The organism is Acidimicrobiales bacterium, from assembly GCA_040219515.1.
In the GTDB taxonomy this organism is placed as follows: domain Bacteria; phylum Actinomycetota; class Acidimicrobiia; order Acidimicrobiales; family Aldehydirespiratoraceae; genus JAJRXC01.
Map to the genome: position 1 here is coordinate 113,046 of JAVJSI010000004.1, position 57,383 is coordinate 170,428.

The 57,383-nt window shown below is 68.8% G+C and carries 61 protein-coding genes (2 of these 61 cut by a window edge); 54 read left to right on the top strand and 7 right to left on the bottom strand.

The features are described from left to right. On the bottom strand, window positions 1-862 hold the 5' portion of the coding sequence (locus tag RIB98_01625) for an ABC transporter ATP-binding protein (protein ID MEQ8839654.1). The gene continues 122 nt to the left of window position 1, outside the view; only the first 862 of its 984 coding nucleotides appear in the window; it begins with the start codon at window positions 860-862; its stop codon lies off the left edge, out of view. A 78-nt stretch (window positions 863-940) separates the two neighbouring features. Further along, window positions 941-1,489, bottom strand: a complete 549-nt coding sequence (locus tag RIB98_01630) for an ElyC/SanA/YdcF family protein (GenBank protein ID MEQ8839655.1) — start codon at window positions 1,487-1,489, stop codon at window positions 941-943. Window positions 1,490-1,539: 50 nt separating this feature from the next. On the opposite strand from RIB98_01630, the gene ruvC reads away from it, so the two are divergent. The 4 genes from ruvC (at window position 1,540) to queA (ending at window position 4,809) form a co-directional block, all read left to right on the top strand. Then, entirely contained in the window at window positions 1,540-2,046 is a 507-nt protein-coding gene (gene ruvC, locus RIB98_01635; GenBank protein MEQ8839656.1) for a crossover junction endodeoxyribonuclease RuvC, read from the top strand. Beyond that, window positions 2,043-2,648 carry a Holliday junction branch migration protein RuvA gene (ruvA, locus tag RIB98_01640; GenBank protein ID MEQ8839657.1) on the top strand — a complete coding sequence of 202 codons (606 nt, stop codon included), beginning with the start codon at window positions 2,043-2,045 and terminating at the stop codon, window positions 2,646-2,648. Before ruvC ends, ruvA begins: the two co-directional genes overlap by 4 nt. 1 nt (window position 2,649) lies before the next feature. Beyond that, the gene (ruvB, locus tag RIB98_01645) at window positions 2,650-3,696 is read left to right on the top strand and encodes a Holliday junction branch migration DNA helicase RuvB (protein MEQ8839658.1); all 1,047 of its coding nucleotides are present in this window, start codon (window positions 2,650-2,652) and stop codon (window positions 3,694-3,696) included. Window positions 3,697-3,804: 108 nt separating this feature from the next. Then, the gene (queA, locus tag RIB98_01650; GenBank protein ID MEQ8839659.1) at window positions 3,805-4,809 is read left to right on the top strand and encodes a tRNA preQ1(34) S-adenosylmethionine ribosyltransferase-isomerase QueA; all 1,005 of its coding nucleotides are present in this window, start codon (window positions 3,805-3,807) and stop codon (window positions 4,807-4,809) included. Between the two features lie 48 nt (window positions 4,810-4,857). Here queA and RIB98_01655 read toward each other — a convergent pair whose 3' ends face one another. Next, complete coding sequence (locus tag RIB98_01655; protein MEQ8839660.1) at window positions 4,858-5,517, bottom strand: DUF2461 domain-containing protein; 660 nt, start codon at window positions 5,515-5,517, stop codon at window positions 4,858-4,860. A gap of 93 nt (window positions 5,518-5,610) precedes the next feature. On the opposite strand from RIB98_01655, the gene RIB98_01660 reads away from it, so the two are divergent. The 3 genes from RIB98_01660 (at window position 5,611) to RIB98_01670 (ending at window position 8,523) form a co-directional block, all read left to right on the top strand. Next, window positions 5,611-6,852: an alpha/beta hydrolase gene (locus tag RIB98_01660; protein ID MEQ8839661.1), complete on the top strand. Its 1,242-nt coding sequence runs from the start codon at window positions 5,611-5,613 to the stop codon at window positions 6,850-6,852. A gap of 62 nt (window positions 6,853-6,914) precedes the next feature. Beyond that, window positions 6,915-7,319, top strand: coding sequence for a cupin (locus tag RIB98_01665; protein MEQ8839662.1), 405 nt, complete (start codon window positions 6,915-6,917; stop codon window positions 7,317-7,319). A gap of 10 nt (window positions 7,320-7,329) precedes the next feature. After that, the gene (locus RIB98_01670) at window positions 7,330-8,523 is read left to right on the top strand and encodes a DUF1214 domain-containing protein (GenBank protein MEQ8839663.1); all 1,194 of its coding nucleotides are present in this window, start codon (window positions 7,330-7,332) and stop codon (window positions 8,521-8,523) included. 67 nt (window positions 8,524-8,590) lie between these two features. Here RIB98_01670 and RIB98_01675 read toward each other — a convergent pair whose 3' ends face one another. Beyond that, window positions 8,591-9,751, bottom strand: a complete 1,161-nt coding sequence (locus tag RIB98_01675; protein MEQ8839664.1) for an MFS transporter — start codon at window positions 9,749-9,751, stop codon at window positions 8,591-8,593. Between the two features lie 116 nt (window positions 9,752-9,867). Here RIB98_01675 and RIB98_01680 point away from each other — a divergent pair, with 116 nt between their 5' ends. The 10 genes from RIB98_01680 to aspS all read left to right on the top strand — a co-directional run bounded on the left by RIB98_01680 (window position 9,868) and on the right by aspS (window position 21,067). Next, window positions 9,868-10,446: a hypothetical protein gene (locus RIB98_01680; GenBank protein ID MEQ8839665.1), complete on the top strand. Its 579-nt coding sequence runs from the start codon at window positions 9,868-9,870 to the stop codon at window positions 10,444-10,446. 24 nt (window positions 10,447-10,470) lie between these two features. Then, window positions 10,471-11,088 carry a hypothetical protein gene (locus RIB98_01685; protein MEQ8839666.1) on the top strand — a complete coding sequence of 206 codons (618 nt, stop codon included), beginning with the start codon at window positions 10,471-10,473 and terminating at the stop codon, window positions 11,086-11,088. A gap of 55 nt (window positions 11,089-11,143) precedes the next feature. Continuing rightward, window positions 11,144-12,256, top strand: a complete 1,113-nt coding sequence (tgt, locus tag RIB98_01690) for a tRNA guanosine(34) transglycosylase Tgt (GenBank protein ID MEQ8839667.1) — start codon at window positions 11,144-11,146, stop codon at window positions 12,254-12,256. Between the two features lie 11 nt (window positions 12,257-12,267). After that, window positions 12,268-12,585 (top strand): preprotein translocase subunit YajC, encoded by a 318-nt coding sequence (gene yajC, locus RIB98_01695; GenBank protein MEQ8839668.1) that lies wholly within the window; start codon window positions 12,268-12,270, stop codon window positions 12,583-12,585. A gap of 2 nt (window positions 12,586-12,587) precedes the next feature. Next, complete coding sequence (secD, locus tag RIB98_01700) at window positions 12,588-14,066, top strand: protein translocase subunit SecD (protein MEQ8839669.1); 1,479 nt, start codon at window positions 12,588-12,590, stop codon at window positions 14,064-14,066. Continuing rightward, entirely contained in the window at window positions 14,063-15,142 is a 1,080-nt protein-coding gene (secF, locus tag RIB98_01705; GenBank protein ID MEQ8839670.1) for a protein translocase subunit SecF, read from the top strand. Before secD ends, secF begins: the two co-directional genes overlap by 4 nt. 18 nt (window positions 15,143-15,160) lie before the next feature. Continuing rightward, a complete protein-coding gene (locus RIB98_01710) occupies window positions 15,161-15,694 on the top strand; it encodes an adenine phosphoribosyltransferase (protein MEQ8839671.1) in 534 nt (177 codons plus the stop codon). Then, the gene (locus tag RIB98_01715) at window positions 15,694-17,940 is read left to right on the top strand and encodes a bifunctional (p)ppGpp synthetase/guanosine-3',5'-bis(diphosphate) 3'-pyrophosphohydrolase (GenBank protein ID MEQ8839672.1); all 2,247 of its coding nucleotides are present in this window, start codon (window positions 15,694-15,696) and stop codon (window positions 17,938-17,940) included. The genes RIB98_01710 and RIB98_01715 overlap by 1 nt, the downstream gene beginning before the upstream one ends. A 66-nt stretch (window positions 17,941-18,006) precedes the next feature. Then, complete coding sequence (gene hisS / locus RIB98_01720) at window positions 18,007-19,296, top strand: histidine--tRNA ligase (protein MEQ8839673.1); 1,290 nt, start codon at window positions 18,007-18,009, stop codon at window positions 19,294-19,296. A gap of 13 nt (window positions 19,297-19,309) precedes the next feature. Further along, window positions 19,310-21,067: an aspartate--tRNA ligase gene (gene aspS, locus RIB98_01725; protein MEQ8839674.1), complete on the top strand. Its 1,758-nt coding sequence runs from the start codon at window positions 19,310-19,312 to the stop codon at window positions 21,065-21,067. A 3-nt stretch (window positions 21,068-21,070) separates the two neighbouring features. Here aspS and RIB98_01730 read toward each other — a convergent pair whose 3' ends face one another. After that, on the bottom strand, window positions 21,071-21,688 hold the full coding sequence (locus RIB98_01730; protein ID MEQ8839675.1) for a hypothetical protein: 618 nt from the start codon (window positions 21,686-21,688) through the stop codon (window positions 21,071-21,073). A gap of 56 nt (window positions 21,689-21,744) precedes the next feature. On the opposite strand from RIB98_01730, the gene RIB98_01735 reads away from it, so the two are divergent. The 30 genes from RIB98_01735 to RIB98_01880 all read left to right on the top strand — a co-directional run bounded on the left by RIB98_01735 (window position 21,745) and on the right by RIB98_01880 (window position 51,034). Beyond that, window positions 21,745-23,037, top strand: a complete 1,293-nt coding sequence (locus RIB98_01735; protein ID MEQ8839676.1) for a replication-associated recombination protein A — start codon at window positions 21,745-21,747, stop codon at window positions 23,035-23,037. Between the two features lie 41 nt (window positions 23,038-23,078). Beyond that, window positions 23,079-23,474 carry a hypothetical protein gene (locus tag RIB98_01740; GenBank protein ID MEQ8839677.1) on the top strand — a complete coding sequence of 132 codons (396 nt, stop codon included), beginning with the start codon at window positions 23,079-23,081 and terminating at the stop codon, window positions 23,472-23,474. After that, window positions 23,471-23,776: a hypothetical protein gene (locus RIB98_01745; GenBank protein MEQ8839678.1), complete on the top strand. Its 306-nt coding sequence runs from the start codon at window positions 23,471-23,473 to the stop codon at window positions 23,774-23,776. The genes RIB98_01740 and RIB98_01745 overlap by 4 nt, the downstream gene beginning before the upstream one ends. A gap of 64 nt (window positions 23,777-23,840) precedes the next feature. Further along, window positions 23,841-26,405: an alanine--tRNA ligase gene (gene alaS / locus RIB98_01750; protein ID MEQ8839679.1), complete on the top strand. Its 2,565-nt coding sequence runs from the start codon at window positions 23,841-23,843 to the stop codon at window positions 26,403-26,405. A gap of 1 nt (window position 26,406) precedes the next feature. Then, complete coding sequence (ruvX, locus tag RIB98_01755; GenBank protein MEQ8839680.1) at window positions 26,407-26,829, top strand: Holliday junction resolvase RuvX; 423 nt, start codon at window positions 26,407-26,409, stop codon at window positions 26,827-26,829. Then, window positions 26,822-28,333: an endolytic transglycosylase MltG gene (gene mltG / locus RIB98_01760; protein MEQ8839681.1), complete on the top strand. Its 1,512-nt coding sequence runs from the start codon at window positions 26,822-26,824 to the stop codon at window positions 28,331-28,333. The genes ruvX and mltG overlap by 8 nt, the downstream gene beginning before the upstream one ends. Beyond that, the gene (aroE, locus tag RIB98_01765) at window positions 28,330-29,154 is read left to right on the top strand and encodes a shikimate dehydrogenase (GenBank protein MEQ8839682.1); all 825 of its coding nucleotides are present in this window, start codon (window positions 28,330-28,332) and stop codon (window positions 29,152-29,154) included. Before mltG ends, aroE begins: the two co-directional genes overlap by 4 nt. Before the next feature lie 62 nt (window positions 29,155-29,216). Further along, window positions 29,217-30,353, top strand: a complete 1,137-nt coding sequence (locus tag RIB98_01770; protein ID MEQ8839683.1) for a DUF4388 domain-containing protein — start codon at window positions 29,217-29,219, stop codon at window positions 30,351-30,353. Window positions 30,354-30,379: 26 nt separating this feature from the next. Beyond that, complete coding sequence (locus RIB98_01775) at window positions 30,380-31,216, top strand: prepilin peptidase (GenBank protein MEQ8839684.1); 837 nt, start codon at window positions 30,380-30,382, stop codon at window positions 31,214-31,216. A gap of 68 nt (window positions 31,217-31,284) precedes the next feature. Then, the gene (locus RIB98_01780) at window positions 31,285-31,803 is read left to right on the top strand and encodes a shikimate kinase (GenBank protein ID MEQ8839685.1); all 519 of its coding nucleotides are present in this window, start codon (window positions 31,285-31,287) and stop codon (window positions 31,801-31,803) included. Beyond that, the gene (locus RIB98_01785) at window positions 31,800-32,804 is read left to right on the top strand and encodes a 3-dehydroquinate synthase family protein (GenBank protein ID MEQ8839686.1); all 1,005 of its coding nucleotides are present in this window, start codon (window positions 31,800-31,802) and stop codon (window positions 32,802-32,804) included. Before RIB98_01780 ends, RIB98_01785 begins: the two co-directional genes overlap by 4 nt. Next, window positions 32,801-33,241 carry a type II 3-dehydroquinate dehydratase gene (locus tag RIB98_01790; GenBank protein ID MEQ8839687.1) on the top strand — a complete coding sequence of 147 codons (441 nt, stop codon included), beginning with the start codon at window positions 32,801-32,803 and terminating at the stop codon, window positions 33,239-33,241. The genes RIB98_01785 and RIB98_01790 overlap by 4 nt, the downstream gene beginning before the upstream one ends. Further along, entirely contained in the window at window positions 33,238-34,341 is a 1,104-nt protein-coding gene (locus tag RIB98_01795) for a Xaa-Pro peptidase family protein (GenBank protein ID MEQ8839688.1), read from the top strand. The genes RIB98_01790 and RIB98_01795 overlap by 4 nt, the downstream gene beginning before the upstream one ends. Before the next feature lie 42 nt (window positions 34,342-34,383). Beyond that, a complete protein-coding gene (gene efp, locus RIB98_01800; GenBank protein ID MEQ8839689.1) occupies window positions 34,384-34,947 on the top strand; it encodes an elongation factor P in 564 nt (187 codons plus the stop codon). Further along, window positions 34,944-35,363 (top strand): transcription antitermination factor NusB, encoded by a 420-nt coding sequence (gene nusB, locus RIB98_01805; protein MEQ8839690.1) that lies wholly within the window; start codon window positions 34,944-34,946, stop codon window positions 35,361-35,363. Before efp ends, nusB begins: the two co-directional genes overlap by 4 nt. After that, entirely contained in the window at window positions 35,360-35,896 is a 537-nt protein-coding gene (locus RIB98_01810; GenBank protein MEQ8839691.1) for a GNAT family N-acetyltransferase, read from the top strand. The genes nusB and RIB98_01810 overlap by 4 nt, the downstream gene beginning before the upstream one ends. A 154-nt stretch (window positions 35,897-36,050) precedes the next feature. Further along, window positions 36,051-36,617, top strand: a complete 567-nt coding sequence (gene pyrR / locus RIB98_01815) for a bifunctional pyr operon transcriptional regulator/uracil phosphoribosyltransferase PyrR (protein MEQ8839692.1) — start codon at window positions 36,051-36,053, stop codon at window positions 36,615-36,617. Beyond that, the gene (locus RIB98_01820; protein MEQ8839693.1) at window positions 36,614-37,564 is read left to right on the top strand and encodes an aspartate carbamoyltransferase catalytic subunit; all 951 of its coding nucleotides are present in this window, start codon (window positions 36,614-36,616) and stop codon (window positions 37,562-37,564) included. Before pyrR ends, RIB98_01820 begins: the two co-directional genes overlap by 4 nt. Then, window positions 37,561-38,871: a dihydroorotase gene (locus tag RIB98_01825; GenBank protein MEQ8839694.1), complete on the top strand. Its 1,311-nt coding sequence runs from the start codon at window positions 37,561-37,563 to the stop codon at window positions 38,869-38,871. The genes RIB98_01820 and RIB98_01825 overlap by 4 nt, the downstream gene beginning before the upstream one ends. Continuing rightward, on the top strand, window positions 38,871-39,986 hold the full coding sequence (gene carA, locus RIB98_01830) for a glutamine-hydrolyzing carbamoyl-phosphate synthase small subunit (protein ID MEQ8839695.1): 1,116 nt from the start codon (window positions 38,871-38,873) through the stop codon (window positions 39,984-39,986). Before RIB98_01825 ends, carA begins: the two co-directional genes overlap by 1 nt. Continuing rightward, the gene (gene carB, locus RIB98_01835) at window positions 39,986-43,282 is read left to right on the top strand and encodes a carbamoyl-phosphate synthase large subunit (protein MEQ8839696.1); all 3,297 of its coding nucleotides are present in this window, start codon (window positions 39,986-39,988) and stop codon (window positions 43,280-43,282) included. The genes carA and carB overlap by 1 nt, the downstream gene beginning before the upstream one ends. Further along, window positions 43,279-44,193, top strand: a complete 915-nt coding sequence (locus RIB98_01840; GenBank protein MEQ8839697.1) for a dihydroorotate dehydrogenase — start codon at window positions 43,279-43,281, stop codon at window positions 44,191-44,193. Before carB ends, RIB98_01840 begins: the two co-directional genes overlap by 4 nt. Continuing rightward, complete coding sequence (gene pyrF / locus RIB98_01845) at window positions 44,186-44,899, top strand: orotidine-5'-phosphate decarboxylase (GenBank protein MEQ8839698.1); 714 nt, start codon at window positions 44,186-44,188, stop codon at window positions 44,897-44,899. Before RIB98_01840 ends, pyrF begins: the two co-directional genes overlap by 8 nt. A gap of 49 nt (window positions 44,900-44,948) precedes the next feature. Continuing rightward, window positions 44,949-45,263 carry an integration host factor, actinobacterial type gene (gene mihF, locus RIB98_01850; protein MEQ8839699.1) on the top strand — a complete coding sequence of 105 codons (315 nt, stop codon included), beginning with the start codon at window positions 44,949-44,951 and terminating at the stop codon, window positions 45,261-45,263. Continuing rightward, on the top strand, window positions 45,264-45,833 hold the full coding sequence (locus RIB98_01855) for a guanylate kinase (GenBank protein ID MEQ8839700.1): 570 nt from the start codon (window positions 45,264-45,266) through the stop codon (window positions 45,831-45,833). It abuts the gene before it with no gap. 53 nt (window positions 45,834-45,886) lie between these two features. After that, the gene (gene rpoZ, locus RIB98_01860; GenBank protein MEQ8839701.1) at window positions 45,887-46,213 is read left to right on the top strand and encodes a DNA-directed RNA polymerase subunit omega; all 327 of its coding nucleotides are present in this window, start codon (window positions 45,887-45,889) and stop codon (window positions 46,211-46,213) included. A gap of 16 nt (window positions 46,214-46,229) precedes the next feature. Further along, window positions 46,230-47,450, top strand: coding sequence for a bifunctional phosphopantothenoylcysteine decarboxylase/phosphopantothenate--cysteine ligase CoaBC (gene coaBC, locus RIB98_01865; protein MEQ8839702.1), 1,221 nt, complete (start codon window positions 46,230-46,232; stop codon window positions 47,448-47,450). Further along, window positions 47,447-48,649, top strand: coding sequence for a methionine adenosyltransferase (metK, locus tag RIB98_01870; protein MEQ8839703.1), 1,203 nt, complete (start codon window positions 47,447-47,449; stop codon window positions 48,647-48,649). Before coaBC ends, metK begins: the two co-directional genes overlap by 4 nt. A 113-nt stretch (window positions 48,650-48,762) precedes the next feature. Continuing rightward, on the top strand, window positions 48,763-50,478 hold the full coding sequence (locus RIB98_01875; protein ID MEQ8839704.1) for a hypothetical protein: 1,716 nt from the start codon (window positions 48,763-48,765) through the stop codon (window positions 50,476-50,478). 4 nt (window positions 50,479-50,482) lie between these two features. Further along, complete coding sequence (locus RIB98_01880) at window positions 50,483-51,034, top strand: hypothetical protein (GenBank protein ID MEQ8839705.1); 552 nt, start codon at window positions 50,483-50,485, stop codon at window positions 51,032-51,034. Between the two features lie 22 nt (window positions 51,035-51,056). On the opposite strand, the gene RIB98_01885 is transcribed toward RIB98_01880, so the two are convergent. Further along, window positions 51,057-51,575, bottom strand: coding sequence for a TrmH family RNA methyltransferase (locus RIB98_01885; GenBank protein MEQ8839706.1), 519 nt, complete (start codon window positions 51,573-51,575; stop codon window positions 51,057-51,059). Beyond that, window positions 51,575-52,201 (bottom strand): methyltransferase, encoded by a 627-nt coding sequence (locus tag RIB98_01890; GenBank protein MEQ8839707.1) that lies wholly within the window; start codon window positions 52,199-52,201, stop codon window positions 51,575-51,577. Before RIB98_01890 ends, RIB98_01885 begins: the two co-directional genes overlap by 1 nt. A gap of 23 nt (window positions 52,202-52,224) precedes the next feature. Here RIB98_01890 and def point away from each other — a divergent pair, with 23 nt between their 5' ends. The 7 genes in view from def to RIB98_01925 are tightly spaced (at most 22 nt apart) and all read left to right on the top strand, a layout consistent with a single transcriptional unit that may run on beyond the window. Then, on the top strand, window positions 52,225-52,758 hold the full coding sequence (gene def, locus RIB98_01895) for a peptide deformylase (protein MEQ8839708.1): 534 nt from the start codon (window positions 52,225-52,227) through the stop codon (window positions 52,756-52,758). Next, window positions 52,755-53,636 (top strand): methionyl-tRNA formyltransferase, encoded by an 882-nt coding sequence (locus RIB98_01900; protein ID MEQ8839709.1) that lies wholly within the window; start codon window positions 52,755-52,757, stop codon window positions 53,634-53,636. The genes def and RIB98_01900 overlap by 4 nt, the downstream gene beginning before the upstream one ends. Then, window positions 53,636-54,784 carry a transcription antitermination factor NusB gene (locus RIB98_01905; protein MEQ8839710.1) on the top strand — a complete coding sequence of 383 codons (1,149 nt, stop codon included), beginning with the start codon at window positions 53,636-53,638 and terminating at the stop codon, window positions 54,782-54,784. Before RIB98_01900 ends, RIB98_01905 begins: the two co-directional genes overlap by 1 nt. A 22-nt stretch (window positions 54,785-54,806) precedes the next feature. Further along, window positions 54,807-55,319: a MogA/MoaB family molybdenum cofactor biosynthesis protein gene (locus tag RIB98_01910; GenBank protein MEQ8839711.1), complete on the top strand. Its 513-nt coding sequence runs from the start codon at window positions 54,807-54,809 to the stop codon at window positions 55,317-55,319. Then, window positions 55,319-56,362, top strand: a complete 1,044-nt coding sequence (gene ribD / locus RIB98_01915) for a bifunctional diaminohydroxyphosphoribosylaminopyrimidine deaminase/5-amino-6-(5-phosphoribosylamino)uracil reductase RibD (protein ID MEQ8839712.1) — start codon at window positions 55,319-55,321, stop codon at window positions 56,360-56,362. The genes RIB98_01910 and ribD overlap by 1 nt, the downstream gene beginning before the upstream one ends. A gap of 11 nt (window positions 56,363-56,373) precedes the next feature. Next, a complete protein-coding gene (gene hisG / locus RIB98_01920; GenBank protein MEQ8839713.1) occupies window positions 56,374-57,249 on the top strand; it encodes an ATP phosphoribosyltransferase in 876 nt (291 codons plus the stop codon). Further along, window positions 57,246-57,383: the 5' portion of a hypothetical protein gene (locus RIB98_01925; GenBank protein ID MEQ8839714.1), read on the top strand. The gene runs 84 nt beyond the window's last position; only the first 138 of its 222 coding nucleotides appear in the window; its start codon is at window positions 57,246-57,248; its stop codon lies off the right edge, out of view. The genes hisG and RIB98_01925 overlap by 4 nt, the downstream gene beginning before the upstream one ends.

Below are 57,383 nucleotides of genomic sequence, written 5' to 3' on the forward strand. Positions count from 1 at the left end.
TCACGAGCGCGTCCACGACGTCGGGGGTGACGTCGGGGTTCTCGAGAATGACCCGGGTGCCGTGCTTGCTCGGCTCCAGGCGGGTGACGCCGGCGAGGACGGTGAGGTCCTCGAGCGACGGTGTGCCCGGAAGATCCTCCACGGCGATCTCGACCGAGTCGTCGGGCCAGAACTGGTGGATCAGGTCGGCCGGCTTGCCCGAGACGAGATCGGTGCCGTTGTCGAGCACGACGACATGGTCGGCGAGGCCCTCGGCCTCGACGAGGTGGTGGGTGCACATGACGACGGTGTGGCCGTCGCTGGTCATGTCCCGGATGAGCTGGAGCACGGCTTGCGACGACTCGGGGTCGAGCCCCGACGTGGGTTCGTCGAACAGGAGGAGTTGCGGTTCGTGGAGCACCGAGCGGGCGAGCGCCAGCCGGGTCTTCATGCCGGTGGAGTAGCCGCCGACCTGGGCATCGAGCGCGTGTCCGATGCCGAAGCGGCCGGCGGCGGCGCGGATTCGGTCGTCGATGATGCGCTTGTCGACGCCGTGGAGTTCGGCTGCGTAGCGCAGGTTGTCGTTGCCGGTCAGCCGGTCGTAGAGCGCGGGCTTGGCCGACACCACTCCGCAGGCCATGCGGACGTCCTCGCCGTCGGCCTCGGGGTCGAGGCCGAGGGTTCGGACGGTGCCCCGTTCGGGCGACATCGCGCCGGTGACCACCCGGATCGCCGTGGTCTTGCCGGCGCCGTTGGGGCCGAGCAGCACGGTGATCTGCCCGTCGGGGGCGACGACGTCGAGATCGACGAGCGCAGGGACGTCGTTGAACGACTTGTGGATGCCGAGGAGGGAGACAGCGGGCGGGGCGGGGTGCGAACTCACCCTGGCCCTATCGGCACCTGTGGCGCGCGCTGTAGTCCAGGATCGGTGGTCCCGAATCGGCAGCGTGGGGGCGCTGGGTCAGCAGTCGCGCAACAAGGTGGCCTTGATGCCCGCACCCCACTCGTAGAGGGCCCGAACGGGCCACGGGTCGAAGTGGTCGGGTCCGGTGAGACGGATCTCGCCGTCCCAGCAGCGTTCGATCAGCCGGCGGGCCCGGGTGATCTGGTCGGTGCTGGCCACGACGACGACCGTCTCCCAGCCGCGTTCCGTTGCGAGGTCGCGCAGCATCCGGGCCTCACCGCGGGTGGTTCCGGGTTCGGGCTCCCGACATTCGAACGTCACCCCGTCGGCGAGGTTACGCGGCGCTCGACCGTTGCAGGGGCGGGCGGCCCACACCCCTTCGTCCTCCACGTAGACCGACGCGAAGACGACCTCGGAGGCGACGCCCTCCCGCACCAGGTCGACCGCGAACCCGACCCGGTCGCCGCCGCCCCCGAGCACGAAAATGGCGTCGGCGGTGCCGGGGTCGTCGGTCTGGGGATGGACGAACCACCGTTCGGTGAGCAGACCCCCGGTGACCAGCACCAATGCCGCGACGGACAGCACGATGCGGCGGCGGGTCGACACGTTCCCCAGGATGCCAGGAGATCCCGGGATAACTGACTAGGGTCGTACAGGTGTTCGTACTGGGAATCGATCCGGGGCTGTCCCGGTGTGGCTATGGCTGTGTGGAGAAGACCGGCCGCAAGCCGCGCGCTGTCGCAGCCGGGGTGATCCGCACCGACCCGCAGACCGAGCGGCCACTGCGGCTCGCCGAGATGCAGGCCGAGGTGCGGGCGCTCATACGCGAGTTCGAGCCCGACGCTCTCGCCATCGAGCGGGTGCTGTTCCAGCACAACGTGTCCACCGCGATGTCGGTCGGCATGGTCAGCGGCATCATCATGGCCGAGGCGGCCACCGCCGGGTGCGTGGTGATCGAGTACTCGCCCAACGAGATCAAGGAATCGGTGGCCGGTTGGGGCGGCGCCGACAAGCACGAGGTCGGGCGGATGGTGCAGACCCTGCTCGACCTGCCGGCCATGTTGGCCCCGGCCGACGCCGCCGATGCGGTTGCGGTGGCGCTCTGCCATCTCGCCCGCATTCCGGCGCGATCAACTGGAACCGCAGCAGGAGGACGTCGATGATCGGATCGCTCAGAGGCACACTGCTCGATCGAGGCCCCGATGCCGAACTCTTGATCGAGGTCGCCGGTGTGGGCCATCGGGTGCAGGTCACCCCGTCCACGGCGGTGATGATCGGCGAGATCGACCGTGAGGTGTTCGTCCACACGCACCATGCCGTTCGTGAGGACAGCGAGACCCTCTACGGCTTCGCCACCGTCGACGAGCGCCGCATCTTCGAGTCGCTCATCAGCGCTCACGGGGTCGGGCCCGCCCTCGGGTTGGCGATCCTGTCGGTTCACGGTCCCGACGCGCTGCGGGTCGCGGTGGCGAGCGACGATGTCGCCGCGCTGTGTCTCGTGCCGGGCGTGGGGAAGAAGACGGCGGCCCGACTCGTGATGGAGCTGAAGTCGAAGCTCGATGTGCCCGATGGTCCGGTCATCACGATCGATGCCGACGGGTCCTCGACCACCACCGGCGGGGTCCGGGCCGACCTGCGATCGGCGCTCGAGGGTCTGGGCTACGCGCCCGACGAGATCCACGGTGTCCTCTCCGACCTTCCGTCCGACGGCGACACCGGCGAGTTGCTGAAGGAAGCCCTCCGCCGACTCGCCTCGGGGGTCTGACGTGCGCGAAGAACTGCTCTCACCCACCGAGACCGCAGCCGACGACGAGATCATCGACGAGCCCGGTCTGCGCCCCCGCTCGCTCGCGGAGTTCGTGGGTCAGTCCGAGCTCAAGGGTCATCTCGGCGTCATGCTCGGGGCCGCGGCCAAGCGTCGGGATCCGGTCGACCATCTGTTGTTCGCCGGTCCGCCCGGGCTGGGCAAGACCACTCTGGCCAACATCATCGCGGCCGAGATGGGCACCCACCTCCAGGTCACCAGTGGGCCGGCCCTCGAGCGGGCCGGCGACCTGGCGTCGATCCTGTCCAAGCTCGAAGAGGGCGATGTGCTCTTCATCGACGAGATCCACCGGCTGCCCCGTCCGGTCGAGGAGGTCCTCTATCCGGCGATGGAGGACTTCCGGATCGACATCGTGCTGGGCAAGGGCCCGGCCGCTCGTTCGATCCCGCTCGACCTCGCCAAGTTCACGCTGGTCGGGGCCACCACCCGCACAGGGCTCATCACTGGCCCCCTGCGAGACCGGTTCGGCCTCGTCGCCCGGCTCGAGTACTACGACGTCGACGACCTCCAGTCGATCGTCGCCCGGGCCGCCACGATTCTCGATGTCGACATCGACGCCGATGGCGCGTGGGAGATCGCCCGCCGTTCGCGGGGCACACCACGCATCGCCAACCGGCTGCTCCGCCAGGTCCGCGACTACGCCGAGGTGGAACGCAACGGCCACATCGACGCCGAAGTGGCGGCCGACGGCCTCAAGTTCTTCGGCGTCGACGTGCTCGGTCTCGACAAGGCCAGCCGGGCCGTGCTCGATTCCGTCTGTCGCCGTTTCGGTGGCGGTCCGGTGGGTCTGTCGACGCTGGCCATCAGCGTGAGCGAACCCACCGAGACGGTGGAGGACGTCTATGAGCCCTACCTGATCCAGCAGGGCCTGCTGATGCGCACACCGCGGGGTCGAGTCGCCACCCCGGCCGCCTACGAACACCTGGGCATGACCCCACCCCCGGCCGGTGCCCCCACCGCCCCCGGCCTCTTCGACAACGACGACTGACCGTTGCATTCGGGGTCAGACCCCCGTTGCGGTTTATGACGGGGGTCAAGACCCCCGTTGCGGGTTCGGATCGTCGCCATCGGTCGCGGTCTCTCTACGCTCGGTCCCGTGGACCGACCGCCGCAGACACTTGACGACGTCGACTACGAGCTGCCGCCGACGTCGATCGCGCAGACACCACTGATCGAGCGTGCCCACGCCCGTCTGCTGGTCGATCGCGGTGTCTCGATCGAGCATCGACGAGTCGTCGACCTGCCCGACCTGCTCGAGCCCGGCGACCTGCTCGTGGTCAACGACACGCGGGTGCTCCCGGCCCGGATCCCGCTGACCCGACCGACCGGCGGCGCAGCCGAGGTGCTCCTCCTCGAGGCTGGCGACGACGGCTGGTGGGAGGCGCTCGTCCGGCCGTCGAAGAAAGTCCCCGCGGGGACGCTGTTGACCACCGACGCGCTGGTGGTCGAGGTCGGTGACGACCTCGGCGATGGTCGCCGCTTGGTGCGTCCCGATCCGGGCGAACGCGCCCTGCTCGAGGTTTTGGCCGAGGTCGGCCTGCCGCCGTTGCCGCCCTACATCGACGAACAGATCGACGACCCGGAGCGCTACCAGACCGTGTTCGCCGACCGTCCCCTCTCTGCGGCCGCGCCCACGGCGGGGTTGCATCTGACCGACGCCGTCATCGGTCGTCTGCGGGAGCGCGGGGTCGACATGGCCACCGTCGAGCTGGCGGTCGGGCTCGACACGTTTCGTCCGGTGCAGGTCGACCGACTCGACGATCACGTCATGCACAGCGAGTGGTACTCGGTTCCCGCCGCCACGATCGAGAAGATCGCAACGGCGAAGCGGGTCGTGGCCGTGGGTACCACGAGCGTGCGAGCGCTCGAGACGTGGGGCACCACCGGTGAGACCGAGGGCCGCAGCCGCATCTTCATCCGTCGTCCCTACGAGTGGTCGGTCGTGGACGTGCTGATGACCAACTTCCACCTGCCCCGAACGACGCTGCTCTGCCTCGTCGACGCCTTCGTCGGCCCCCGCTGGCGAGACCTCTACACCGAAGCCCTACGAGAGGACTATCGCTTCCTCAGCTTCGGCGACGCCATGCTGCTCACCCGTTGACGTTGCACTTGGGGTCAGACCCCCGTTGCAGTTCGAACGCGAATCCGTTCAGCCCCTGCGTTCCTCCGGCAGCTCGGAAGGCCCGACGTTGGTGTCGAGCCATTTGACGAGTGGTTTCGCCGTGTCGAGGAGATCGAGGACCCGGGCCTTCGCTTCGGGCGTGTCGAGCCAGGCGCCGACCTCCCACTCCCGCCACGCGATGCAGCCCTTCATCCGCAGCAGCTCGATCCGCGGGTGGTCCACCGAATAGCCGCGCGGTGCGGTCTTCACCGAGTCGTGTGACGTCACGTCGACGCCCGCGTCGTTGACTTCAGCGACGATCTTCTCGAGCCACCGACCGGTCGTGTCATCGTCGATCGCCGAGCGGAACCTCGCGAGTTGGTCCTTGGCCATCATGTAGTAGCCGGTGCCGGTCGCGAAGCCGTCGGCGGAGAGACTGACGTAGCCGCCGTTCTCCAGGGTCGCCGCGATGCTGGTCTTGTAGGGCGACTTGTCCTTGCTGAAGCGGACGTCACGGTTGGGGCGGAAGATCCTTCCCGCTCCACACCGCGGCTCGAGGGCGGCCAGGAGGGCGGTCATCGGCGCCTTCACGCGTTCCTCGTAGACGTGCTTCTGCTCGGACCAGAACGCCGTTGTGTTGTCGTCCTCGAGCCGCTCGAAGAACTCGATGGCCTCGACCGGCCAGCCCTCGAATTGCGTGGCGTTCACCCCGAGACCGTAACACCGGCCGTTGGCCGGTTCCGGCTTGGACCAGTAGCGTCATCGAAGGGCCGGTGCGCGTGCCCGACGAGGGGGCAGACGGTGCGGAGACTCATCACACCACTGGTCGTTGCGGCGTGTCTGGCGACGGCGTGCGGGCCGGGCAGCGCGGTGCTGCGAAACGCAGTCGACGCTGCTCGGGTGGGGGCGGGGGTCGGCGCTACGGCGGACTCGCCCTACCTGGATCTGCAAGCACTCGCCGAATCGGTGAACGCCTGTGAGCGGGCCGACGGCGCAGCGATTCCCGCGCCGAGCTTCGCGGCGGAGACAGCGGCGGCGACCACCTACGTGACCCGCACGTCGGCCGACCCCGATGACGACGATGCCGCGCAGGAGATCATCGACGAGCTACCGGCCGCGGTCGGCGCGTCGGTCGTGGCGGCGAAATGGGACCGCAAGGGCATCGCGACCTACCGGTGTCCCCACGACGGGCTCCTCTATGGCACCGCGATTCTCAGCGACTTCGTCGCCATTCCGTCCAGCGGTCGCTACGTGAGCAACGTCTTCACCAGGGCGGAGATCGTTCGGCATGCGGGGCTTCGTTACGGTTCGGCGCCGCTCTGCGAACCGGGCGGCAACGACCTGATCCTCGACGTCTACGAGCCCGTCGGTGACACGCTCGAGGCTCGGCCGACGGTGGTGCTCATCCACGGTGGCGGGTTCGTGAACGGAAGCCGGACTGGCTACGTGGGCGCCGCCGAGGCCTACGCCCAGCGCGGCTTCGTGGCGGTGGCCATCGACTACCGAACCTGTCCGAGCGGGATCTCGGCGGAGGATTTCCTCGCCGTGGCGACCAACGCGATCGACGACGGCATGGAGGCGATTCGGTACCTCCACGCCAACGCGGAGACGTACGGAATCGACACGACCAGGATCGCCACGCTCGGTTCGTCGGCGGGCGGGGCGATCTCCCTCGGCACCGCGTTGCTCGCTGACCCGACGCCCGGTGGTCCGCTGGCGGCCGAGCCGACGCAACCGGCCGCCGCGATGGAGACCGGCGCTCACCTCACGCCGGCGATCGAAGTCCCAGGGTTCGTCGCCGATCCGGCGCCGATTCTCATGTTCCGGTACGAGGTCGACACCAACGCCGGCCCGTCGGACCCGTCCTACGAATGGCCCTACTCCTACCGGACCTGCAACACCGTCCACGCGCAGGGCGGTGTCTGCGACTTCTTCGTCCTCGACGGCCCTGGCCACGTCAGCGGCATCTCGGTCAACGGCCCGCAGTCCCATCGCTACCTTCCCTGGCTCTACGAACATCTCGACCTCGCCACCGCCGACTGACCGTTGCACCCGGGTCAGGACCAGGTGCGGCGGGGCGGGGGAGAAGCGGCAAGACTGGGGGGATGAGCACAGAACCGATGGACATAGGAAGCCATCCCATCCACCTCGGTCTCGGAGCGACCTCGATCAGTGAACCGGAGTTCACCGGCGAAATGGAGTGGTACGCCGGCTACGGCGAACGGCACGCAAGCGACGGTGACGAAGGCCGCCTCGTCAGTATGTACACGTTCAGCGAGTCGTGGGACGTGTGGGAGATGCACCCCAAGGGCAGCGAGGTCGTGTTGTGCACGGCCGGCTCGATCACGCTCCATCAGGAGCACGATGACGGCTCGACGGCCACCGTCACCCTCGGCGCAGGGGAGTATGCGATCAACCCGCCGGGGACGTGGCACACGGCCGACGTCGCCGACTCGGCGACGGCCCTGTTCATCACGGCGGGTGCCGGCACCGACCATCGACCCCGGTGAGTGGCGAATCGTGACCGCCTCAGAGGATCTCCGCACCGCCTGGATCGCGTTCTGCGACGACTTGAAGGGGGCCGTCGACCATGTCGTCGATCCTGAGCGAGACGTCGCCGACGAGGAGCGGGCCGAAGGGGTGCGGCACGTGCTGCGCATGCTGAGCATGCAGCTCGACCAGGTGTTCGAGAACGAGGACCCGCGTCACCCCGAACTCGGGTGGGTGTATCCCTCCAAGATGGGTCAGGACAATCCCGACGGGCTGTATCAGACCGCCCCGATGGACCTGCACCACGCCTACCGGCTCAGTGGCAACGTCGGCAGCGTGCGGTCACTCGGATTCTCGGTGATGACATGGACCTTCGGAGGCGCGCCGATCCGTCAGCTGCTCGAACTCGACGGCCGTGACCTCCCGGTCGACCGCGATGGCAACTTCGAGATCGTCTTCAGCCCGGCGCCGCCGCCCGCGGGAACCGTTGCGGGCACCTGGTTCCGACTCGAGCCGCTCGAGACCCGTCTCCTCGTGCGTCAGTTCTTCGCCGACTGGACGAACGAGCGGCCCGCCGATCTCCACATCGAGTGTCTCGACGTCGACGGTCCGCCGGCCCGGCTGACGCCCGAGGAGGTCATCGACAAGCTCGGGCGAACTGCATCGATGACGGGACTGATGGCCTCCTACTGGACGGCGTTCGCCGAGGGCCATCTCCAGCGGGACGAGATCAACGCCTTCGGGCCGGCGATGAGCACGGACGAAGGAGGCGAGCTCGGCGGCACCATCCGTCAGGCGTACGGTCAGTGCATGTGGCGAGTCGGCCCCGGCGAGGCGTTGGTGTTCGAGGTGACACCGCCGACGTGCCACTACTGGGAGGTGCAGCTCGGCGACCGCTGGTACCAGTCGCTCGACTACGTCAATCGGCCGATCACCATCAACGACGCGCAGGCGGTGCTCGACGACGACGGGGTGTTCCGGCTCGTGATCGCTCCCGACGACCCCCGGGTGGCGAACTGGCTCGACACCGCCGGCGTGGCCGACGGCTACCTGACCTATCGCTACAACCTGCCGGAGTCCGAGCCCGTCCCGACGCTGACGCTGATGGCTGCCGATGACCTCGCCACTCGACTCCCGGCGACAACCCCGCGGGTGACGCCTACGGAGCGGGCCGCCGCCAGCGCTGCTCGTCGTCGCGGCGCCCTCCGGCGGTTCCGCCGCTGACGGCAAGGTCACCCGACGAGCGGATTGTGGCCAAACTGCAACGGGGGTCTGACCCCAAGTGCAACGGTCAGTGGGAGGGGAGGCGGGTGATGGCGAGGAGTAGCCAGGCGCCGACGAAGGCGGTCGTGGCGGCGACTGCGATCACGACGCCGGGACCGATGGCATCGACGAGTTGGCCCGTCAGGAACGGGACGGAGATGGCTCCCGCGTTGGTGGCCGCAAGTTGCCACACTGCCAGCCGCTGCGCGTGGGACTCGCCCACGCGGCTCGCCGTCGACGCGAAGAGCGAGGGCGCGATCGGGGCGAGCGACAAACCGACCAGCGCCAGCGCTGCGGCGGTGGCGACCGACGGGACCACTGTGAGGGTGAGGGTGGCCGCGCCGGCGACGATGGCGAGACGCTGAAGGCGAACCCGGTCGATGGTGTCTCTCACTCCGGTGCGAGCCATGGCCAGGCGACCGACCATGATGCCGCCCCAGTACAGGGCGACGGCGGTGGCGGCGAGGGTGTCGCCGATGCCGCGCTCCTCGGTGAGGTGGGTGAAAGCCCACTGGCCTGCCGTCACCTCGAATGCCACGAAGGCGAACAGGGCTCCGAGCGAGACCGCCGTTGCGCGACGGGGGAGATCCCCCGCATCGGCGCGCTGGTCCGAGGCGATCACGGGCCAGCTCCGGCTGTTTCGAACGCACACGACGGCAGCAGCGATGGCGAGGCCTGCCACGATACCCAGGGCGATCCGCCAACTCGGGACGGCGAGCACCAGCAGCGGTGCCGCAGTCGACCCGATGCCGTAGGCGCCGTGGACCAGGCCTGCGCTCCCCACATCGCGAATCGACGCGATGAATCCCGCGCCGAGGGAGTCGAGCGACCCGGAGGCCGCACCGATGCAGGCGAAGGCGACCAGGAAGACGAGCCACGACGTCGCCACCGCGGCACAACCACAGGCGCCGGCGAGAAGGACGAGCATGAGAACGAAGGCGGGACCGGTGCGGAACCGGCGCACGAGCAGTGGACCGCTGAGCGCGGTCGACATACGACCGACGCCGTAGACGAGCCCTGCGATCCCGAGGGTGCCGAGCGACTGGTCGAAGCGGTCGCGCACATCGGGCCAGATGACGCCGAGCATGGCGATCGGCGCGGCGAACGACAGGTAGGTGGCGGCGGCCGCGAACACGGCGCCCCGATCGGCCGCAGGTGGCGTGGCACTCGAGGGTGGGACAGCGTTCACGGGCGGGACGGTAACGTCGCCGGATCGCGATCGAACCGCACATCGGCACTCTCAACGAGGGTTCGCTGCACGCCGCGCTCAAGGACGACTACGCGCGGCCCGGCGATCAGTTCGAGGTGCCGCTCGACGGCTTCGTCATCGACATCCGTCGCGACGACCTGTTGATCGAGATCCAGACCGGCTCGTTCGCGGCGATGGGCCGCAAGCTCGACCATCTCCTCGCCGACCATCGGTTCCTGCTCGTGCATCCCATCGCGGTCGAGACCTATCTCGACCGGCCCGACGCGAGGCCCCGCCGATCACCCAAGAAGGGTTCCGTCTACGACCTGTTCGTCGAACTGGTGAGTATGCCGACACTGCTCGATCACCCGAACCTGAGCCTCGAGATCGTGCTCGTGTCCGTGACCAAGCGCCAGGTGGTCGACCCCCGGGCACGGCGGGGGAGAGGCGGCTTTCGCACCGTCGACCGGGTACTGCGCGAGATCACCGGTCGGCACCGCTTCGATGCCAGCGTCGACCTGCTTCGCCTGGTGCCCGAGGGGCTTCCCGACCGGTTCACGACCGCGGACCTGGCCGATCTCGCCGGCGTCGACCGGGGCACCGCGCAGCGGATGGCCTACTGCCTGAAGCCGCTCGGCCTGTTCTGCGAACTCGGCCGGACCAGAGCCGGTGTGCACTACGCCCTCGCTCGATAGTCACGGTCACCTACGCTCGATGTGATGACGGAAACGGCCGGGACGCTGCGGATCGAGATCATCGATCCGGCTCGTGAGCCGCTCCTCCACGACCCGACGGCCGCGGCGCGAGTGTCCGCCCCGCCGGACGACACCGATGAGCTGTTCGCCTCGCTGCGCGATGCCTGGCACGCAGCCGCCGAGCGCCTCGATCCGCTGCGCCGGCGATCGGCCGTCCTGACCGCCCGGGGTCGGCGCATGTCACGCGCCATCCACGAGCGGTCGCTCCAACGGCGCCATGACGGCAACCCCCGACGCGGCTCCGCCGTGCGTCAGCACGTGTTCGCGTCGTTCGCGACGATCGAACGAGAGCTCGGTGCGATGGAGAAGACCTTCGTGGTCGGGGGTGGTCTCCGACTGGATCTCACCTCGGACTTCCGCCCGATGCCGGGCGGCGGCCACCAGGCCGACGCTCGGCTGGCGCTGCGGGGGTCGTGGCCCCGTCTCCCGCTCGTCGTCCGGGTCGAGCCGTGGTGGCGTGGTCAGTCGGTGGTCACCGCCGAGCTGCGGACGCGGCGCCGGCTCCGCTATCCGCGTCGCTACTTCGCCGGCGCCCACGCCGCAGCCCGGTCCGTCGGAGCGGCGCTCGCACCGTCGCCCTGACCATCGTCGGGGGCGCGGGGACACAGCCTGGGCGCAGCGACATAGCCTGGTCTCGGTGAAAGCGACGTTCACCGAGACCGGCCGTGACGGCGGCGCCCGCACCGGGGTGGTCACCACCGCGCGCGGCGAGTTCACGACGCCGCGCTTCATGCCGGTCGGCACCCGCGGCGCGATCCGTCATCTGGCCTCCGATGACGTCGAGGCGCTCGGCGCGCAGGTGATCCTCGCCAACACGTATCACCTGATGTTGCGTCCCGGCGCCGACGTGGTGGCCGAGCTCGGTGGTATCCACGGTTTCGCCGCGTGGGACGGTCACTTCCTCACCGATTCCGGCGGCTACCAGATCTTCTCGCTCGGTCCGGAGCTGACGGACGAAGGGGCCACGTTCAAGTCGACCTACGACGGCTCGACCCATCTCCTCACGCCGGAACGGGCCGTCGCCGTGCAAGCCCTGATCGGCGCCGACATCCAGATGGTGCTCGACGTGTGCCCGAGTTCCGTGGCCGACCTCTCGGTGGTGAAGGCCGCCGTCGACCGAACCTCGCTGTGGGCCGAACGAGGCCGCCGAGCCTTTCTCGATCACGACGATGCCGCCGACCGGCAGAGCCAGTTCGGCATCGTCCAGGGTGGCACCGACGACGCACTACGGCGCGAGTCGGCGGATCGGATCGTGGGTCTGGACTTCGACGGCTACGCCGTCGGCGGCCTGTCCGTGGGTGAGGACCGCAGCGAGATGCTCCACGGGCTCGCCAGCTGCATGGACGTCCTTCCCGTCGACCAACCCCGCTACTTCATGGGCCTGGGCGATCCGATCGGCATCACCGAGTCGGTCGCTCGCGGGGTCGACATGTTCGACTGCGTGCTGCCGACGCGCCACGCGCGCCACGGCACCGTCCTCACCGACAACGGGCGCTACAACCTGGGCCGGGCCGAGTTCGCCCGTAGCGACGAACCTCTCGACCCGTCCTGGCCCGAGAGCCCCGCAGCCCGCTGGAGCAGGGGCTACCTGCGCCACCTGCTGCAGACCAAGGAGCCCACGGCGGCGCGAATTCTCACCCTTCACAACGTGGCGTGGCTCCTGCGATTCATGGACCGGATGGGCGACGCGATCCGGGCCGGCGAATTCGAGTCGTTCCGGCTGGGAGTCCACGAGGTGTGGGGCAGCTAGCCTCCGTTCCTATGTCAGTCGTCGTTCTCGTCGTTCTCATGGGTGCCCTCTACGCGTTCATGATCCTCCCGCAGCAAAAGCGCATGAAGGCGCACCAGCAGCTCGTCAACTCGCTGGCCGAAGGCGACCTCGTGGTCACCAACTCCGGCATCTACGGCGCCATCGCCGAGGTCGAGGGCGACGTGATCTGGCTCGAGGTCGCGCCCGACGTCGAACTCAAGCTCAGCCGCGCCGCCGTCGCCGAGCGAGTCAGCGACGACGACGATGACGGCGACGATGCCGACGACGATTCGCTTGTCGAGGCCGATTCGGACGACGGCGACGCCTGACGATGCGCCGTCAGCTCACTCTTGCGATCGGCGTCGTCGCGCTGTCCGTGCTGGGGCTCGTCTACACCTTCGCCTCGGGGAACGAACCGTTGCTGGGGCTCGACCTCCAGGGCGGTGTCTCGGTCGTGCTCGAGCCCGAACCCAACCCCGACGGCAGCGACGTCGACAACGAGGTGATCGACCAGGCGATCGAGGTCATCCGCAATCGCGTCGACGGTCTCGGCGTGCGCGAGCCGGAGATCACACGGCAGGGACAAACGGTGCTCGTGCAGATCCCCGGCGTCGACGACCAGGCCCGGGCGCTCGAACTGGTCGGCCAGACGGCCGAGCTGCGGTTCCGGCCGGTCCTCGTCGAGGCGCCGCTCGGAACCGACCTCACCACGCTCGCCGGCCTGTGTCCGATCGGCGAGGACCAGGAGCTCCCCCCCGAGTACGCCTCGGGCACCCCGACGCCCGACGCAGGTGCCGACGAGTGCCTGATCGCCGAGCAGACGGTCTCGACCGACGGCATCGACATCGACACGTTGCTCCTTCTCGGCCCCGCGCCGGAGCTCATCGAGGGCGGTGACACCGGCGCCCGCCTCACGGGCCTGGCCGTCGAGGACGCCAATGCCCGGCTCCAGGCGGGCTGGAATGTGGCCCTCGAACTCCGCAGCGGTTCGCCGGGCATCGACGACTTCAACTCCCTCGCCTCACTCTGCTTCTCGCGATCGACCGTGTGTCCCAGCGGTCGCGTGGCGATCGAGATCGACGGCGGCGTGGAGAGCGCCCCCACGATCCAGAGCCCCACCTTCGAGCGCACGAACATCTCGATCTCCGGCAACTTCAGCGAGGGTGAGGCGAAGGACCTCGCCCTCGTTCTCCGCTACGGCTCGTTGCCGGTCGAACTCACGCCACAGGAGTCGCGCAGCGTCTCGGCGACACTGGGCAAGGACGCCCTCGACGCCGGTGTCACCGCTGGGCTCATCGGCTTCGCGCTCGTCTCGCTCTACCTGATCGCCTACTACCGGCTGCTCGGACTCGTCGCCATCGCGAGCCTCGCGGTCTCGGGCGCGATGCTCTGGACGATCATCGCCTGGCTCGGCGACTCGCAGGGGTTGGCGCTCACACTGGCGGGCGTCACCGGTCTCATCGTCTCCGTGGGTGTCTCGGTCGACTCGAATGTGGTCTTCTTCGAACATCTCAAGGAAGACGTCCGCCACGGGCGAACGATGCGCTCGGCGGTGACGCGGTCGTTCCCGATCGCCTTCTCGACGATCGTGAAGGCCGATGTCGCCAGCCTGATCGCCGCGGTGGTTCTCTATGTGCTGACCGTCGGCCAGGTGAAGGGCTTCGCGCTGTTCCTCGGACTCGCCACGGTGCTCGACATCGTCGCCACTTATTTCTTCATGGGCCCGGTGGTTCGGCTCATGGCCGAACGTGAAGCGATGGCCGATCATCCCGGCCGCTATGGCCTCGTTCCCGCCGAGGAGGCGCGGTGAAAACGCTCCGACTCATGTATCGCGGCGAGCAGGAGTTCGACTTTCCGCGGCTCTGGAAATGGATGCTCAGCACATCGGCCATCTTCGTGCTGGTCAGTGTCGGCTCGCTCGTGGTCCAAGGTCTGAACCTCGGTATCGAGTTCGAGGGCGGCACGAGCTGGGAGGTGCTCGCCCCCGACGCCAGCGTCGCCGACGCACGCGAGGCATTGGCCGACACCGGCGCCGCCGCCGGAAAGATCCAGATCGTCGGCGGCGACAGCGTTCGGGTTCGCGATGGGCTCGACACGCCGGCCGACATCGAAGCGGTCACCGCCGCCCTCGCGGCGCTGGGCGGAACCGAACTCAACAGCGTGAGCGTCACGACGGTGGGCCCGTCGTGGGGTGATGAGATCACCGATCAGGCGCGCAACGCGCTGATCTGGTTCTTCGTCATCGTCGCCGGCTACATCACGGTGCGCCTTGAGTGGAAGATGGCAGTGGGCGCGTTGGTGGCAGTCGTGCACGACATCCTGTTGTCGGTCGGCATCTACTCCATCTTTCAGTTCGAAGTCACGCCGGCCACCGTCATCGCCTTTCTCACCATCACCGGCTACTCGCTCTACGACACGATCGTCGTCTACGACCGGGTCCGCGAACTCGAGGGCCGACTCTCGGCCACCGGGCGCTACACCTACACCGAGATGATGAATTCGGCCCTGAACCAGGTGCTGATGCGGTCGATCAACACCTCGTTCACCTCCGTGATCCCGGTGCTCTGCATGCTCGTGATCGGGTCGTTCTTCCTCGGCGCCCTGACGCTCCAGGAGTTCGCGATCGCCCTGCTGATCGGCATCCTCGTCGGCGGCTACTCGTCGATCTCGGTGGCGTCGGCGACGGTGGCGTTCCTCAAGGAACGAGAAGCCGGAAACCTCGCCGTCGCGCAGAAGGTCGCGGCCCGCGGGCTGACGGGCGAGTCCACCCGCCCGGTGGCCACCGAGGACGTGGCGCTCGGCTCGGTTGCCGCTCGCACGGTCGCCGATCGGCCCCGCACGGGGAACGCCCCGCCGCGGCCGAGGAAGAAAAAGAAGCGGAGCTAGGGGCGGTACTCTGGGGGCATGCCCGCTGTTGGTCTGATCGAAGGACTGATCCGAGACATCCCCGACTTCCCGGAGCCGGGCGTGGTCTACAAGGACATCACGCCGCTGCTGGGCGACCCGGTCGGGTTCGACGCCGCGCTGCACGCCATGTCGTCGCCATGGTCCGCAACCGAGGTCGATCTCGTGGTCGGGATCGAGGCCCGCGGATTCCTCTTCGGCGTCCCGGTCGCTCGCCAGCTCGGCGTCGGGTTCGTGCCGGTTCGCAAGCCGGGCAAGCTCCCGTTCACGACGTCATCGCTCGACTACGGCCTCGAGTACGGCGCCGACACCGTCGAGATGCACACCGACGCGATCGCCCCGGGACAGCGTGTGGTCATCATCGACGACGTGCTGGCCACGGGCGGCACCGCGGCGGCGGCGGCCGAGTTGGTGAACCGACAGGCGGGGATCCTGGTGGGGTTCGGGTTCCTCCTCGAGCTCGAGTTCCTTCATGGCCGGGGGAAACTGGGCGATACGAGCATCGAGAGTCTGATCAAGGTCGGAGGCGACTGATGGCAACCGTCACGCGGGTCCTGCCCTGGCGTCGAGGACCCAACCGGTCGACGTCGGCTGAGATCGCCGGCCTGCTGGCCGCATTCGAACAGCACCATCCCAAGGCCGACACGTCGCTCATCGAGCGGGCCTTCGAGCTCGCGGCGAGGGCCCACGAGGGTCAGTACCGCAAGTCGGGCGAGCCCTACATCCGCCACCCGGTTGCGGTGGCGACCATCGTCGCCCGGCAGGGGATCGACGACATCACCATCGCCGGTGCGCTTCTGCACGACGCGGTCGAGGACACCTCGGTCGGGTTGGCCCAGCTCGAGAAGGAGTTCGGTCCCGAGGTCGCCAAGATCGTCGACGGCGTGACGAAGCTCGAACGGGTCAAGTACGACACCAAGGAGCTGCAGCAGGCCGCCACGATGCGCAAGATGATCGTGGCGATCGCGTCCGACATGCGGGTGTTGATCATCAAGCTCGCCGACCGTCTGCACAACCTGAGCACGATCGCTGCGTTGCCCGCCTTCAAACAGGAGCGATCGGCCCGCGAGACGCTCGATGTGTATGCACCGCTGGCCCACCGGCTCGGCATGCAGGAGATGAAGTGGCAGCTCGAGGATCTGTCCTTCGCCGCACTGCATCCCCGCCGCTATGCCGAGATCGACCAGATGATCCAGCAGCGGGCCCCCGAGCGCGATCTCTACCTGGCCCAGGTGCTCGGTGACGTGCAGGCCCGGCTGGCCGAGCTCGGCATCGTGGCCCAGATCGACGGTCGTCCGAAACACCTCTGGTCGGTCTACGAGAAGATGGTCGTGAAGGGCCGCGGATTCGACGAGATCTTCGACCTCGTCGGCATCCGTGTCATCGTCGATTCCGTCCGTGAGTGCTACGGCGCCCTCGGTTCGATCCACGCGACGTGGCGTCCGGTCCAGGGCCGCTTCAAGGACTACATCGCGATGCCCAAGTTCAACCTCTACCAGTCGTTGCACACGACGGTGGTGGGGCCGCAGGGCAAGTCGATCGAGGTGCAGATCCGCACCCGCGAGATGCATCAGCGGGCCGAGTTCGGCGTGGCTGCGCACTCCGACTACAAGGACGGCGAAGCAGGCAGCGAGATGGCCTGGCTCAACCGCATCGTCGAATGGCAACAGGAGACCTCCGACCCGTCGGAGTTCATGAACAACCTGAAGTTCGATCTCGACCAGGACGAGGTCTACGTCTTCACGCCCAAGGGAAAGGTGGTCGAGCTCCCGGTCGGCGCCACCCCGGTCGATTTCGCCTACACGATCCACACCGACGTCGGGCACTCCTGCATCGGCTCGAAGGTCAACGGCCGGCTGGTGCCGCTCAACAGCCGGCTCGAATCGGGCGACAGCGTCGAGATCTTCACCTCGAAGGTCGAGGGCGCAGGGCCCAGCCGGGACTGGTTGAAGTTCGTCGCCAGCCGGCGAGCGGCAAACAAGATCAAGCAGTGGTACACCCGTGAACGTCGCGAGGACGCGATCGAGCACGGGCGAGACGAGGTGCTCGCGGCACTGCGCCGGGCCGGCTTGCCCGCGCAGCGCATCGTCAAGGAGCCGGTGTTTCTGCTCGTCGGCGAGCAGCTCAACTACACCGACGAAGAATCGTTGTTCGCCGCCGTCGGAGAAGGCCATGTCGCGGGGTCGACGATCGCGGAGCGCGTCACGAAGGAACTGCGGGGCGAGGACCTCTCGGCCGACGAGGAGCAGGCTCGGTTGCCGGCCAACGTCAGCCGGCGTCTCGGCACGAAGCGGCGGGCCACCGGATCGGCCGGAGTCCACGTCGAAGGCCTCGACGACATCATGATCCGCATCTCGCGGTGCTGTTCGCCGGTGCCGCCCGACGAGATCATCGGTTTCGTCACCCGTGGACGCGGCGTGTCGGTCCACCGGGCCGACTGTCTCAACGCCACGACCCTTCAGGAGGGTCAGCCCGACCGGCTCATCGAGGTCGAGTGGGACGCTGACCACGATGGCCGCTTCGCGACCACGATCGAACTCCAGGCCCTCGACCGCAACCTCTTGCTCGTCGACGTCGCCAAGGTGCTGTCCGACCACGGGCTCAACGTCATCAGCGTGGCCACCGAAACCGGCGACGATGCCGTCGCCAAGATGCAGTTCGAGTTCGAACTCGCCGATGTGAGCCAGCTCGACTCGGTGCTCTCACGGCTCCTGGCCGTCGAAGCGGTCTACGACGCCTACCGGCTCGTCCCCGGTGGCGGAGCATCCGACACCGACTGACGCCGGATCCAACTCTCCCCGAATCCTCCACGGGGTCGGGAAGTGCCACCGGTAGTCTGAGCGGCTGTGGCTGAGCCGACATTCCGTGCCCCGAAAGGCACCCGCGACATCCTCCCGCCCGAGTCGGGTCGCCGGCGGGCGCTCGTCGACCGGTTCGCGTCGGCCGCAGGTCTCGGCGGATTCGGTGAGGTCGTCTCGCCGATCTTCGAGGACCTCGGAGTCTTCAAGCGCATCGGCGAGTCCACCGACGTCGTCACCAAGGAGATGTTCGACTTCCTGGACAAGGGCGACCCGCCGCAACACCTGGCCCTGCGCCCCGAGCTGACCGCCTCGATCTGTCGGGCCTACGCCGAACACCGGCCGGTGCCGCCGTGGAAGGTCTGGTACGAGGGCCCGCAGTTCCGCTACGAGCAGCCCCAGGCCGGGCGCTACCGCCAGTTCACCCAGGTCGGGGTCGAGGTGCTCGGCGCCGACGACCCCCAGGCGGACGTCGACGTCATCGCGCTGGCCTCACGCTTCTTCGCCTCGCTCGGGCTGCGCGATGTCGAGCTGTCGGTCAACAGCCTCGGCGATGCGACCTGTCGCCCGGCGTATCTCGCGGCGCTCACGACGTATCTGACCGAACGTCGCGACGAACTCTCGCCGCAGTCGCAGGTCACCCTCGAGCGCAACCCACTCCGGGTGCTCGACTCGAAGCGCCCGGAGGACCAGGCGATCATCGACGCCGCGCCGGTGATGGTCGACTTCCTCACCGACGAGACGGCCGAGCACTTCGCCGCGGTTCGTGCCGGACTCGATGCCCTCGGCATCGGCTACACGATCTCGGCCCGGCTCGTTCGCGGTCTCGACTACTACACCCGCACGACGTTCGAGTTCGCAGCGACCGCACTCGAGACCGCCCAGAACGCGGTCGGTGGCGGCGGCCGCTACGACGGTCTCGTCGAGGATCTCGGGGGGCCGGCCACGCCGGGTATCGGCTTCGCACTCGGCGTCGACCGTATTCTCCTGGCCTGCGATGCCGAAGGCGTGTTCCCCGCGCCGGAACCGACGGTGACGGTGTTCGTGGTCGACGTGACCGGTGGGGGCCACGCCCTCGACGTGTGCGAGCGCCTTCGCCAGGGCGGCGTCGGCGCCGACCGGGCCTACGGCGGGCGGTCGATGAAGGCGCAGATGAAGGTCGCCGACCGCTCTGGAGCGCCGTTCGCCGCGATCATCGGCGACGACGAGGTCGCGGCAGGAGAAGTGACGCTCCGCGACCTGCGGGGAGATACCGGTCAACGCCGTGTCGCGCTCGACGATCTCCTCGACGACATCCGAATGCTCGGGGCGCTGCCCCGCCACCACGAACAAACCTGAAACAGGAATCACGATGGATCTGACCACCTCCCAACGAACCGACATGTGCGGCACCCTCACCGCCGCCGACGTCGGACGCACCGTCACCGTCTGCGGGTGGGTCGACAAGCGTCGTGAACACGGCGAACACCTCGCCTTCATCGACCTCCGTGACCACACCGGTGTCGTGCAGTGCGTGGTCAACCGCTCACACGACCTCCGCAGCGAGTACGTGGCGTCGATGACCGGCGAGGTGCGGCTGCGGCCCGACGACACCGCCAACACCGACCTCGCCACCGGCGAGATCGAGATCGAGATCACCGAGATCACCATTCTCGCCGAGTCCGAACCGCCGCCGTTCCCGCTCGACGAGCGCACCGACGTCGACGAGACCATCCGCCTCCGCCACCGCTACGTCGATCTTCGCAAGGACCGGATGCAGCGCAACCTGCGCACCCGGGCCGCGGTCAACAGCGCGCTGCGCCGTGGCATGGAAGAACAGGGTTTCGTCGAGATCGAGACCCCGATGCTGATCGCCTCCACCCCCGAGGGCGCCCGCGACTTCGTCGTGCCCTCGCGCAAGGAGCCGGGCTCGTTCTACGCCCTGCCGCAGAGCCCGCAGCTGTTCAAGCAGCTCTGCATGGTGGGCGGCATCGATCGCTACTACCAGATCGCCCGCTGCCTGCGTGACGAGGACCTTCGGGCCGATCGCCAGTTCGAGTTCATGCAACTCGACGCCGAGATGAGCTTCGTCGACCAGGAGGACGTGTTCGCCGTCATCTCCCACGCGGTCGCCGAGGCCACCGAGGCAGTGACCGGCGAGCGCCCGACGGAGTTTCCCCGTATCACCTGGCTCGATGCGCAGGAGCGTTACGGCTCCGACAAGCCCGACGTGCGCTTCGGAATGGAACTCGTCGAGCTCACCCCGATCTTCGAGGGCACCGAGGCGCGCGTCTTCCAGGCCCCGTGCGTGAAGGGCATCCGCATGGAAGGCGGCGTCGAGGCACTCAGCCGCAACCAGATCGACGGTCTGGTGGAGACCTGTCAGCGCTGGGGGGCCAAGGGTCTGGCCTGGATGAAGGTCATCGAGGGCGAGAACGGCCCGGCCCTCGATGCCGGCGTCGCCAAGTTCCTCTCGGCCGACGAGGCCGGCCAGGTCATCGCCGCGCTCGACGCCGTGCCCGGCGACATGGTCTTCCTGGTGGCCGACGAGCGCCGGCTCGTCCGCCACGTGCTCGGCCTGCTCCGGCTCGAGTTGGGCCGGCCGCCCGTCAACGAGGGCGGACTCCAGTTCCTCTGGGTCGTCGACTTCCCGCTGTTCGAAGCGCTGGGCGACGGTGGCAAGCCGATTCCCGCCCATCATCCGTTCACGATGCCGCATGCCGACGACGTGCATCTGCTGGACGAGGGCGGAGAGGCGCTCCTCGACGTCCGTTCGCAGGCCTACGACCTCGTGCTCAACGGCATCGAGCTCGGGTCGGGCAGCATCCGAATCCACCGGACCGACGTGCAGACCCGCATCTTCGAGCTGCTGGGCATCGGCGAGGAGGAGGCCCGGGCGAAGTTCGGGTTCCTGCTCGACGCGTTCCGCTTCGGTGCGCCGCCTCACGGGGGGTTCGCCTTCGGCACCGATCGTCTGACGATGCTGCTCGTCGGCGAGAGCAACATCCGCGAGGTCATCGCGTTCCCGAAGACCCAGTCGGGCGCCGATCCACTGACCAACGCCCCTTCACCGATCGACGACACCCATCTCGACGATCTCGGCCTGCGGGTGCTGCCACCCGCCACCTGAGCATCAGCTCAGCGTCAACTCCACGACGAGAGCGTCCGCCGGCGCGCTCGGGTGGTGCTCCCGCAGCACCTCCGAGGAGGTGAGCTCGGCGCTCGTCAGCCGGGCCCGGATCAGATCAGGACCTCGTTCGGCGTGGATCGTCCGCTCGTCGACCGGGCGGATCTGAAAACCCAACCGTTCGAATTCGTCGGCCAGTGCCGCACCGACCGTTGCGGCCGGATGGCCCTGGGTGAAGAAGGCGACGTCTCGGGGGTCGAGCGGGCCGGTGCCCATGAGCGGCGCCAGGTCGCACGGCATGGCGATGCCTTCGACCGCCTCGGCCAGAGTGCGTGATCGAGGACGATCGGGGTCGACCGGTGTCATCACCGAGCCCGGTGCCGATGACGGTGCCGACGGCTCGCGTGTCGATGACGGTGCATCGGGCCGGGAGGACGCCGAAGAGGGTGCGATCAGCGAGGGCACGGGGAGGTGGCTCGTGGGCGGCGGCGGAAACTCGAGCGGTTCGACGACCTTCTCGTCGTCCATCGGGCGCCAGCTTCCACCGGTGACCCGCCGGCGCACGAGGATGAAGCACGAGGCGAAGAACCACGGCCAGAAGATGAAAGGGATGATGTCTCTCACACTGTCCGTATCGGCATCTGCTCGCCCGCCCTGAGCGCTGGCGTAGGGTCGGCCGCGTGAGTGACGACCTGTTCAGTGCCGCCGCGCAGTCGCGATTGGAAGGACGGTCACCGCTCGCGGCTCGACTCCGGCCCCGTGACGTCGACGATGTCGTGGGGCAACGGCACCTGCTCGCTCCCGGCAAGCCGCTGCGGGCGTTGATCGACAACGACCGGCTGTCGTCGGTGATCTTCTGGGGACCGCCCGGCACCGGGAAGACCAGTCTCGCCCGGCTCGTCGCCACCACGACCGACAAGGTCTTCGAGGAGCTCTCGGCCGTCACCGCGTCGGTGAAGGACGTGCGCGAGGTGATCGCCAAGGCCCGGCAACGGCTGGGCGAGCGCGGTCAGGGGACGATCCTCTTCCTCGACGAGGTGCATCGCTTCAACAAGGCGCAGCAGGACACCCTGCTCCCGGCGGTGGAGGAGGGGCTCATCATCCTCATCGGCGCGACCACCGAGAATCCGCATTTCGAGGTGAACCCGCCACTCATGTCCCGCTCGACCCTCTTTCGCCTCCACGCGTTGGGTGAGGACGACATCGCCGAGCTGATCCGCCGAGGTCTCGAGATCGAGGGCGCCACCGCCGACGACGACGCCGTCGCCCATCTCGCAGCCCGTAGCGGCGGTGACGGTCGCCATGCGCTGACCGGGACCGAGGTGGCGGTGGCGCTGGCCTCCGAGCGGGGTCGTCCACTCCACGTCACGCTGCCCGATGCCGAGGGGGCGGTCGACGCGAAGGCCGTCCGCTACGGACGAGACGGGCACTACGACGTGATCTCCGCCTTCATCAAGAGCATCCGGGGGAGCGACCCCGATGCCGGGCTCTACTGGCTCGCCCGCATGCTCGAGGCGGGCGAGGATGCCCGTTTCATCGCCCGCCGCCTGGTGATCCTCGCGTCGGAGGACGTGGGCATGGCCGACCCCCAGTCGCTGCTCGTGGCCAACGCCGCCGCGCAGGCGGTGGAGTTCGTCGGGCTCCCCGAGGCGCAGCTCAACCTCGCGCAGGCCGTCGTCCATCTCGCGACGGCGCCGAAGTCCAACCGGGTGACCGAGGGCATCTTCGCCGCACTCGAAGCCGCCCGTTCGGCGGGCACCGGGGAGGTGCCACCGCATCTGCGCGACGCGCACTACAAGGGCGCGTCGAGCCTCGGCCACGGAAAGGGCTACCGGCTCCCACACCACGATCCGCAGGGATGGGTGGACCAGCAGTACCTGCCCGACGAGCTCGCGGGGTCGGTCTTCTACCGCCCGACCGACCACGGCCACGAGGGCGAGATCAGCGAGCACTGGCCGGGCCGTGACGGCTGACCATCCCCCCGTGGAGGCGAGGGGCCGGGTTCACTGGGGGCATGTCCGCCGCCGACCTCGCCGCCGTGATCGTCTCGATCGTCTGTCTCGCCGTCGTTGTCGTGATGGTGCTGGCGGTGCAGGCCCTGGTGCGAACGCTGCGGGAGTTGCGCTCGACGGTCGACGACCTGCGGGGCGCCACCCTGCCGATGGTGCACGATCTCCATTCCACGGTCACGAAGGCCGGCGACGAGCTCGAGCGTGTCGATGCGGTGCTCGACAAGGCCGAGCGGATCTCGACCACCGCCGACGTGGCGTCGCGTCTCGCCTACAAGGCCGTCGCACCGCCGCTGATCAAGACCGCGTCCTTCGTTGCCGGGGCCGGACGGGCGACGTGGCGGCTCCGAGGTGGTGGCCCGCGTCGGCGGGCGATCGACGTCGGGGGTCGATCCCGATGAAGCGCATCTTCTGGTCCGGCGTCGGCTACGCGGCCGGCCTGAGCAGCTCGATCTACGTCCAGCGGCGCGTGCGTCGGGCCGTCGAGCACTACACCCCCGAGCAGGTGCGCCACGACGTCTCGATCAAGGGTCGTCAGGTGGCCGAGAAGGCTCGCGAGGTCGTCATCGACCTCCGCGATGCGGCAGTCGAGGGCGCCGAGGCGATGCGTGATCGCGAGAACGAGCTCCGTCGGGAGTTCGCCCCCGAGCCGCCACGTCGGGGCAACCCCCACCAGCATCGGCCCAGCCGACTCCGTCGCTGACCCGTTGCCGGTCGCGGTATTCGGCGGACTTGGGCTGGGACCGCGGCGGTAGACTGCCCATTTCATGAGGGCCAACGAAGTACGCAAAGCGTTCACCGACTTCTTCGTCGAGCGCGGTCACTCGCCGCAGCCGTCGGCGAGCCTGATTCCCCACGACCCGACGCTGCTCTTCACGGTTGCGGGAATGGTGCCGTTCAAGACCTACTTCACCGGCGAAGAGGCCGCTCCCTACGATCGGGCTGTCACGATCCAGAAGTGCGTGAGGGCGGGCGGCAAGCACAACGACCTCGACGAGATCGGCCGCACGAAGCGCCATCTCACGTTCTTCGAGATGATGGGCAACTTCAGCTTCGGCGACTACTTCAAGTCCGACGCGTGCAAGTGGGCCTGGGAGTTCGTCACCGTCACGTTGGGCCTCGACCCCGAACGCCTCTGGGTCACCGTGCACCTCAGCGACGACGAGGCGGCGACGATCTGGGAGCACGAGGTCGGCGTGCCGGCCGAGCGCATTCAGCGCCTCGACGAGGACAACTACTGGAAGATGGGCGACACCGGCCCGTGCGGTCCCTGCTCGGAGATCTTCTGGGACAAGGGCCCCGAGTTCGGCGCCGACGGCGGTCCCGAACACGGCGACGAGGATCGCTTCATCGAGATCTGGAATCTCGTCTTCATGCAGTTCGACCAGGGCGCCGACGGCACGAAGACGCCGCTGCCGAAGCCGTCGATCGACACCGGCATGGGGCTCGAGCGCACCGTCTCGGTGCTCCAGGGCGTCGACTCCGTGTGGGACACCGACGAACTCAGCGCCCTGCAGCAGGCGGCTGCGGAGCTGACCGGGCTCGATCCGGCCACTGCAGAGTTCGATTCGCTCGTCTCGCTCAGGATTCTCGCTGACCACGCCCGCAGCACATCCATGCTGGTCAGCGACGGTGTCTTCCCCTCCAACGAGGCCCGCGGCTACGTGCTGCGGCGCATCCTTCGTCGCGCCGTCCGCCACGCCTACCTGCTCGGGGTCGAGACCCCCGTCATGGGTGGCATGGTCGACGCGGTCGTCGAGCTCATGGGCGGGGACTACCCCGATCTCGTCGAGAACCATTCGTTCATCCGCGACGTCATCGATCGCGAAGAGGTGCGCTTCCGCGAGACCCTCCGCACCGGCCAGGCGATCCTCGACGAGGAACTCGGCGCATTGGCCGAGGGCGCGACGCTCTCCGGCGACACGGCGTTCCTGCTGCACGACACCTACGGCTTCCCCCTCGAGGTCACCCAGGAGATCACCGCCGAGCGGGGCGTCGAGGTCGACGTCGACGCGTTCCGCCAGGCCATGGCCGATCAGCAGAAGCGGGCCAAGGACGCCCGCAAGGTGGCGGCGGTCGGCGACACCGGCAGCCTCGTCTCGATCGTCGAGGCCAACGGCGAGACCGTGTTCACCGGCCGCGACGAGGCCCAGACCGATGCGGTCGTGCTCGTGAACGACGGGGCGGTGCTGGTGCTCGACCGCACCCCGTTCTACGCCGAGTCGGGCGGGCAGATCGGCGACGTCGGCACGATCCGCACCGAGAGCGGTGAAGCCACCGTGACCGACACCCGCTACGGCGTGCCCGGACTCGTCGTGCACGAGATCGGTGAGATGCGCGGAGAGATCAGTGTCGGCCAGCACGCCACGGCCATCATCGACAACGAGCGTCGGGCCGCGATCCGCCGCAACCACACGGCCACCCACCTCCTTCACTGGGCGCTGCACAAGGTGGTCGGCGACCACGTCAAACAGCAGGGTTCGTGGGTGGGCCCCGACCGGCTCCGCTTCGACTTCAGCCACTACGAGGCGGTCACCCCTGCGCAGATCGCCGAAGTCGAGGACCTGGTCAATGGCGAGGTCCTCAGCAACCCGTCGTGTCGCCACTTCGAGACCACGATGGACGAAGCCCAGAAGCTGGGCGCCATCGCCTTCTTCGGCGACAAGTACGGTGACATCGTCCGCGTGCTCGAAGCGGGCCCCAACTCCACCGAGCTCTGCGGTGGCACCCACGTGCGGGCCCTGGGCGACATCGGGGCGTTCCGGGTGGTTTCCGAGGGTTCGATCGGCAGCAACATCCGCCGCATCGAGGCGGTCACGGGAATGGCCACGATCGAGCTGATGCGGGGCGTCGACGCCACGGCGTCGGCGGCCGCGAAGGCGCTCAGCGTGCAGCCCGACGAGTTGACTGACGGTGTCGAGCGGCTCCAGGCCGAGGCCAAGAGCCTGCGCAAGGAACTCGACCGGTTGAAGCAGCAGCTGGCGGTGGGTCAGGCGCCGGCGCTCGCCGCCAAGGCGGTCGACGGCGTGGTCGTCGACCGGGTCGACGGGCTCGACCGCAACGGTCTGCGCGACCTGGCGGTCTCCATCCGCGATCAGGAATCCATCCATGCGGTCGTGCTCGGGGCCGAGCTCGACGGCGGGGGAGTGGCGCTCGTCGCCGCGGTCACGCCCGACAGCCCGCACAAGGCCGGCGCGCTCATCGACGACGCGAAGAGAACGGTCGGCGGCGGCGGCAAGTCGGCCGACGACCTGGCCGTCGCCGGCGGCAAGGACGCCTCGGCGCTCGACGCCGCGCTCGATCAGGCCCGCGCCGCGGCCGGCATCGGTTGACGTGCGAGCCCTGGGGCTCGACCTGGGCAGCAAGCGCATCGGCGTGGCGATCAGCGACTCCGACGGTGCGCTGGCCATGCCGATCGAGGTGTTGCAACGCTCCGGCGACCGTCAGCGGGAGCACCGCGAGATCGCCGCGCTGGTCGAGGAGTGGGAGGCCGAGATCGTCGTCGTCGGCCTGCCCTACAACATGGACGGATCAGTCGGCCCCCAGGCCAAGAAGTACCTCGCCGAAACAAAGGTGCTGGGCGACACCCTTGACGTGCCAGTTGTTCCCTACGATGAACGGCTGACAACCGTCAGCGCGGAGCGATCCCTCATGGAACAGCAGATGAAGGCAGACGCTCGCCGCCGAGTCGTCGACAAGGTCGCCGCCGCAGTGATGCTGCAGGCATGGCTCGACGGAGGCATGCCCCGTGACTGACCCGCAGAAGCCCAAACGAAACTTCGCGGCCTTCCTCACCGGTCAGACCGACGACGAGATCCCCGAAGAAGCGAAGGCGCCGGCGGAAACCCCGCGCGCCACCAGCCTGCCGTTCATCCCCGCCGACGAACCGAAACGTCCGGCCACCCGGGTCGCCCGTCCGGCCCAGGCCGCGCCCCGCACCCCGCCGCCGATGGCGGTCGGTCCCGATGGCGAGGAAGTGCCGATCGTGGCGCTTCCCGACTACGCGGCCCCACCGGGAGCCGTCGTCTCCGCCGGGTTCGACGCCAACGGGGTCGAGTACGTGTTCGAGGACGACCCCGATGGCACGCCGCTCGTCGACCCGCGCTACGACGCCGACGATCGCAACTGGGTTCGCTACCGCACCAGCTGGGGCGGCTTCCTGCGGATCATCGGCCTCGTCGCACTGGTGTTGGTGCTGGTGGTCGCGGCCCGGAGCCGCGTCTACAGCTGGATCGACGACCAGATCGATGCCGGCGGCGATCACGGCGACGAGGTCCCGTTCACCATCGAACAGGGGGCGGCCGTCAACGACGTCGCCACCAAGCTCGCCGATGCCGGCATCATCAACAACGCCACGGTGTTCCGCTACTGGCTGCGCTGTGACGTGCCCAACGGCGGCGAGATCACCATCACCGGTTTCCTGTCGTGCGACACCGAGGTCCAGTTCCAGGCGGGCGACTACGAGATGCTCGAGAACATGACCTACCAGGAGGTGATCGACACCTTGGCCGAGGGTCCCTACGTCCCCGAGATCTTCACGGTCAGGGTGCCCGAGGGCCTCACGGTGGCGCAGACGATCGAGCAGCTGCTCGAGGAGAACGATCTCTACGATCGCGAAGAGCTGCTCGATGCGCTGCGCGACCCGGAACTGTTCTCCACCTACCTCCCCGAGGGCGCGTCGTTCTTCCCCCACGAAGGACTCCTGTTCCCCGCCTTCTACGACGTGCCCGAACAGGACATCACCAACGAACGCCAGATCATCGGCCGGATGACCTCCGAGTTCGATCGACGGTTCGATGCGCTCCTCGCTGATGGCGGTCTGCCACCCGAGGCCGAAGAACTCGGTCTCGACGCCTACGACATGGTGATCATCGCCTCGCTGATCGAGGAGGAAGCCAAGATTCCCGAGGATCGGGCCAAGATCAGCCGGGTCATCTGGAACCGCCTCCTCATCGACGAGCCGCTGGGCATCGACGCCGCGGTCTGCTACGGCGCCGGCATCTCGTGCCAGGACATCACCCAGGCCGATCTCGACAACACCGACAACCGCTGGAACACACGGCGGCTGCCCGGCTTGCCCCCCACGCCGATCGCCGCGCCGGGCGAGGCGAGCCTGGAAGCGGCGCTCAACCCCGAACCCGGCGACTGGCTCTTCTACGTGCTCACCGACGAGGACGGGTCCCACTCGTTCGCCGTGACGAACGCCGAACACGAGGCCAATGTGGCGATCTGTGTGGAGAAGGATCTCGGCTGCGGATGATCAGCGGCCACACGACTGTCGCCGCCGTCATCGGTGATCCGGTCCACCACTCGCTCTCGCCGGCCATCCACAACGCCGCCTTCGCGGCCACGGGCCTCGACTGGGTCTACATCGCCCTTCCGGTGGCTGATGGCAAGGGTGCCGCTGCCGTCGACGCCATGCGTGCGCTCGGTCTCGGTGGCCTCTCGGTCACGATGCCCCACAAGGACGTGGTCGCCGTCGCGGCCGACGAGCGCTCCGATGCGGTGGTGGCCCTCGGCGCGGCGAACTGTCTGGTCGCGCTCGGCGACGGCCGCGTGCGGGCCGAGAACACCGACGGCGCGGGCTTCCTCGCCGGGCTCCGCGATGACGCCGACCTCGACGTCGACGGCCGCAGGGTGCTGGTCCTCGGCGCCGGTGGCGCAGCCCGGGCCGTGATCCATTCGTGCGCGCAAGCGGGGGCGGCCGAGGTCGTCGTCGTCAACCGCAACGCCGACCGGGCCGCCATCGCGGCCGGTCTCGCCGGGCCGGTCGGGCGCGTCGGCGACGCAGCCGACATCGGTGGCGCCGATCTCGTCGTCAACGCCACCTCGGTGGGCATGGGCGACGATCGTGCACTGCCGTGCGACCCCGGTCTCCTCCACCCCGGGCAGACCGTGGTCGACCTCGTCTACGACCCGATCGAGACGGCCTGGCTCGCCTCGGCCCGTGCCGCCGGCATCGATGCCCACAACGGTGTGTCGATGCTGATTCACCAGGCGGCGGTGGCGTTCACACTCTGGACCGGTGTCGAGGCCCCGATTCCGGCCATGCGGGCCGTCGTCGAGAACAAATTCTCGTAGTCCTTACTTCCCCCGTTGCCCGTGCCGATGGTCAGGGTGTTCGCACGACTTCGGAGGTCACCGTGGCGCTTTCGGGCACACTCGACACCTTTGCCCTACCCGACGTACTTCGCCTGCTCGCGTCCACCGCGAAGACGGGCCGACTCCGCATCACGGGTGACCGCGGTTCGGGAAGCGTCTGGGTCGACTCGGGGGAGGTCGTGGCGACCGAGCTCGCGTCCGCCGTCACACAGTCACCCAGCAACGCGGAGGTGATCTTCGGCCTGCTGCGGTTCTCGGCGGGCTCGTTCACCTTCGAGGCCGATGCGAAGGCCGCCAACGCCGGCGCGCCGGAGTCGCTCGAGCCCGTGCTCGGCGCGGCCGAGAACATGCTCGTCGAATGGCGATCGATCGAAGAGGTCATCCCGTCGCTCGACGTGTGGGTGGCTCTGCGACCCGTGCTCGAAGGTCCCGACGTCATGGTCGACCAGCACCGCTGGAAGGGCATCGCCGCCATCGGATCCGGTTCGCAGGTGGGCGCCGTGGCCGAGTCCCTTCAGCTGAACGAGATCGATTCCTGCCGCCTGGTCAAGGAGTTGCTCGAGCTCGGTCTCGCGGACTTCATCGACGAACCCGCCGGCTTGCCGGCCCCGACCTCGTTCGAGCCCGAACCGGTCGAAGAGGTTCCTTTCGAGGATCACGCCGAGTCGCCGGTGTTCGAGGACGCCACCCCCGGCGAGCCCGAAGCGCTGCTGCACGAACTCGACGCCATGGACGACTCGCCCGACTTCTCGGCCGACGACTTCGGCGGCGACGACGGCGAGGATGTCGATGACACGGACGATCTCCACGAGATCGAGCCGAGCCTCGCGGCGTTGACGTCGAGCGACGATGTCATCGATCCGCTGCTGTCGGCCGGCGACCCGCTCGAGGGCCTGTCCTCGATCGCTGCGTCGGACAACGGCGTCAGCCACGATGAGATCAGCGCCGACATCTTCGCCGGTGCGCCGGCGCCGGTCGACGGCGACGACGAGCTCGATCCCGCCGAGATGGCCCGCCAGCTAGCCAACCTGAGCCCCAAGGCCGCCAAGGCCGTCGCCGCGGCGGCGAGGGCGACCACCGAGGCCGAACGCGACGCCGCCCTGGCGGCCGTCGAGGCCGAGGACGACAGCGTCAATCGCGGGCTTCTCCTGAAGTTCCTGGGTTCCGTCGACGGGTGAGTTCGGGGCCCTAGGGTCCGCTCTTCATGGACCTCCTGGTCATTCTCCTCGCCATCCCTCTCGGGTTGGTCGTCGGCGGCTTCGTGACGATGCTGGTCGACCGTGTACCCGACCGGACCCCGCTGTCCATGGGGTCGCGGTGCCCGTTCTGCGAGCACCACCTCGGCGTCGCCGAGGTCGTGCCCGTCGTGTCGTGGTTCGTGCGCAAGGGCCGTTGCCGTCACTGCGGTGATCGGATCACTCCGGCCTATCCCGCAGTCGAGCTCGCGACGATGGGCCTGTGGGTTGCCGCCGCCGCTCACTACGGGTGGCACTGGACGCTCCTGCCGCCGCTCGTCCTGGTCACCGCCGCCGTTGCGCTGTCCGTCATCGACCTCTACACGTTCCGGCTGCCCAATCGCCTGGTCTTCGGTTCCACGGTGCTCTCGCTGGTGGCGATCATGGGCGCCGCGTTCGGGCTCGACCGACCGACGGCCATCGGCAAGGCGCTGGCGGGAATGCTCCTCTACAGCGGGATCCTCTTCGTTCTGCACCTCATCTCGCCCCGCAGCCTGGCGTTCGGGGACGTGAAGTTCGCGCTCCTGCTCGGCCTGCATCTCGGCTGGGCGGCCGGTTCGGTCTGGGTCGGGTGGACGCCGGTGTTCCAGCTGGTGTTCTACGTGATCCTCGGATCGTTCCTGATGTTCGGTGTGATCGGTCTGCTGGTCGCCGTCATCGGGCAGCGTCTGCAACGCGACCTGTTACCCGATCCCGATGCCGAGGGCTCGGCACCGACCCGCGTGTCGGCCAAGGCGTTGCCGTTCGGGCCGGCGATGGCGGTGGCCACGGTGGCCGTGGTGTTCTTCGCCGACAGCTTCGTCTGACGCCGTCGAGGCGCAGGACCGCGAAACCCATCCCGGCCCGGTGGCGACACGCCGGTAGCCTGCTCAGCGTGTCGCCGTGCGCCGTCGTTCTGGTGGGCCCCATGGGCTCGGGGAAGTCGACGGTCGGTCGCGCCCTTGCCCGTCGACTCCACACGACGCATGTCGACACCGACACGCTCGTCGAGCAGTCGGCGGGACGCCCGATCGCCGACATCTTCGAGACCGACGGAGAGGCGCGGTTCCGAGAACTCGAGGCGATGGTGCTCGATACGGCACTCGCGTCACCGGGGGTCGTGTCCACCGGCGGGGGCATCGTGGTCAGCGAGGCCAATCGCACCCGATTGCGGGCGTCGTCCGCACTGGTGGTCTGGCTCGACGGCAGCGTCGATGCCCTGGCCCGACGGGTGGGATCGGGTCGAGATCGCCCACTGCTGACGGGCGACGTTCGTCGCTCGCTCCAGGAGAGGATCACCGAGCGCGAGCCCGGATACCTCGCCGTGGCCGATCTACGGATCGACACCACCGACATGCGCCGGACCGACTGCGTCGACGCCATCGTCGCAGCTCTGGAGGAGGTTTCGGCATGACCATCACCATCGATGTCCGACTCGAAGACCGCAGTTACCCCGTCCACGTCGGCGCCGGCGTGCGCGAGATGCTGCCCGAGGTGATCCCGGCCGGGGCGAAACGGGTGGCCGTCATCACCCAGGAGGACATCCCCTGGGGAGTCGACCCGGGCATCGACCACGAGGTCGTCAACGTGCCCGACGGTGAGCAAGCGAAGTCGCTGACCGTCGTCGAGGAGATCTGTCGGCGGATGGCGGCCGCCGGGCTCACCCGGGGTGACGCGATCGTCGGTGTCGGCGGTGGCGTGGTCACCGATCTGGCCGGCTTCGCGGCGGCCGTGTACCACCGGGGCATTCGCTTCGTCAGCGTGTCCACCACGCTGCTCGGTCAGGTCGACGCGGCCATCGGTGGCAAGACGGGCGTCAACCTTCCCGAAGGCAAGAACCTGGTCGGCGCGTTCTGGCAACCCTCGGCGGTGCTGTGCGACACCGACACGCTCAAGACGCTCCCGCCACGCGAGTTCCGGAGCGGCGTCGGCGAGGTCGCCAAGTACCACTTCCTCGGTGGCGGGCGACTCGACGAACTCGACCTCGAGGCCCGCGTGGCGGCCTGTGTGCAGATCAAGGCCGACGTGGTCGCCGCCGACGAACGCGAGGGCGGACGCCGGGCGATCCTCAACTACGGCCACACACTGGCTCACGCCATCGAGACCGCCGGCGACTACGACCTCCGCCACGGCGAAGCGGTCGCCGTCGGCATTGCCTACGCCGGCGAGGTCGCCCTGCGCCTCGGCCGTATCGACGAGGCCCGGATGGCCGAGCACCGTCGCGTGCTCTCGGCCTACGACCTTCCCCACACGTTGCCCCCCCAACTCGACCCGGCCGAGCTGCTCGATCTGTTCAGCCGCGACAAGAAGGCCGTCGACGGCATCACCCTGGTGCTCGACGGCGCGAACGGCGTCGAATCGGTGGTGGGTGTCGATCGAGCCGTCCTCGCCGACGCCATGGAGGCCATCCGATGAGCCGACCCGAGATCCTGCTCCTGCACGGTCCCAACCTGAACCTGCTCGGCACCCGCGAGCCGCAGATCTACGGCACCGCCACGCTCGACGATCATGTCGACACGGCGACGACCGTCGCCGATGCCCGGGGATTCGGTCTCGTCGCGCTCCAGTCGAACCACGAGGGGGTGCTGATCGACGCGATCCATGCGGCCAGAGGTGTCAATCCGGGCATCGTGATCAATCCCGGTGCGTTCACCCACTCGTCGTGGGCGATCCACGACGCGCTGGCCGCCTTCGACGGCCCGATCATCGAGCTCCACCTCTCCAACCCCGACGCCCGCGAACCGTGGCGCCGCACGTCGGTCGTGAGCCCGGTCGCCACCGGGTCGATCTCCGGCTTCGGCGGCGACGGCTACCGGCTCGCCATCGACGCCATGGCCGCCCTGTTGTCATGAGCGGCGACCTCCTGCCGCTCCGGGTCGACGGGCGGCTCGATCAGATCCGCTCGGCGATCGCGACGGCCGGCGCCGATGCCCTCGTCGTCACCAATCTCACCAACGTGCGCTGGTGCACCGGCTTCACCGGTTCGGCCGGGGTGCTCCTGGTCACGTCCACCGACGCTGCGCTGATCACCGACTCGCGCTACGCCACACAGGCGCCGGCCCAGATCGCCGACGGCGGCGCCGCCGTCGAGGTCCGCATCAGCGCCGACACCGTCGCCGAGGGGCGCGCGTTCCTCGACACCGCCCATGGCCCCGGCATCGCGGTCGCGCTGGAGGCCGACCACGTGACCTGGGCCGACCATCAGCGTTGGGAGGGTGCACTCGACGCCGAGCTCGTCGCCACCCACGGCCTGATCACCGAGCTGCGCAGCGTCAAGACCGAGGCTGAGCTGGCCCGTATGGCGCGTGCGGCAGCGATCACCGACGACGCCCTCGTCGACGCGATCCCGTTGCTGGTCGCCGGCACCACCGAGCGCGAGGTCGCGCTCGCGCTCGAGGACGGCATGCGGGCGCGTGGCGCCACCGGTCCGGCCTACGAGACCATCGTGGCCGGCGGACCCAACGCGGCGCTGCCCCACGCCCGTCCGAGCGACCGGCCGTTCGCGCCGGGTGACCTGGTCGTGATCGACGCGGGTTCGCTGGTCGATGGCTATCGCAGTGACATGACGCGCACGTTCGTGATCGGCGATGCCGACGAGACGGCCCGCACCATCCACGATCTCGTCACCCGGGCCCAGGCCGCAGGAGTCGAGGCGGTCCGGGCCGGCGTCGTGGTCGGCGACATCGACCGGGCGTGCCGCGATCTCATCACCGCCGAGGGCTACGGGCCCGAATTCGCTCACGGCACGGGTCATGGCGTGGGGCTCGACATCCACGAACTTCCCTCGGTCCGTGGCACCAACACCGATAGCCTCCAGCCCGGCCAGGTCATCACCGTCGAGCCCGGGATCTATCTTCCCGGCGTGGGCGGTGTCCGGGTCGAAGACATGGTCGTCGTCACCGACGACGGCTGCCGTCCGCTGACCCGCTCGCCCAAGATCTCACTCTCATGAAGATCACGTCGTAACCAGTCGCTGAAGCAACCAGGAGTTCCCGTGCCCACCATCACCACCAACGACCTGAAGAACGGCATGACGCTCGAACTCGACGACGGCCTGTTCCAGATCGTCGACTTCCAGCACGTGAAGCCGGGCAAGGGTCACGCCTTCGTGCGCACCAGCCTGCGCAACGTGCGGGCAGGCGGCACCGTCGAGCGCACTTTCCGGGCCGGAGAGAAGGTCGAGCGGGCCACCATCGACAAGCGCGAGATGAATTTCCTCTACAAGGACGGCGACGACTTCGTCTTCATGGACAACGAGACGTACGACCAGATCAACGTCTCGCCCAACGCCCTGGGCGATACCGGCAACTACATCGTCGACGGTTCCACCGCAGTGCTGCTCATGTTCGGCAGCGAGATCGTGGGCACCGACATCGCCGCATCGGTCGAGTTGACGATCGCGGAGACCGAGCCCGGACTCCAGGGCGATCGTTCCTCCGGGGGCACCAAGCCGGCCACGCTCGAGACCGGGCTCGTCGTCCAGGTGCCGTTGTTCATCGAGCCCGGCGAGCGGGTCAAGATCGACACGCGCTCGGGCGAATACCTCAGCCGGGCGTGAGCGCCTCCGTTCCCGGCCTCGGCGGCCGGCGCGAGGCACGAGAGGAAGCGCTGTCGTTCCTCTACCAGACCGAAGTCACCGGCGATGCCGTGGCCGAGGCCCTCGCGGCCCGCGAGATACCGCTCGAGGCGTACGCCGTCGAGATCATCGAAGGTGTCGACGCAACCCGAGTGGATCTCGACGAGGTCATCGGACGGAATCTCACCCGGTGGAGCATCCATCGCATGCCGGTCATCGATCGGGTCATCGCCCGCGTGGCCACATGGGAGCTGCAGTCGCGAGCCGATGTGCCAACCGCCGCGGTGCTGAGCGAGGCCGTCGAATTGGCCACGCAGTACTGCGGCGAGGACTCACCCCGATTCCTGAACGGCGTGCTGCGCTCGGTGGCGAACGAGCTGCGGCCCGACGAAGAGTGACCACCGAACCGATCGTGATCGAGGTCCCCGATCTCGCAACCGACCGGTTCGTCCTGCGGCCCTGGCGCGCGGCCGACGCGGAATCGCTCACGGCCGCATGGCACGACGTGCGGATCGCCGCCGGTTCCACACCGCCACCCGACCGGTCGGTCGCTGCTGCGGCGCACTGGATCGCCGGCTGGGAGGTGCGTCGCCTCGCCGGACTCGCGTTCGACCTGGTGATCGCCGACCCGATCGACGATGGGGTGATGGGTGAGGTCGGGTTCGGGCACTTCGACACGACTCGTTGCGCCGCGACGATCGGCTGGTGGCTCCACGAGGATCGCCGAGGTCGAGGCATCGCGTCCGATGCCGTCACTCTTGTGGCCGACTGGGTTCTGGCCGGTCCGCTCGAGCACCTGCTCGCCGAGATCTCCGTGGACAATCCGGCCTCCGAGGCCGTCGCCCGAGCCGCCGGTTTCACCCCGCTCGCCACCGGCGTCTGGCACCGCCCCCGCCATCCCGGCCCCGACCGATCCCGTTCTGGTCCGTGACGGACCGTGGCTACGGGTGCGGGCCCGGCCGGAACGGTGGGGCTCGCGAAATCCACAGGGATTCGCGCGGGGGTGCGGGGCGCGCGTCTGTTACGTTGCGTTCTCGACCGTGAAATGAGTCCGGAGAGGCTCATACGGACGAGAGAAGGTTGAAGTGGCAGAGCGAGAACGTCGCCTGGCTGCGCCGCCGAGTGGTGGTGAGTTCCAGGCCCGGACCCGGGTGATGACATCGGAAGATGTCACCCGAGCCGTTCGCCGGATGGCCCACGAGATCCTCGAGCGTAACCACGGCGCCGACGGTCTGATGATGATCGGCTTGCAGACCGGCGGCGTCGGGCTCGCCCGCCGCCTCGCCGACGACATCCGCGAGATCGAGGGCAGCGAGGTGCCGGTCGGCTGGCTCGACGCCACCATGTATCGCGACGACTTCGGTCTTCGCCCGGTGAAGCTCGAGGCGCCCACCGAGATCCCCGACGACCCGACCGGCAAGGTCATCGTGTTCGTCGACGATGTGCTCTACACCGGCCGTACGGTGCGGGCCGCCCTCGATGCGATCCACAGCTACGGCCGCCCCCAGGCCATCCAGCTCGCCGTGATGGTCGATCGGGGCCATCGAGAGCTGCCGATTCGGCCGGACTTCGTGGGCAAGAACCTGCCGACGCGACGAGACGAACTCGTCGATGTGCACGATGCGGGCGTCGATCTGGGGGACATCACGTGAGTGCATTGCGTCATCTGCTCTCGATGGAGGACCTCGGGCGTGAGGAGGTCGAACAGATCCTCAACCTCACCGAGTCGTTCGCCGAGGTGAGCGGGCGTCAGATCCCTAAGGTGCCGGCCCTGCGGGGGAAGACCATCGCCTGGCTCTTCTACGAGGACTCGACCCGCACCCGGTTGTCGTTCGAGACCGCGGCCAAGCGCCTCTCGGCCGACAGCATGAACTTCAGCGTGAGCTCCTCGTCGGTCAGCAAGGGCGAGTCGTTGCGTGACACCGTCGAGACGATCTCGGCCATGGGTGTCGACGGCATCGTGGTCCGCCATGGCGGTGCCGGGGCGCCGCACCGCATCACGCAGTGGACCGACGCGAGTGTCGTCAACGCCGGTGACGGGTGGCATCAACACCCCACCCAGTCGTTGCTCGACCTGTACACCGCCACGCGTCACCTCGGCAGCCTCGACGGACGCCACGTCGCGATCGTCGGCGACATCAAGCACTCTCGGGTCGCCCGCTCGAACGCCATCGGGTTCGCGATGATGGGCGCCGCCGTCACGTTCGTCGCCCCCCGGACCCTGCTGCCGCCGGGCATCGAGAGCTGGCCGGTCAGGGTCACCCACGACCTCGACGAGGTCATCGGCGACGTCGACGTCTGCTACCTGCTGCGAATGCAGTCCGAGCGTCAGGAGCAGGCGGTCGTGCCGAGCCTGCGCGAATTCCACGAGGAGTACGGCCTCACGGCGGCTCGGGCCGACCGCTTGCGCGACGACGCGCTCATCATGCATCCCGGGCCGATGAACCGGGGCGTCGAGATCGACGGCGAGGTCGCCGATCGGCCCAACGCCGTCATCACCGAACAGGTCACCAACGGCATCGCCGTGCGGATGGCCGTGCTGTATCTGCTGCTGGGGTCGGGCCTCGACCTCGTCGAGGAAAGGTCTGCTGTCGCATGAACACCGCTTCCGGAAACACCGTGATCAAGGGAGGGACGGTCGTCGACGAGACGGGGAGTCGCCGAGCCGATGTCGTCGTGTCCGATGAGGGAACGGTCCTCGCGGTGGGCGACGACCTCGATGGTGATCGCATCCTCGACGCCACCGACTGTGTGGTCAGCCCCGGACTCGTCGATCTCCACGTGCACCTCCGTCAACCCGGCAAGGAAGAGGCCGAGACGATCGAGACCGGGGCCCGCGGCGCAGCCCTCGGCGGGTTCACGTCGGTCATCGCCATGCCGAACACGACTCCGGCCATGGACTGTGCGGCCGTGGTGCGCGAGGTGATCGATCTCGCGGCCGACACGATCTGCGACGTGCGTCCGTCGGCCGCGATCACCGTGGGCCGCGGTGGCGAGTCGCTCGCCCCGATGGCCGAACTGGTCAAGCTCGGGGTGCGGATCTTCACCGACGACGGCACCGGGGTACAGGACGACAAGCTGATGCGCACCGCCCTCGAGTACGCGGGGTCCCTCGCGCACCTGTCGGGCGGCCAGCCCATCGTGCTGGCCCAGCACTGCGAGGTGAACGCCCTCAGCGAGGGCACCTACATGCACGAGGGGGAGTGGTCGGGCCGCCTCGGAATCCCCGGCCAGCCGGCCGAGGCCGAAGAGCTCATGGTGATGCGCGACATCGCCCTGGCCCGCCTCACCGGCACGCGGGTGCACTTCCAACACATGTCGACGGCCGGTTCCGTGGCGATGATCCGGGCCGCGAAGGCTGCGGGCCTGCCCGTCACCGCCGAAGCGGCCACCCACCATTTCTGCCTCACCGACGCGTGCTGCGCGGACTACGACCCGCTCTACAAGGTGCATCCGCCCTTGCGGACCGACGCCGACGTCGCTGCGGTCAAGGAGGGTCTCGCCGACGGCACGATCGACGCCATCGCCACCGACCACGCACCGCACACTGCCCAGGACAAGGAACAGACGTTCGCCGACGCCCCGCCCGGCATGCTCGGTTTGGAGACGGCGTTCGCCATCGCCAACACCCACCTGGACCTGCCGATCGAGGCCATTCTGGCCGCGATGAGCTGGCGACCGGCGGCCATCGCCGGCATCGCGGCCGACCATGGCGGGCCGATCGTGGAGGGTTCGCCCGCCAACCTTGCCATCATCGACCCGAACACGACATGGACCGTGTCGGGCGAGGCCATGGCGAGTCGGAGCAACAACACGCCCTACGAGGGCATGGCCGTCCGTGGTCGGGTACGGCACACGATCCTGAAGGGTGAAGCAGTGGTGATCGACGGAGAGGCACAGCGCTGATGACGGAGATTCGCGAATATCAACTCGTCCTGGCCGACGGCGAGGTCTTCGAGGGCGAAGGCATCGGCGCCGACCCCGTCGAGGGGATCGCATCGGGCGAGGTCGTCTTCAACACGGTCCTGTCGGGATACCAGGAGGTGATCACCGATCCGTCCTACGCCGGTCAGATCATCACCTTCACCTACCCCCACATCGGCAACTACGGGGTGAGCGCGGCCGACGACGAGGCGAGCCGCCCCCACTGTCGCGGCGTGATCATCAGAGATCTCGCGCGCCGCCACAGCAGCTGGCGGGCCGAGGGCGACCTCGACTCGTTCCTGCGCACCCACGGCATCGCCGGCATCGCCGGCATCGACACCCGTCGCCTCACCCGTCACATCCGTGACAGCGGGGCGATGCCGGGGGCCTTCGGCTCCGCCGACGCCGCCGCGCTCCGAGCTGCGGCCCAGGCCGATCCCGGCACGGCCGGCGTCGACCTGGTGAGCCAGGTCACGACCGGCGCCGCCTACACGGTGGGCAACGGCCCCCGCCGGGTGGTGGCCTACGACCTCGGGGTGAAGGCCACGATGCTTCGCCACCTCGGCGAGTTCGCCACCGTCACCGTCGTTCCCGCCGACACTCCGGCGGCCGAGGTGCTGGCCATGAATCCCGATGGCGTGTTCCTCTCCAACGGCCCCGGCGATCCCGAAGAGGCCGGCAGCATCGTCACCGAGCTGCCCAAGCTGATCGGTGAGGTGCCGATCTTCGGCATCTGCCTGGGTCACCAGGTGTTGGCGCTGGCGCTCGGCGGCACGACCTTCAAGATGAAGTTCGGTCACCACGGTGGCAACGTGCCGGTGCAGGACGTGCGTTCCGGCAAGGTCGAGATCACGAGCCAGAACCACAACTTCGCGGTCGAGGTCGGATCGGTCCCCGGTGTCACCGAGACCCACGTGTGCCTCAACGACGGCGCGCTCGAGGGGCTGGTCCACAACGACCTCCCCATCTTCAGCGTCCAGTACCACCCCGAAGCCGGCCCCGGCCCGCACGACAGCCGCTACCTGTTCGACGAGTTCGCCGCCCTCATGGACACCAACCGAACAGGCGCCGACCCGAGCGAGAAAGAGACCTCCTGATGCCGAAGCGCACGGACATCCATTCGATCCTCATCATCGGCTCGGGGCCGATCGTGATCGGGCAGGCCTGTGAGTTCGACTATTCGGGCACCCAGGCGTGTCGGGTGCTGCGGGAGGAGGGTTATCGCGTCATCCTCGCCAACTCGAACCCGGCGACGATCATGACCGATCCCGACTTCGCCGACGCCACGTATGTCGAGCCGCTCGACGTGGCCATCCTCGAGAAGATCATCGAGAAGGAGAAGCCCGATGCCGTGCTGCCGACCCTGGGTGGCCAGACCGGACTGAACCTCGCCATGGAACTCGAGGAGGCGGGCATCCTCGCCAAGCACGACGTCGAGCTGATCGGCGCCGACGCGGAGGCGATCGCCACCGCCGAGAACCGTGAGCGCTTCAAGGTCGCGATGCAGGAGATCGGGCTCGAGGTGGCCCGTTCCGGGACCGCCCGCACGATGGAGGAGGCCCGCCGGGTCATCGAGGAGGTCGGGCTGCCGATCATCATCCGGCCCGCCTACATCCTCGGCGGTCGTGGCACCGGCATGGCGCACACGATGGAGGAGTTCGAGAAGGTCGCCGCCTACGGCCTCGAGTGCAGCCCCATCAGCGAGATCCTCATCGAGGAGTCGATCTCGGGGTGGAAGGAATACGAGCTCGAGGTCATGCGGGACCACGCGGACAACTGCGTGATCATCTGCTCGATCGAGAACGTCGACCCGATGGGTGTGCACACGGGCGACTCGATCACGGTGGCTCCGGCCCAGACCCTGACCGACGTCGAGTACCAGCAGATGCGTGACGGCTCCTTCGCCTGTATCCGACGGGTCGGCGTCGAGACCGGCGGATCCAACGTGCAGTGGGCGGTCGAGCCGGGCACCGGGCGCCAGGTGATCATCGAGATGAACCCACGGGTCAGTCGTTCGTCGGCGCTCGCGTCGAAAGCCACCGGCTTCCCGATCGCGAAGATCGCCGCCAAGCTCGCCGTCGGCTACACCCTCGACGAGATCCCCAACGACATCACCGAGAAGACCCCGGCAAGTTTCGAGCCGTCGATCGACTATGTCGTCACCAAGATCCCCCGCTGGGCGTTCGAGAAGTTCCCGGGCACCAGTGGTGTGCTCGGCACGTCGATGCAGTCGGTCGGTGAGGTGATGGCCATCGGCCGCACCTTCCCCGAGTCGCTGCAGAAGGCCCTTCGTTCGCTCGAACAGGGTCGTCACGGCCTGAACTGCGACCCCGGCGAGGTGGCGTTCGACGAGCTCGACGACGATGCCCTGCTCGCGGCGGCGAGCATCGGCACCCCTGATCGTCCGTTCCAGCTCGAAGCGCTCCTGCGCCGCGGCATCTCGGTCGACGACGTCTACGCGGCCACCTGGGTCGATCCCTGGTTCCTCGACCAGATGCTGATCATCACCGAGGAACGGGCCCACCTGGCCGAGCTCGGCATGGCGGCGATGACCAAACGCAGTTGGAAGCGGGCGAAGCAGCTCGGGTTCAGCGATGCCCAGCTCGCGTATCTCTGGGACGCCGACGAGGCTGCGGTCCGCGCCGCGCGTCTCGCGCTCGGCGTGAGGACGACGTTCAAGACCGTCGACACCTGCGCGGCCGAGTTCGAAGCCACCACGCCGTACCACTACTCGACCTACGAGGACACCGACGAGGTGCGTCCCGGCGAACGCGAGCGCGTGATCATCCTCGGGTCGGGGCCGAACCGCATCGGCCAGGGCATCGAGTTCGACTACTGCTGCGTCCACGCCAGCTTCGCCTTGCGCGACGCCGGCTACGAGACCGTGATGATCAACTGCAATCCCGAGACGGTCTCGACCGACTACGACACGTCCGACCGGCTCTACTTCGAACCGCTCACGTTCGAGGACGTGATGGACGTGATCGACAGCGAGAAGCCCCTGGGCGTGATCGTGTCGCTCGGTGGCCAGACGCCACTGAAGCTGGCCGACCGGCTGCCGGCGGAGCTCATCCTCGGAACGTCGCCGGCGTCGATCGACCTCGCCGAGGATCGGGAGCAGTGGAACGCGCTGTGTGCCCGACTCGAGATCCCGCAGCCGGCCGGCGGCACCGCGGTCGACATCGATGCGGCACTCGCGATCACCGGTCGCATCGGCTACCCCGCTCTCGTGCGGCCGTCCTACGTCCTCGGTGGCCGAGCGATGGAGATCGTCTACGACGACGAGCACCTGAGCCGGGCCATGGCCGAGCTGGCGAGCTTCGGTTCGCTGGGCAAGGAAGGCGGACTCTCGGCCGAGCGGCCGGTGTTGGTCGATCGGTTCCTCGAGGACGCCACCGAGGTGGATGTCGACGCCATCCGCGACCACACGGGTGCCGTCGTGATCGGCGCGGTGATGGAGCATGTCGAGGAAGCCGGCGTGCACTCGGGGGATTCCGCCTGCTCGATCCCGCCCACCCGCCTGAGCGACGAGACCGTCGCGGTGATCGAGGACTACACCTTCAAGATCGCCGAAGCGCTCGAGGTCAAGGGCCTGATCAACGTGCAGTACGCGGTGAAGGCAAACCAGGTCTTCGTCATCGAGGCCAACCCGCGAGCGAGCCGGACGGTCCCGTTCGTGGCCAAGGCGACGGGGGTGCCGCTGGCCAAGATCGCCAGTCGCGTCATGGTCGGGTCGACCCTCGACGAGCTCCGGGCCGAAGGGCTGTTGCGCGACCGGGTGGTCGGCGATCACGTGGCGGTCAAGGAAGCGGTGCTGCCCTTCAACCGGTTCCCTGAAGCCGATGCGGTCCTCGGTCCCGAGATGCGGTCGACCGGCGAGGTCATGGGCATCGATCTCACCCCGGGCCTGGCCTTCGTGAAGTCCCAGCTCAGCGCGGGTACCCGGCTCCCGGAGTCGGGCACGATATTCATGTCGTTGGCCGACCGCGACAAGACCGTCGGCATCACCGCTGCGCACGGGTTCCGCGAACTCGGATTCGACATCGCCGCCACCAGCGGTACCGCCGCCGCACTGCGCGAGGCCGGCATCGACGTGACCATCGACGTGGCCAAGCTGGGTGACGCCCGGGCCGATGGCGTCGATGCCGTCTCGTTGATCCAGACCGGCCAGGTCCAGATGGTGGTCAACTCGCCACGTGGTCGTGGCCCGCGCGCCGACGGCGAACACATCCGAGCTGCCGCCGGGCTGGCGAACGTGCCGCTGCTCACCACCGGCGCCGCCGCGGTCGCGGCCGCCAACGGAATGCGCGACTGGCGGACCTACCCGTTGGCGGTGCGGAGTCTCCAGGAGTACCACCGGGGGGCGTGGGTCTCGGAGCTCGAACCGTCGTGACCGACCTGGCGACGTCCGTCGGTTCGGTCCGGCTCCGGGCCCCGGTGCTGACGGCGTCGGGCACGGCCGGACACGGCGCGGAGTTCACCCGCTACATGAAGCCCGCACAGCTGGGCGCGGTCGTGGTCAAGTCGATGAGAGCCGAGGCGTGGGCGGGCAATCCCTCCCCGCGGGTGCATCCGACCGCCGCCGGCATGATCAACAGCGTGGGCCTGCAGGGCAATGGCGTTCCCCACTGGCTCGAGCACGAGCTCCCGGCGCTGGTGGCAACCGGCGCCGCCGTCGTGGCCAGCATCTGGGGCAACTCGATCGACGACTATCGGGCGGCCGCCGAGGCACTCGCCGATGCACCCGCCGCCGTGGTCGCGGTGGAGGTCAACGTGTCGTGTCCGAATCTCGAGGACCGCAGCAAGATGTTCGCCCACTCGGCCGAGGCGACCAGCGAGGCGATCGCCGTCACCGCCGGTTGCGGGCGCCCGCGATGGGCGAAGTTGAGTCCCAACGCGGCTGATCTCCCCGAGATCGCCATGGCGGCACACGCCGCCGGCGCCGAGGCGGTGGTGCTCACCAACACGCTCCTGGGGATGGTGATCGACCCGGAGACGAGACGTCCGGTGCTGGGTGCGAAGAAGGGCGGGCTGAGCGGCCGGGCCATGCATCCCGTCGCCGTTCGCGCCGTCTACGACGTGCACGAGGCGGCGCCCGACCTGCCGATCGTGGGTGTGGGTGGCGCCGCCGACGGGGTCGATGTCGTAGAGTTTCTGCTCGCCGGGGCCTCTGCGGTGGAAGTGGGGACCGCAACGTTCGCAGACCCGCGGGCTCCTCGGCGGATTCTCAAGGAATTCTCGCAATGGTGCGACCGGCATGGTGTTGCCGATGTCGCCGAACTGATCGGAGCAGCTCATGGCTGACACAATCGATGCCGACATCCGCAGCAAGCTCGCCCTGGCGCTCGACGTCGACGACCTGGTGGCGGCGGTCCGGCTCGGTCGTGCGCTCAATGGCCACTTCGGGGTCGCCAAGATCGGGCTCGAGCTCTACAGCGCCGCCGGCCCCGAGGCCGTCGGCGCGATCGCCGAACTCGGCTACCGGATCTTTCTCGACATCAAGCTGCACGACATTCCGACCACCGTCGGCAAGTCGGCTCGGGTTCTCGGTGCACTCGGCGTCGACTACCTCACGATGCACGCCCACGGTGGCGTCGACATGCTCAGAGCGGGCGTGCAGGGACTCGAGGAGGGTGCCAGCAACGCCGGCCTCGAACGTCCGACCTCGCTCGCCATCACGGTGCTCACCAGCGATGCCGACGCCCCCGAGCACATCATGCCCAAGCGCGTGATGTTGGCTGCCGAAGCGGGATGCCGCGGTCTCGTGTTGGCCGCCGGCGACCTCGAGCAGGCCCACCACTACGCGCCGCGCATGACCCGCGTCGTCCCCGGCATCCGGCTCCCCGGCGACACGGTCGACGATCAGGCCCGGGCGGCGTCGCCCGACGAGGCCATCACCGCAGGCGCGGACCTCTTGGTGATCGGGCGATCGGTCACCAAGGCCGATGACCCCCTCGTCGCCGCAGCCCGTATCCACGAACTGATCGCCGGCGCCTCGGCCGAGTCGTAGCACGGCCCTACTCCGGCGGCTGACGCGCCCTGTCAGGTAGGGTCTCGACATGTCGAAGCCACCGGTCCTGTCCGACGAGGCCCGCGCCGCGGCGCTGGTCAAGGCCGCCGAGGCCCGACGGGTACGAGCCGAGCTCAAGCAACGGCTCAAGATGGGTTCGTTGTCCTTGCAGGAACTGCTCGACAAGGCCGAGAACGACGAGATGATCGGCAAGACCAAGGTGCTCGCCGTACTCGAGTCGTTGCCGGGCGTCGGCAAGGTCAAGGCCCGTCGCACGATGGAAGAGATCGGCATCGCCGAGAACCGTCGACTGCGCGGGCTCGGCGACAACCAGCGCAGCGAACTGCTGGCCCTGCTCGGTTGAGTGGCTGAGCTCACCGACCGCTTGATCATCGTCATCTCCGGCCCGGGCGGGGTCGGCAAGGGGACGATCGTCGCGAATCTGCTCGACCGTGATCCCCACCTGTGGCTGAGCCGCAGCTGGACCACCCGTGCCCGACGCCCCGGCGAGCACATGGAGGCCTACCACTTCACCAACGAGGCCCTCTTTCGTGCCCATGTCGACAACGACGGGTTCCTCGAATGGGTCGAGTTCCTCGACTACCTCCAGGGCACGCCGGTGCCGGATCCTCCCGCCGGCCACGACGTCGTGTTCGAGATCGACGTCTTCGGGGCCGAGCAGATCCAGCGTCGCTATCCCGACGCACTGCTGATCTTCGTGGACGCGCCGAGCCGCGAGGCCCAGGAACGGCGCCTGCGAGGTCGCGGCGATCCCGAGGAGAAGGTGCGAGCCAGGCTTGCCAAGGCCGAGGAAGAGGTGGCGATGGCTCGCCACCTCGGCAGCTCGGTGGTGATCAACGACGATCTCGAACGCGCGGTCGACGAGGTACGGGGGTTGATCGCCGCGCGTCGCGCCGGCTCGGGGCACTGCTAGGATTGTCGGTCGGTTCCACGGTCGCGTGGGGCGTGAGACCTTCGGAGAATCCAATGGCGCACGGCTACGACACGATGATGAATCCGGCGATCGAGGAACTCCTCGAGGAGACCGGATCGAAGTTCAGTCTCGTCACCCTGTCGGCCATGCGGAGCCGGGAGATCACGAACTATGTCGGTCAGCTGGGCCAGGGAATCGGCGCCTCCGTGCCGCCCCAGGTGACCTCGACGGCGAGCAAGCCCCTGTCGATCGCGTTCGAGGAGATCGCGGCCGAGAAGATCGAGGCCATCGAGGTCGATCCCGAAGCCGAGGCTGCCGCCGCAGCGTTGGCGCTCGCCGAGGCGCAGGCCGCGGCCGAGCTCGGCGACGACAGCGCCTGAGCCGACCGAGCTGGTCGTGGGCACCCTCTCCGGTCGACATGTCGTCCTGGGCGTCACCGGGGGCATTGCCGCCTACAAGGCCGTCGAAGTCTGTCGACGACTGGTCGACGCCGGGGCCCACGTCACCCCGATCCTGACCGACGGTGCCCTGGAAATGGTGGGCGCCACCACGTTCTCCGCGCTGGCCAGCGAACCGGCTCGCACTTCCCTCTTCCACGATCCGACCACGCCGATTCCGCACACGGTGCTCGGCCAGCAGGCCGACCTGGTGCTGATCTGCCCGGCGACGGCGCGTGTCATCTCCGACATCCGCACCGGACGGAGCGCGGATCTGCTGATGGCCACGGTCCTGGCCACCCGGGCGCCCGTCATGGTGTGTCCGGCGATGCACACCGAGATGTGGGAGCAGGTCTCGGTGCAGGAGAATCTCGAGGTCATCGAGTCACGCGGCGTGCACATCGTGGCCCCCGAATCGGGACGGCTGGCCGGTGGCGACATCGGTCACGGCCGTCTCGCGGCCCCCGCGACCATCGCGGCCGCGGTCGAAGCGTTGTTGACCCCCGGCGATCTCGTGGGCCGTCGGGTACTGGTCACCGCCGGCGGCACGCGCGAGCCGATCGACGCGGTCCGCTATGTCGGCAATCGCTCGTCGGGCAAGCAGGGCCACGCGGTGGCGGCCGAAGCCGCCGCCCGCGGCGCCGAGGTGGTGCTGATCACCACGAAGCCCGGCGACGCCCCGACCGGACTGCGGGTGCTGCCGGTGGAGACCGCAGCCGAGATGGCCGCGGCGTGCGACATCGAAGCCCCAACGGCTGACATCGTGGTGATGGCGGCCGCGGTCGCCGACTTTCGTCCGGCGACTGCCGCCGAGCACAAGCTGAAGAAACACGACGGCGCCCCCGAGGTCGAGCTGGTCCCCACGGTCGACATCCTGGCCGGCCTCGGCGCCGACAAGCCCGACGGCCAGGTGCTGATCGGATTCGCGGCCGAGACCGACGACCTGATCGACAACGCCGGCGCGAAACTGCGGCGCAAGAACCTCGACGCGATCGTGGCCAACGACGTGTCGAAACCCGGTGTGGGTTTCGAGCACGAGACGAATGAGGTCATTGTGCTCATGGCCGACGGCACCCGACATCATGTACCACTGTCCGACAAGCGCGACGTCGCCCGCGCCATACTCGACGTGGCCCGCGCCCGTTTCGACACCGATCCCACCACCCAGGAGCAAGAGTGACCCGCTGGACCTTCACCTCGGAGAGCGTTTCCGAAGGCCATCCCGACAAGATGGCCGACCAGATCTCGGATGCGATTCTCGACGCCATGCTCGAGCAGGACCCGATGAGTCGGGTGGCCTGCGAAACCATGGTCACAACCGGACTCGCGATCGTCGCCGGTGAGATCACCACCGAGGCCTATGTCGACATTCCGGGCACCGTCCGGGAGACGATCAACGGCATCGGCTACGACCGCGAGGCCTTCGGCTACGACGGCAACACCTGTGGCGTGATGGTCGCCATCGACGAGCAGTCGCCCGACATCGGCCAGGGCGTCACCGCCTCCGAAGAGGTCCGCTCCGGCACCGCGGGCGAGGAAGACGAGCTCGACAAGCAGGGCGCCGGCGACCAGGGAATGATGTTCGGCTACGCATCCGACGAGACCGACGTCCTGATGCCGTTGCCGATCCACGTGGCCCACCGCATGGCCGAGCGCCACGCCGAGGTCCGCAAGGCGGGCACGATTCCCTACCTCCGTCCCGACGCCAAGACCCAGGTCACCTTCGAGTACGAGGACAACGTCCCGGTCAAGCTCAAGACCGTGCTCGTGTCCACTCAGCACAACGACGGCATCGATCGCGACACGATGATCCGCCCGGATCTGATCGAACACGTGATCCGCCCGGTCATCCCCGAGCAGTTCGCCGACGACGACTACGAGGTCCACGTCAACCCGACCGGGCGCTTCGTGATCGGCGGTCCCGTGGGCGACGCCGGACTCACCGGCCGCAAGATCATCGTCGACACCTATGGCGGCATGGCTCGTCACGGTGGCGGTGCCTTCTCCGGCAAGGACCCGTCGAAGGTCGACCGTTCCGCGGCCTACGCCACCCGTTGGGTCGCGAAGAACCTCGTGGCCTCGGGTGCGGCCAAGCGCTGTGAGATCCAGGTGGCCTACGCAATCGGCATGGCTCGCCCCATGTCGGTGCTGGTCGAGACGTTCGGCACCGAGACCGTCGACAAGGCGGCCATCGAGAAGGCCGTCGACGACGTCTTCGATCTGCGCCCCGGCGCGATCATGCGCGACCTCGACCTCCGCCGGCCGATCTACAAGCAGACGGCCGCCTACGGCCACTTCGGCCGGTCGACCGATGGCGGCCTGTTCCCGTGGGAACAGACGAACCGGGTCGACGAACTGAAGTCGGCGCTCGGGCTCTGAACCAGAGCGACCCGGACTCGACAGCGCCCGCGCTGTTCGAACTCGACGAGTTCGAACCGCCAGCGCCCGAGACGGAAACACACGCTGCCACGACCCGCCCCGAGGGGCGGGTCGTGCGCGTGCTCCCCGATGTGGTGGCCATCGACCGCGAGTTCGACTATCTCGTGCCGTCGGCATGGGGGAGCGACGGGCGAAACGACCGACTTGCCTTGGGGTCCATGGTCCGCATCGATCTCGCCGGCCGGCGGGTCGCCGCCTGGGTCATGGCGTTGGACGTCGAACCGATCGACGGCGTGCGCTACTCCGAACTCCAGAAACTCAGCGGCATCGGACCCGATGAGGAACTCATCGACCTGGCGGGCTGGGCGGCGTGGCGATGGGCCGGTCGCCGCGTACCGTTCCTTCGCGCCGCCTCGCCGCCGCGCATGGTCGCCGGGGTCCCGACGCGGGGTCACCCGATCTCGCCGGTGCCGGCCGGCCCCGGCGACGTGTTCGACGACGCCTTCGACCACGAGGTCTCGGTGGTAAGAACCCCGCCGGCCGACGACGGTGTGTCACTCGCGTTGGCCGCGTGTCGACGAGGCGACGCCCTCTTGATCCTGGCGGACATGAGTCGCGCCCGGCGGATGGCGATCGCGCTGCGGCGGGCCGGCGTCACCGTGGCGCTGGGCCCCGACGAGTGGGCCGCCGCCGCAGCCGGGGCGACGGTGGTGGGGACCCGCTCGGCCGCGTGGTTGCCGATGCCCGACCTCGCCGCCGTGGTGGTGTTCGACGAGCACGAGGAAACGCTGCAGGAAGAGCGGACGCCGACCTGGCACGCCCGCGACGTGGCCATCGAGCGGGCCAGGCGACGCGGGGTGCCGACCGTGCTGTGCTCGCCGACACCGTCGCTCGAGGCGCTGCGCTCCGGCCGTCTCCTGCGACCGAACCGCACGGCCGAGCGCGAGGGCTGGCCGGTGGTCGACGTCCTCGACCGTCGCGACGACGACCCGGTCAAGGCGGGTCCCTTCGCTCCCCGGCTCGGCGACCGCGTGCGCGACGGTCGCGTGATCTGCGTGCTCAACCGGAAGGGTCGCTCACGACTCCTGGCGTGTGCCGCCTGCGGCGAGATCGTGCGATCCGAGGACGGCACCGAGCCCATGGTGCTGATGGAGGATCGACTGGAGACGGCCGACGGCACCGAGCATCGCCCGGTGGTGTGCGCCAACTGCGGGAGCACGTCACTGAAGAACCTGCGGGCCGGTGTCACCCGGGCCCGGGAGGAACTCGAGGCGCTCGTGGGGGAGTCGGTCGACGAGATCACCGCGGCTGACGACGACCCACCGACCAGTCGAGTGGTGATCGGCACCGAAGCGGTGTTGCACCGGGTGGATCGGGCCGCGGTGGTCGTCTTCCTGGACCTCGACCAGGAACTGCTCGCGCCCCGGCAGCGGGCGGCAGAGCAGGCGCTCGCTCTGCTCGCCCGGGCCGCCCGGCTGCTCGGACCCCGCAGCGATGGCGGCCGGCTTGTCCTCCAGACCCGTCAGCCCGATCACGAGGTCGTTCGGGCTGCGGTGCGGGCCGACCCCTCGGTGGTCGCCGTTGCGGAGCGCGATCGCCGCCAGGATCTCGGCACGCCACCGTATGGCGCGCAGGTGCTGGTGACCGGGGCCGGCGGCGCCGAGTTCATGGCCGCATTCGGCACGCCCGAGGGTGTGCGGGTGCGCGGCCCGATCGACGACCGATGGCTCCTGCGGGCCGACACCCACGCGCCGCTCCTCGATGCGCTGGCTCGCACGCCGCGCCCGTCGGCCCGGCTGCGGGTCGAGGTCGATCCGCTGCGAGTATGACGGCATGCGTCGGCCCTGGATCGTGCTCGTCCTGATCGTGTGTGCGGTGGTCGGCGGTGTGCTGATCATCACCGCCGACGAGTCCGAGGCGCCCGTCGATCTCGAGGCGTTCACCACCGAGGAGGGTCTCGTCACCGAGATTCCGAGCGGTTGGGTGGTCTCCGAGGAGTTCCCGTTCGACTTCGCGCCCCCGGACGAGGGCAAGTCGTTCAACCAATGGACCGTGGCTCGGGCCTGTCCGAGTGAGGGCTGCGCCGAGCGGTCCCTCGACGAGTGGCTCGGTATCGCGTCGGAGTTGCCGATGTTCACGGCGATCGAGGATGCCGACGAGGACGGCCTCATCGGCGTCGAGGGCGAGACGGGCGCCGACGTGCGCATCGTTCGAGCCCAGACCGAGAGCGCCGGTCGGCTCGTCTTGGTGGCGGCCTTCACGGACGGTGCCGAGGACTTCGTGGCCTGTGGGGCGCGCCTCGGGATCGCTGCCGACGAGCGCCTGCTCGACGCCATCGTCGACGTCTGTCGGAGCACCGAGCGGGCCGACTCGTCGGCCGAGTAGCAGCCTCGGATCCCGGGCGTCGCTAGGCCCAGCTGCGGCGGCGGGCTTCGTAGATCGCGATGGCGGTTGCCGCCGCGACGTTGAGTGAGCCGACCTTGCCGAGCTGGGGGATGAACGCCGTCTGGTCACAGACCGCGAGGGTGGCCGGGGTGACTCCCCGGTCCTCGTGGCCGATCACGAGCGCCACGTCGCCGTCGAGGTCGGCGGCGGGCAGCGGTACGGCGTCGGAGGTGAGTTCGATGGCCACGACCCGGTAGCCGGCGGCCTTGGCTGCGGCGACGGCGGTGGGGCCGTCGTCGACCACGTCCCAGGTGAGATACCGCTGGGTGCCCAGCGCGGTCTTGTTGACCTTGTCGTGGTTCGGCGCAGTGCCGGCCGCGATCCACAGATGGTCCACGCGTTCCGCCGCTGCGGTGCGGACGACTGAGCCGACGTTGAACGGGTTCTGCACACCGTCGAGAACCAGGGCGAGCCGGCCTTCGGTCCGTCGCCGCCATTCCCGGTGCAGTCGCTTCATGCCGGTGCCGTCGAGTTGGGCCATCACGCAGTCTTCCCGGATTCGTTGTCGCCGCGTCGCACCTCGAGGATCCGGTACCCGGCGCGGCTCGACAGTCGTGAGGTCGGGAATCCCTGCTCGCCGAGCCAGTTGGCGAGGGAGTCGCTGCCGAGGTGCTTCTGGACGACGAGATGCGCCGCGCCGTCGGGTGTCAGCCGGGGGAGCCATCGGAGCAGTAACTGGTGGAGCGCCTTTTTTCCCACGCGAATCGGCGGGTTGGACAGGATGCGATCGAACGCGAGATCGCTCGGCACCTCGTCGGGTACGCCGACGTGCACGCGGTCGCCGAGACCCGTCGCGTCGGCATTCGCCGCGGTCAGCGCCCTCGCTCGACGGTTCACGTCGATGCCCCACACGGTTGCGCGGGGAGCGCGGTGGCCGGCGACACAGGTGATCGGACCCCAGCCGCAGCCGATGTCGAGGATCGAACGGGCGTCGTCGAGGGCCGGGGCCTCGAGCAACAACAGCTTCGTGCCGGCGTCGAGTCTGCCGGCCGAGAACACCCCACGGTCGGCGGTCAGGGTGAGGGTCATGTCGGGCAGCGTGACGGTGACCGGATGGGGCGACGACGGCGTGTCGGGATCGTCGTCGAAGTAGTGACCGTCGCTCACCGGGTCGACGGTAACCTGAACGCATGTCCGGCTACGACATCCGCATCATCGGCGACCCTGTCCTGCGGCAGACGGCGCAGGAGATCACCGACATCGACGGGTCGTTGGTGCGGCTGGTCGACGACATGCTCGACACGATGTACGAGGCGCCCGGTATCGGTTTGGCCGCGCCTCAGGTCGGCGTCCAGAAGCGCTTGTTCGTGTGGGACGTGGGCGAAGGCCCCGAGGCCATCGTCAATCCCCGGATCGTGGAGAGCGACGGCGAATGGGTCTTCGAGGAAGGCTGCCTGTCGGTGCCGGGGCTCTCGTGGGAGATCGTCCGGCCCAAGGTGGTCCACATCGTCGGGCGTGACCTCGACGGCAACGAAGTCTCGTTCGAGGCCGACGAGATCGAAGCGCGGCTCTTCCAGCACGAGCTCGACCATCTCGACGGCACGCTGCTCATCGAGCGGCTCGACGACGACATCCGCAAGGAGGCGCTGAAGACCATTCGCGACCTCCAGCTGCGGGCCGCCGAGAAGCCCCGTACCTCAGGCGGCGGGCTGACGCTCCCGTGACGATCCCGCCCCCGGCGGAGATCCGACGCGTCGCCTATCTCGGCACTCCTGATCTCGCCGTGCGGCCGTTGACGGCGTTGGTGGAAGCCGGCTACGAGGTCCCGATCGTGATCAGCCGGCCCGACACCCGCCGGGGAAGGGGTGGCGCCCACCAGCCGTCCCCGGTGAAGGCTGCGGCCCAGGGGCTCGGCCTCCGCGTCACCGACCGGCTCACCGACCTGGCCGACGTCGACGTCGACCTGGGTGTCGTCGTCGCCTATGGACGGATCATCCCTGCGGCGGTGCTCGACGAGCTGGCCATGGTGAACCTCCACTTCTCGCTGTTGCCGCGCTGGCGCGGCGCCGCGCCGGTCGAGCGCGCGATCCTGGCCGGCGACCCGATCACCGGCGTGTGCCTCATGGCGGTCGAGGAAGGGCTCGACACCGGTGGCGTCTATCGCCGCGACGAAGTCGAGATCGACGGCGACGAGACCCTCGACGAGCTGCGCGGCCGGCTCGTGGCGATCGGTGTGGCCCAGCTGCTCGACGGTCTGGCCAACGGACTCGGCGAGCCACTTCCACAGGTCGGCGAGCCCGTACACGCGGCGAAGATCAGTGCCGATGAACGACGGATCGACTGGCACGCGCCCGCGATCGACGTGCATCGGCGGGTGCGCACCGGGGGTGCGTGGACGACCTTTCGGGGCAAACGCCTGAAGATCCACCGCACGTCGCTCACCGACGGGAACGGCGATGTCGGGTCGATCGACGGTGTACGGGTCTTCGCCGGCGAGGGTGCGGTCGACCTGGTCGAGGTGCAGCCCGAGGGAAAGGGCCGCCAGGCCGCCGCTGCGTGGCGCAACGGGGCGCAGCCGACCGCCGACGATCGCCTCCTCTGATGGCCGATTCACCGGCGTCGAGCGACGCGCGCAGAGTGGCGATCGACGCCATCGTCCGCATCGACGAGGACGGGGCCTACGCCAACGTGGTCCTCCCGGGAATCCTGGCCGACACCGATCTCGAACCGCGCGATCGTGGCTTCGTCACCGAGCTCGTCTACGGCTCGACGCGGCGAAAGCGGGCGCTCGATCATGTGGTCGACCGTTTCCTGGTGCAGGACCCGCCCCCGGCCGCCCGGGCCGCGTTGCGCATCGGGGCCCACCAGCTGATCGAGATGGGCACGCCGCCCCATGCCGCCGTGTCGGCCACGGTGTCGGCCGCGCCGAAGCGGTTCAGGGGCATGGTCAATGCGGTGCTGCGAAAGGTGGCCACTGCGCAGACCGAGGGCATCGAATACCCGTCGCTCGCCGTGGCGCTGAGCTATCCCGACTGGATGGTCGCGCGGCTCTCCGACGAGCTCGGCGCCGACGCGGCCGAGGCCGCCCTGCGGACCATGAACGATCCTGCGACGGTGCAGCGTCGCGACGACGGCTACGTGCAGGACGAGAGTTCGCAGCGAGTGGCCGCCCTCGTACCGTCGGGTGCCGGTCAACTCGTGCTCGACATGTGCGCCGCACCGGGTGGCAAGGCCACCGAGATCGCCGGTCGGGGCGCCACCGTGGTGGCCGCCGACCTGCAGCGCCACCGTGTCGGGCTGATCGCGTCCAACGTGGACCGGCTCGAACTCGACGGGGTCGCGGTGCTCCAGGCGGACGGCACGTCACCGCCCTTCGCGCCGGCGTCGTTCGACGCGGTGCTGGTCGATGCGCCTTGCTCGGGGTTGGGCGCCCTCCGCCGTCGTCCCGATGCCCGCTGGCGGATCACGCCCGCCGACATCGAGTCGCTCGGCGCGCTCCAGACCCGGCTCCTCGAAGAGGCTGCGCCGCTGGTGAAGCCCGGAGGAGCGTTGGTCTACAGCGTGTGCACCCTCACGAAGGCCGAGTCCGTCGATGTCGTCGGCCGCGCCCACGAGACGCTCGGTGATCTCGGCTTCGACGGTGTCGGGGGCGAGGGCGACGGATGGCGTTCCTTCGGCCCGGGGGTGGAGATCCTCGAACCGGGCCCGCAACACGACGGAATGTGTCGCGCTCTCTTCCGGCGCGGCTGAGGCGAATGGGTAGGGTCGCACCATGAACCACGGACACGAGGCCGACGACGCCACGCCGCTCCACGTCAAGATCCTCACGGTCTCCGACGGTGTCGTGCACGGCACCCGCGAGGACCGGTCCGGTGCCATTCTCGACGACCACATGAGTGCCACGGGGTGGACGGTCGTGGACCGCCGGGTGACCGAAGACGGCGAGCTGCCGGTGGCCGGTGCGCTCCGGGCGATGGCCCAGGGATTCCACGGGCTGATCATCACCACCGGCGGCACCGGGTTCGGTCCGCGCGACCGCACGCCGGAAGGCACCCGCGCGGTGATCGATCGCGAGGCGCCGGGCCTCGCCGAGGCGATGCGGCTCGTCAGCCCGCTCGGCCGGTTGAGCCGGGCCGTGGCGGGCACCGTCGGCACCGCACTCGTCGTGAACACCCCCGGATCCTCGAAGGGATGCGTGGAGACGATCGACGCAGTGATCGACGTGTTGCCCCATGCGGTGCGACTCCTGGTCGACAATGCCGATCCCCATCCCGCGGGACCGTGATGGACGACGTCTCTCCGGTGCTCGATCGCGACCGCATGCTGCGGGCCGTCGACGTCGCCAGCCGGGCCCGCCACCGAACGTCGCCCAATCCGTGGGTCGGCGTCACCCTCGTCCAGACCGACGGCAGCGTCACCTGGGGAGCCACGGAACCGGCCGGGGGCAACCACGCCGAGATCGAGGCGTTGGCCGCAGCCGAGGTCACCGAGGGTGCCACCGTCTACACCACCCTCGAGCCCTGCAATCACCACGGCCGCACCGGCCCCTGCACCGAGGCGCTGATCGAAGCCGGCATCGCCCGGGTCGTGATCGGCGTGACGGACCCCGATCCGCACGTCGCCGGCGCGGGTATCGAACGCCTGCGGGCGGCCGGCATTCGCGTCGACGTCGGCGTGGCGGCCGAGGAGGTCGAGCGCCAACTGCGGCCCTATCTCCATCACCGGCGCACCGGCCGGCCCTGGGTCGTGCTGAAGCTGGCCGCGAGCATCGACGGGCGCGTCGCTGCGCCCGATGGGTCCTCACAGTGGATCACCGGTCCCGAGGCCCGCGCCGACGCCCATCGACTCCGAGCCGAGAGCGACGCCATCCTCGTGGGCGCAGGCACCGTGCGGGCCGACGACCCCGCGCTGACCGTGCGGGACTGGCCGCCGCCCGAACTCCGGATCGATCCGGCGGGGGTCCGTGATCCGCGCCGAGTGGTGCTCGGTGCGGCCCCGGCCGATGCCCGAGTGCATCCGTGCCTCGAGTTCGACGGCGAGGTCCCCGACCTGCTCGATCAGCTCGGTGCCGATGAGGTGGTCCAGCTGATGGTCGAAGGCGGCCCGCGGGTGGCTCACACGTTTCACCATCAGGGCCTGGTGGACGAGTACGTGATCTATCTGGCGCCGGTGCTCTTCGCCGGCGGGGATGCGGCGGGACTGTTCGCCGGTGCGGGCGCCGTCTCGATCGACTCGGTCTGGCGGGGCCGGTTCGACGAGGTGGTCACGCTCGGTGCCGACCTCCGGGTCACCCTCCTGGCCCACGGCGGCGAATCCGCCGAGGGATAGCCTTCACGCCCATGCTGAAGCTGGTTCTCCCCAAGGGGTCGCTCGAGAAGGCCACGTTGGATCTCTTCGAGGCGGCCGACCTTCCCGTCGAGCGCTCGTCCTCGGTGGCCTACAAGGCCACGATCGACGATCCTCGCATCGAATCGGTGCGGATCCTTCGACCGCAGGAGATCCCCACCTATGTCGCCGACGGTTTGTTCGACGTGGGCATCACCGGTCGTGACTGGATCGAGGAGACCAGCAGTCGGGTCGAGACGCTCGGCGAGCTGAAGTATTCGAAGGCCACGTCGAAGCCGGTGCGCATCGTGATGGCGGTGGCGGGCGACTCCCCGTGGCAGTCCGTGGCGGACCTGCCCGCCGGGGTCAAGGTGTCCACCGAGTACCCCGAGATCACCCGGCGGTTCCTGGCCGACGCCGGGGTCGACGCCGATGTCCGCCTCAGCTACGGCGCCACCGAGGCGAAGGTGCCCGACATCGTCGACGTCGTGGTCGACATCACCGAGACCGGGCGGGCACTGCACGCGGCCGGTCTGCGCATCATCGACACACTCGTCACCAGCTACACCGAACTGATCGCGAACCCGGAGTCGTTCGCCGACCCCGACAAGGCCCACGCAATGGGCCAGATCCACACACTGCTCCAGGGCGTGCTCGACGCCCGGGGGAAGGTGCTCGTGAAGATGAACGTGCCGGTGGGCTCGCTCGACGCGGTCATCGAACTGCTCCCGTCGATGAAGGCCCCAACCGTCAACGAGCTCTTCCGCGGTGCGGGCTATGCGATCGAGACCGTCGTTCCGAAGAACGAGATCAACATCCTCATCCCTGCGCTGCGAGACGGCGGGGCCACCGACATCGTGGAGTTGCCGATCGCCAAGATCGTGCCATGAGCCGACGGAGCGGGGCCGGCCGCCGGCAGGGCCGGGTGAGCGCCTATGACGACGCCGCCGGCTGCGGGACCCTCGCCGACGACGACGGCGAATGGTTCTTCCACTGCACGGCGATCGCCGACGGCACTCGGACG

Excerpts from the sequence above, each read along its gene's own strand:
- def (MEQ8839708.1), top strand. The coding sequence starts at position 52,225 with ATGTCCGGCTACGACATCCGCATCATCGGCGACCCTGTCCTGCGGCAG.
- rpoZ (MEQ8839701.1), top strand. The coding sequence starts at position 45,887 with ATGGCGCACGGCTACGACACGATGATGAATCCGGCGATCGAGGAACTC.
- RIB98_01785 (MEQ8839686.1), top strand. The coding sequence starts at position 31,800 with ATGACCATCACCATCGATGTCCGACTCGAAGACCGCAGTTACCCCGTC.
- RIB98_01775 (MEQ8839684.1), top strand. The coding sequence starts at position 30,380 with ATGGACCTCCTGGTCATTCTCCTCGCCATCCCTCTCGGGTTGGTCGTC.
- carA (MEQ8839695.1), top strand. The coding sequence starts at position 38,871 with ATGACGGAGATTCGCGAATATCAACTCGTCCTGGCCGACGGCGAGGTC.
- RIB98_01795 (MEQ8839688.1), top strand. The coding sequence starts at position 33,238 with ATGAGCGGCGACCTCCTGCCGCTCCGGGTCGACGGGCGGCTCGATCAG.
- mihF (MEQ8839699.1), top strand. The coding sequence starts at position 44,949 with ATGTCGAAGCCACCGGTCCTGTCCGACGAGGCCCGCGCCGCGGCGCTG.
- ruvA (MEQ8839657.1), top strand. The coding sequence starts at position 2,043 with ATGATCGGATCGCTCAGAGGCACACTGCTCGATCGAGGCCCCGATGCC.
- RIB98_01880 (MEQ8839705.1), top strand. The coding sequence starts at position 50,483 with ATGCGTCGGCCCTGGATCGTGCTCGTCCTGATCGTGTGTGCGGTGGTC.
- aspS (MEQ8839674.1), top strand. The coding sequence starts at position 19,310 with ATGGATCTGACCACCTCCCAACGAACCGACATGTGCGGCACCCTCACC.
- RIB98_01825 (MEQ8839694.1), top strand. The coding sequence starts at position 37,561 with ATGAACACCGCTTCCGGAAACACCGTGATCAAGGGAGGGACGGTCGTC.
- RIB98_01885 (MEQ8839706.1), bottom strand. The coding sequence starts at position 51,575 with ATGGCCCAACTCGACGGCACCGGCATGAAGCGACTGCACCGGGAATGG.
- hisG (MEQ8839713.1), top strand. The coding sequence starts at position 56,374 with ATGCTGAAGCTGGTTCTCCCCAAGGGGTCGCTCGAGAAGGCCACGTTG.
- aroE (MEQ8839682.1), top strand. The coding sequence starts at position 28,330 with ATGATCAGCGGCCACACGACTGTCGCCGCCGTCATCGGTGATCCGGTC.
- RIB98_01910 (MEQ8839711.1), top strand. The coding sequence starts at position 54,807 with ATGAACCACGGACACGAGGCCGACGACGCCACGCCGCTCCACGTCAAG.
- RIB98_01790 (MEQ8839687.1), top strand. The coding sequence starts at position 32,801 with ATGAGCCGACCCGAGATCCTGCTCCTGCACGGTCCCAACCTGAACCTG.
- ribD (MEQ8839712.1), top strand. The coding sequence starts at position 55,319 with ATGGACGACGTCTCTCCGGTGCTCGATCGCGACCGCATGCTGCGGGCC.
- RIB98_01685 (MEQ8839666.1), top strand. The coding sequence starts at position 10,471 with ATGACGGAAACGGCCGGGACGCTGCGGATCGAGATCATCGATCCGGCT.
- alaS (MEQ8839679.1), top strand. The coding sequence starts at position 23,841 with ATGAGGGCCAACGAAGTACGCAAAGCGTTCACCGACTTCTTCGTCGAG.
- carB (MEQ8839696.1), top strand. The coding sequence starts at position 39,986 with ATGCCGAAGCGCACGGACATCCATTCGATCCTCATCATCGGCTCGGGG.
- yajC (MEQ8839668.1), top strand. The coding sequence starts at position 12,268 with ATGTCAGTCGTCGTTCTCGTCGTTCTCATGGGTGCCCTCTACGCGTTC.
- pyrF (MEQ8839698.1), top strand. The coding sequence starts at position 44,186 with ATGGCTGACACAATCGATGCCGACATCCGCAGCAAGCTCGCCCTGGCG.
- RIB98_01665 (MEQ8839662.1), top strand. The coding sequence starts at position 6,915 with ATGAGCACAGAACCGATGGACATAGGAAGCCATCCCATCCACCTCGGT.
- RIB98_01745 (MEQ8839678.1), top strand. The coding sequence starts at position 23,471 with ATGAAGCGCATCTTCTGGTCCGGCGTCGGCTACGCGGCCGGCCTGAGC.
- RIB98_01715 (MEQ8839672.1), top strand. The coding sequence starts at position 15,694 with ATGGCAACCGTCACGCGGGTCCTGCCCTGGCGTCGAGGACCCAACCGG.
- secD (MEQ8839669.1), top strand. The coding sequence starts at position 12,588 with ATGCGCCGTCAGCTCACTCTTGCGATCGGCGTCGTCGCGCTGTCCGTG.
- RIB98_01710 (MEQ8839671.1), top strand. The coding sequence starts at position 15,161 with ATGCCCGCTGTTGGTCTGATCGAAGGACTGATCCGAGACATCCCCGAC.
- RIB98_01905 (MEQ8839710.1), top strand. The coding sequence starts at position 53,636 with ATGGCCGATTCACCGGCGTCGAGCGACGCGCGCAGAGTGGCGATCGAC.
- RIB98_01740 (MEQ8839677.1), top strand. The coding sequence starts at position 23,079 with ATGTCCGCCGCCGACCTCGCCGCCGTGATCGTCTCGATCGTCTGTCTC.